Genomic DNA, 57,220 nt, shown 5'->3' on the forward strand with positions numbered 1-57,220 from the left:
CACCCTGTCCAACCTGTCCTTGCGCTACGGGGCGCGTGTGCGGGGCGAGTTCGAGCTGCGCGGTCCTGAACGGATCGCGCTGGTCGGCCGCAACGGCGCGGGCAAGACCACGCTCCTGCGCACCATCGCCGGAGAGCTGGACGCCGTGGAAGGAGAGGCGCTCGCGCATGTCCCGCTGCGTTTTCTGCCGCAGCGCCTCGACGTGCTCGACGAGGATCTCTCCGTCGCCGAGAACGTGGCGCGCTTCGCGCCCGACGCCACCAACAACAGGATCCGGGCCCGTCTCGCCCGCTTCCTGTTCAAGGGGGCGCGGGCGGATCAGCTCGCGGCGACCCTGTCGGGCGGCGAACGGTTCAGGGCGGCGCTCGCCGCGCTGCTGCTCGCGGAGCCCGCGCCGCAGCTCCTGATGCTCGACGAGCCGACGAACAACCTCGACATGGCGAGCGTGAAACAGCTGGCCACGGCCCTGGAATCGTACGAAGGGGCGCTGATCGTGGCCAGTCACGACGTGCCGTTCCTGGAGTCGATCGGCATCACGCGCTGGCTGCTCCTCGACGGCGAAATGAAGGAAATCACGACAGAAGGTGTCGGGTATTTGGCCTAGCTTCGCGTGTATGCACCAATACATCACGATCACCGGAGCCCGTGAGAACAACCTCAAGGAGGTGGACCTGCGCATTCCGAAGGACCGGCTCACGGTCTTCACCGGCGTCTCGGGGTCGGGGAAGTCGTCGGTCGTGTTCGACACGATCGCGGTCGAGTCGCAGCGCCAGCTGAACGAGACCTTCACCTGGTTCGTCCGCAACCGGCTGCCGAAGTACGAGCGGCCGCACGCGGACGCCATCGAGGAGCTCTCGCCCGCGATCGTCGTCGACCAGCGGCCGATCGGCGGCCACTCCCGGTCCACGGTGGGCACGATGACGGACATCTACTCGGTGATGCGCGTGCTGTTCTCGCGGCACGGCACACCGAGTGCCGGTGCCGCGAGCGCGTACTCGTTCAACGACCCGTCGGGCATGTGTCCCGAGTGCCACGGCCTGGGCAGGACCGTACGGCCCGACTACGACCGCATCCTGGACCCCGCGAAGTCGCTCGCGGACGGCGCGGTGCTCTTCCCGCCGTTCGCCGCGGGGACCTGGCAGGGCCAGACGTACACCAACACCCCCGACCTGGACACGCACAAGCCGGTGGGGCGATTCACCGAAGCCGAACGGCAGTTCCTGATGCGCGGCGCCCGGACCAGCGGCAAGGTCAGCGTCGACAACACCGGCGGCGCGCGGGACATCGACTACGAAGGGCTCGCCGACCGCTTCGAGCGGCTCTACCTCAACCGCGACCTGTCGACGCTCACCCAGAAGACCCGCGACCTGGTGCAGCGCTTCCTCGTCGAGGGCAGGTGCGGCGGCTGCGACGGGGCGCGGCTCAACGCGGCGGCGCTCGCCACCCGCATCGACGGCAGGAACATCGCCGACTGCTCGCGCATGGAGGTCACCGACCTCATCGGCGCCCTGGAGCGGATCGACGACCCGGTGGCCGGGCCGATCGCGGCGGCGGCCGTGGCGGCCCTCGAGCGGATCGAGGCGATCGGCCTCGGCTACCTCAGCCTCGGCCGCGAGACGTCCACGCTGTCCGGCGGCGAGGGCCAGCGCCTGAAGACGGTGCGGCACCTCGGCTCGAGCCTGACCGGCATGACGTACATCTTCGACGAGCCGAGCGTCGGTCTGCACCCGCGTGACGTGGGGCGGCTCAACGACCTGCTGCTCCGCCTGCGCGACAAGGGGAACACCGTCCTGGTCGTCGAGCACGACCCCGATGTGATCGCCGTCGCCGACCACGTCGTCGACATGGGACCCGCGGCGGGTACGGGCGGCGGCCTGGTCGTCTTCGCGGGGACGCCGGACGAGCTGCGCCGCGCGGACACGCTCACCGGGCGGCACCTGCGGCGCGCCACGGGCATCAAGGAGAACCCGCGCGAGGCCATCGGCGGCCGGTGGGTCAAGGGCGCCGACCTGCACAACCTCAAGGACGTCAGTGTGCGCGTGCCGACAGGGGTGCTCACGGCGGTGACGGGCGTCGCGGGCTCGGGCAAGAGCACGCTGGTGTCGCGGGCGTTCGTCGCCGAGCACCCGGACGCCGTGGTCGTCGACCAGTCGGGCATCGGCATCTCGGGCCGGTCGACCCCGGCGACGTACCTCGGGATCATGGACTCGCTGCGCAAGCTCTTCGCGCGGGAGACCGGCGAGGAGGCGGGGCTCTTCAGCTTCAACTCCACTGGCGCGTGCGAGAGCTGCGAGGGCCGCGGGGTCATCCACAGCGACCTCGCGTTCATGGATCCGGTCACGACGACCTGTGAGGCGTGCGAGGGGCGCCGCTTCAAGGAGGAGGTGCTCCGCCTCACCGTCGGCGGCAGTTCCGTCGCCGACGTGCTCGACATGACGGCCGAGCGCGCCCTGGACTTCCTGGCCGCCGTCGACGACACGGCGGTACGCCGACGCCTGCGGGCCCTGCGCGACGTCGGGCTCACCTACCTGACGCTCGGGCAGCCGCTGAGCACCCTGTCGGGCGGCGAGCGCCAGCGCATCAAGCTCGCCACGCAGCTGCACCGCACCGGCACGACGTACGTCCTCGACGAGCCGACGACCGGTCTGCACATGGCCGACGTGGACGGCCTGCTCGCCCTCCTGGACCGGCTCGTCGACGCGGGGAACACCGTGATCGTCGTCGAGCACAACCTGGAGGTCGTCAAGCACGCGGACTGGGTGATCGACCTCGGCCCCGACGGCGGCAAGCACGGCGGCCGGGTCGTCTTCGAGGGCACTCCGGGGCAGCTGATCGACGCGGAGGGGTCGTTCACGGCCATTCATCTGCGGCGGGGCCTGGGCCTGGACCCCTTGCACGCTGCATGATGTGCGGCAGCATCCCGGCCCGGCGCGCAGCCGGGCGGGGCACCCCCCGCCGCTGAACCCCTACGGAGAACATCCCGTGCCCAGCAGGAAAGCGCTGATCCGCCGGCCAGGACCGCGCATCGCCGAGGGCCTGGTCACGCATGTAGAGCGGACCCCGGTCGACGCGGGTCTCGCCTTCGACCAGTGGGTGGCGTACGCAGAGGCGCTGCGGGCGCACGGCTGGGACACGGTCGAGGTGGAGCCCGCCGACGACTGCCCGGACGCGGTCTTCATCGAGGACGCCGTCGTCGTCTTCCGCAACGTGGCGCTGATCGCCCGTCCCGGCGCCGAGTCGCGGCGCGCGGAGACAGCGGCGGTGGAGGAGGCGGTGGCCCGGCTCGGCGCCTCCGTGAACTGGGTGTGGGAGCCGGGCACGCTGGACGGCGGCGACGTCCTCAAGGTCGACGACACGATCTACGTGGGGCGCGGCGGGCGCACGAACGCCGACGGGGTCCGGCAGCTGCGGGCCGTCTTCGAGCCGCTGGGGGCGCGGGTCGTGGCCGTCCCCGTGACCAAGGTCCTGCATCTGAAGTCGGCGGTGACGGCGCTGCCCGACGGCACCGTCATCGGCCACCCGCCGTTCGTGGACACACCCTCGCTCTTCCCGCGCTTCCTGCCGGTTCCCGAGGAGTCGGGGGCGCACGTGGTGCTGCTCGGTGGCTCGAAACTGCTACTTGCGGCGAGTGCGCCGAAGAGTGCGGAGCTGCTCGACGGCCTCGGTTTCGATCCGGTGATAGTGGACATCAGCGAATTCGAGAAGCTCGAAGGCTGTGTGACATGCCTCTCAGTACGGCTCCGCGAGCTGTACGCGTGACCAGCTCTGGGACGAATGGGGCGAGAGGGGCCACTGGGTCCCGACTTCTCAGCCACTTTACGGAGGGCTTAACCTACGGCAACGTAACCTACGACACCGTAGGTAGGTAGCACCCGCTCGTGCTACCGCGTAACCCCTACGCACGTAATCCGTAAAAAAACTCCCGTCCCCCTGGAGCCCCCGTGACGATCACCTCTCCTCATCTCGGCAGCACGGAAGACTGGACCGACGCCCGGTTGCTGTTCGCCCTGGAAGAAGTGGTCGAGAAGGAGCTCAACCGCCACATGAAGGTGGCCAAGGACTGGATGCCGCACGAGTACGTGCCGTTCTCCGACGCCCGGAACTTCCCCGGCTACTTCGAGGACGGCCAGGCCTGGGAGCCCGAGCAGTCCAAGGTGACCGACATCGGCAAGATCGCCCTCGTCGTCAACCTCCTGACCGAGGACAACCTCCCCAGCTACCACCACGAGATCGCCTCGCTCTTCGGCCGCGACGGCGCCTGGGGCACCTGGGTGCACCGCTGGACCGCCGAGGAGGGCCGCCACGGCATCGTGATGCGCGACTACCTCCTCGCCTCGCGCGCCGTGGACCCGGACAAGCTCGAGCAGTTCCGCATGGCGCACATGGCCGAGGGCTTCGAGTCCGACAACCGGCACTCGATGCTGCACTCGGTGGCGTACGTGGCCTTCCAGGAGCTCGCGACCCGCGTCTCGCACCGCAACACGGGTCACCAGTCCGGCGACCCGGTCTGCGACCGGATGCTGGCGCGGATCGCCACCGACGAGAACCTGCACATGGTCTTCTACCGCAACCTCCTGGGTGCGGCCTTCGAGCTCGCCCCCGACCTCACCATGCAGTCCGTGCGCGATGTCGTCGTCGACTTCCGGATGCCCGGACACGGCATGCCCGGCTTCGAGCGGGCCGCCGCGCAGATGGCGATCGGCGAGATCTACAACATGCGCATCCACCACGACGACGTGATCCAGCCCGTCCTTCGCTACCTGAAGGTGATGGAGATCGGCGGGCTCGGTCCCGAGGGTCTCAAGGCGCAGGAGGAGCTCGGCCTGTACATGAACGGGCTCGACACCGAGGCCTCCAAGTTCGACGAGAAGCTCGCTGCTCGCAAGGCGCGGATGGCCGCGCGGGGGAAGTAGGCACCCTGCCCTGCGGGCTGCCGGGTGGGTGGGCCCCGAACCGTCCACCCACCGGTGACCCCGCACTCACTCGTACGACGTAGAAACCGCCAGTGCCGCGTCCCTGACATCCGGGACGCCGTGGCCCCGCAGGGACCTCAGCAGGTTCCGCCACGGGGTCGCCCAGTCCGTCCGCTCCCCCAGCGACTCCACCGTCGCCACGGCGAAGAGACCGGACGCGTGCGCGCCGTCCTCCGCGAGGTGGTGCGCCACCGGCAGCAGCGGCGCCGTCTGGCCCTCGGCCTCGGAGAGGCGCGAACCCAGCGTCTCGGCCGTCCGTACCGCCAGTGCCGGGCGCCCCTCGTGCAGCAGCGCGAGCCGCGACAGGCCTGCCCCCACCTCCTCGGGAGCGGCGTCCAGAGTCACCGCGCCCGCCAGGATCTCCGCGGCCTGCGGCACGAAATCCCCGTACCCGGCGAGGAGCTCGCCCGCCCGCAGGGCAGCGGTCCTGTACACCTCGCCCGCGTCGGCCAGCGTCCGCGCCAGGTACTCGATCCGCCGCCGAGCGGGCAGATCCCGGTCCGGCGCGTCCGGCGTCGCGGCCGCATCCGGGCCCGCGAGCGCCGCGAGGGCCCCGCACAGCGCGTCGCCCCCGCGTGGCGCGGTCGCCGCCGCCGTCACGAGCCCGCGCGCCGCCACCTGCCACGTGGCCCGTCGATCGAGGTCCGCGACGGCCTCCGCGAGGACCGAAGCCGCGTCCAGCGACCAGGGGGCCCACCATGCCAGTGCGGCGAGCGCCGGACCCGCCGCCTCGTCGTCGTCCGTGCCCACCACCTCGCGTACGAGACGCGCGTACCGTTCCCGATACCCCTGCGCCAGGTCGAGCGGCCGCACCCGCAGCACAGCCGTCCGCAGCACCGCCTCACCCCCGGCCGCGTCAGTCAACAGGCCCCACACCCGCTCCTCGCCGAGCAGCCCGCCCGCGAAGGCCACACACGCCGCCCGTACGTCACGGTGGGCGTCCGGCGCCTCGTAGGCGTCGCACAGGAGCGCCGCAGCCTCGGGTGCGGGCAGTCGCACCGCGGCAAGGCGCGCGGCCTCCTTGCGGCTTGTGACCTTCTTGCCCGGACCGCACAGGACCTCCCGCAGCAGCGCCGCGAGCCGGGACGGCGGGGCGTGCCGTGACGCCTGCGTCGCCGCGTACACAGCGACCCGCGCCCGCTCGCCGCCCGCGTGCGCGAGCAGTTCGGGCAGTTCGTCCCCCGGATGCGAGGTGCGGGCGAGGGCGCCGATGGCCGCCTCGGCGAGCACGGTGTCGGGCGATCGGGCCCAGTGGCGGACAAGGTCCTCCCCCGCGCCGGGAATGCCCGCGCCGCGCGCGATCGCCGCGGCGCGCTCCCACTGCGGAAGACCTGCGTCACCGCCGGCCTGCGCCAACTGCCCGGCAAGTGCCTCCTGTTGACGCGGCAGCCAGCGACGGATCTGCCAGGCGTCGGCCGGCACCGTCCAGGCGGCGCCCTTGGTCAGGAACCTCCCGTACGGCGGCGTACCGGAGAGGAGTTGGTCGAGCAGGTCCGTGCGGCGGGCGCACAGCACCGAGCAGACCGGGGCGAGCACGCCCGTCGACGGCTCCTGCGCCAGGACACGGGCAACGCGCTCGTCGCGGGTCGCGGACGGCCCGAGCCAGAGTGCGACCGCCCGCGACACGGTCGCGTTGCTGCCGTAGCGGATGGCCTGCCACAGGAGTTCCTGCAACTCCGGCATACCGGCGGCGCGTCGGCCGACCGCGCGGGCGAGGGCGAAGACGAGGCTGTAGTCGGCCTTCTCCGCGCCCGCCTCGATCCAGGGGCGCAGCGCGTCGAACACGTCGTGCTCCTGGCCACGGCGCAGGGTGTGGTCGAGGCGTCCGAGGTCGGCGCCGCCGGTGCTGCCGGAGATCCGGACGAGCGTGCGCAGCGCCCAGTTGACCAACTCCCGCTGTCCGCCCGCCGCATGTTCGCGCAGGACGGCGATCGCCAGGCGGCTGAGGCTGCCGCGGGTGTCGCGCGAGGAGTCGCGGGCCGCGACGGCGTACGCGCAGATCCGGTCGAGGAACTCTTCGGCGTCGGCCCCGAAGAGGGCGGGCCGGGTCTCGGCGAGGGCGGACAGGGCGGCGGCCCGCACCGGATCCTGCTCGTTCGCGAGCCGGAGCATCTCCTGCAGTACGGAGGTGACTTGGGCTTGTTCCCCGGAGCGGGCGGCATTGCGGATGAGCAGCGGCCACGCCTCGGCACGGTCATCGGCGGCGGGCCGCCGGGTCGCCGCCACGAGCCGCTCGCGCACCTCTGCGCAGGGCAGGAACGACTCGGCGAGCAGTACGGAACTCCAGTGCCCGCCAAGCCCCTTGGCCCGCTCGGCCATCCGCCGCGCCTCGTCGGCAACGGCACTGCGGGGCAGCGCACCGAGGATGACCCCGTCGACGGCGGCGAACCCCGCGCCGCGCCCCTCGACGGCACGCGCGTGGACGGCGGCACGCTCGGCGGGCGCGTGCGCGAGCATCAGCCGGGCGAGGTCGGTGGAATCGGCGGCGGCGGCACGGGCGTAGTCGAGGAGTTCGGGCGCGCCCGAGCGGGCGAGCCTGCGCAGCACGGACCGCGTGAGCGCACCGCTTCGTCGCAGCGGCCACCCCCAGGGCCCGGTGAGGATCCGGAGGACGCGCCCCGGGTCCGCGTCGGCCAAGACGCGCAGACGTGAACGGAGTTGATGAGGAAAGGCACGGGGAGCGAACTGGTCGAGCAGGTCGAGCACCCGCGACGGCTCCGCATCCGCGGCCGCCGCGACCCCGGCCCCGTACCGCTGCCACCACCCGTCCCACAGGGCCTCCGGCAGTGCGCCGAGCTGGCGCCTCGCCACGTCGAGCAGCACGCCCGCATGCCGCTTCGCCAGCGGACGCCACCCCCGTACGGCATGAAAGAGCCCCGGCAGCAGCGTCTCCACCACAGGTCCTGAGCAGCCGGGCAGCAGCCTGGCCGCCTCCGTGTCGCCCCACTCGCGCCGCAGCGGGCGGATGACGCGATCGGCGAGCGCGGTGCGGCGCCCGGCGACGATCGCCCGCAGCAACTGCCGCCGCACCACCTCGGGAGCATCGTCGAGCGCGGCTTCGAACGCGGCGTCCGGCACCCCGTGGCTCTCCGCGACACGCAGCGCGTGCAGCCGCACGAAGGAGTCCGGGTCGGCGATCCGCGCTCCGGTCCACTCGGTGTCCCGGCCCGCGCAGGCCAGCACGATGGCGACGCCGCGCTCGTAGGGGCCGCCGCTCTCCAGCTCCTCCAGGACGGACCGCAGCGCGCCGCGCCGCGCGAAGTCCCCGGCGCTGTCGGCGATCTCCCTCATGCGCCGCGGATACGGCAGGGGGTCGAGGTCGGAGAGCAGATAGCGGGCTGCGGTCTTCTCGGGCGGGGCCATGCGCGGATTCTGCCTGCCGGGACCGGTCCGAGGACAGCGGATTCCTGAGGGACTGATCGGGGAGGGGGATAGATGAGAGGGGATGTATGAGGGGGCTGAGGGGGCGGGGCGGCTGGATTCGAACCAGCGTGTTCCGGTTTTGGAGACCGCCGCGACTGCCTCTGCGCTACGACCCCGTCCTTGGGGCGGATCGTATCCGCCACGGGGCGTTCACCACTGCGCCTCCTGGTAATCCTTCAGGAAGACCCCCGAGACCGGTGCGCCCGCCTCGCCCCGCACGATCGGGTCGTAGATCCGGGCCGCGCCGTCCACCACGTCGAGGGGTGTGCGGAAGCCCGCGTCGGCGATGCGGTCCTTCTTGGGGGCGGGGTTCTCGTCGGTGATCCAGCCGGTGTCGACGGCGCACATGTGCACGCCCCGCTCGGCGAGTTCGGCCGCGCTCGTGCGGGTGAGCATGTTCAGGGCGGCCTTGGCCATGTTCGTGTGCGGGTGCCCGGGCATCTTGTTGCGCACCGCGAAGCGGCCCTCCACCGCCGTGACGTTGACGATGTACGTACGGGGACGGGGCGAGGCGAGGAGCAGCGGCAGCAGCCGGTCGCAGAGCAGGGCCGGGGCGAGCACGTTGACCAGCTGGGTCTCCAGGACCTCGGCGGGGTCGAGGTCCCCGAGCCGGGCCGACCAGGAATTCTCCGGCGAGGCGTCGCGCAGCAGGCCCGCCTCGTCGGCCGCGCGGAGGATGTCGGACTCGGGCAGGGCATCGGACTCGGGCAGGACGAGAGCGAGCGCGCCCCGCGTCGCGGTGGAGCCCTCCAGCGCCCCCATCGGCCGGAATCCTGGCGCGCCCCGCGCCCCTGCGGGCAGCTCCGCCGACTCTCCCGCGGCGAGGGCCGCGTACGACTCGGGTGGCCGTCGGACCGTCTGCGCCGCGTTGTTGACCAGGATGTCGAGCGGCTCGCCCTCCGCGCGCAACTCCTCGCACAGGCCGAGCACTTGGCGCGGGTCACGCAGGTCGACGGCGAGCACCGTGAGCCGGTCGAGCCACTTCTCGCTGCCCGGCACGGCACAGAAGCGCCGCTGAGTGTCATGCGGGAAGCGGCTGGTGACCAGGAGTTCGGCGCCGTCGCGCAGCATCATCAGGGCCAGCTGGAAGCCGATCTTCACGCGGCCCCCGGTGAGCAGCGCGCGGCGCCCGCTCAGATCGGTCCTCAGACCGCGCCGGGAGCGGTTGTCGGCGGCGCAGTCCGGACAGAGCCGGTGGTAGAAGGAGTCGACCTGTCGATACGACACCTTGCAGACATAGCAGGGCCGTGGCCGTCGGAAGACCCCGGCGGCCCCCTCGCTGACCAGCGGCGCGTCCTCACGGCGGCCGTCGGCCCCGGTGGCGGTCGCGGCCATCGCGGCCGCGTCGGCGGCGGAGAGTTCGGCGCCGCGCGCCTTGCGTCTGCGCAGTCGTCCGTCGCGGGCGAAGGAGGCGGCGACCTGCTCGGTGCGCAGCCGGACCGGGTCGTCGACCGGCAGTTCGCGGAGCCTGCCGATCACGTCGTCGAAGACCGCGAGGTCCGCCTCGCTGATCTCGCCGCTCTCACTCATCCGTCCCGCACCGCCCGCGTCGTCCGCTCGTGGTCCCGACCGGATTCGAACCGGCGTATCCGCCCTGAAAAGGCGGCGAGTCTGCCTCTGCTCTACAGGACCTCGCACACACGCGGACCAGGAGTCCTCGGTCCGCCCGCGCTCCAGGATCGTATCCGCGGCAGGGCCGCAGTGCCGAACCGATTTACGACCGCCCACCCCGGTGCAACGGTGGGCAGCGGGGGTGGAACCCATGGCACAGACCCACGAGTGGATGTTCTACGAGGTCATGTGGCGCGGTTGGGCCCGGCGGGCGCAGGTGCCCTATCCCGTTCCGTGGTGGGCGCAAGCGGCCTTCCGGCACTGGAGCGACGACTTCGACCCGGGAACGTACGACTCCAAGGAGGCCGCCTTCGCCTCCAACGCCCTCTACCGGTACTGGCACATGGTGGGCGTCAAGGACCACCGCCAGGAGTCCCTGATCGGGCAGGCGGGCGAGATCGAGCCGGTCTACGACAAGTACTGCCTCTCCTTCTTCCTCTACTCACCCTCTACCGGCGCCGTGCGTCTGCCGCAGCTGACGGACGCCGGGGTGGTCGGCCAGCGCATGGAGGCGCCCCATCTGCCGGTGGTCCTGACGACGTTCCGCACCGCCGACGGCACCGAGTTCGTGCAGCGGACCTTCGGGACGGCCATCGGCGCCCGGCAGCGGGACCTCGTCGTGACCCGTCTGACCGTGGGCAGTTCGACCGGGCAGCCGCGCGAGGGCTGGCTGTGCGCGGCCCTCATGCCCGCGGGGCCGAGCGGCTTCCAGCGGCACGACCGCAACGGCCGCCGGATCACGGACCGGCGCCTCACCTTCCTGCGCCATCTGCCCGATGAGGGGCGGGTGGAGACCAACAGCGGCTGGGGACCGGTGTTCGACACGCCTCCCGAGCAGTACGGGACCTACGGCAACCCGGACTTCACGTACGACCCGGACTCCTATCTGACCCGCAGCCCGTTCCACGACCTCGTCATGGGCGGCAAGCTGAACGGCGCGCTCCAGGCGCAGGACCAGATCGCGGGGCTGTGCAGTGCGGCGTTCGCCTGGCCCTACCGGGTCGTGGACGACGAACTGTTCGAGCTCGACGTACGGCTTCCCGTCGATCTCTACAGCGGAGCCGCCGACCTGGCGGAGATAAGGGCCACTCCTGCCGTCGCCCTCGAGGAGGCCAACCGCGTCTTCTGGACGGGGAAGCTCATCGCGCAGGGCGTGCAGCCCGAACTGCCACGTCCTGTGGCGCACTTGGCGGACCAGTTCCGCCAGTGCCGCTCACAGCTCCTGATCCTCTCCGACCACGGCGAGATCCATCCGGGACCGACCGTGTACGACTCCTTCTGGATCCGTGACTCCTCCGTCGAGGCCACGGCGTGCTCACTGGTCGGCGACGCGGCCCTGGCCGAGCGGCAGCTGGGCACGCACTACCCGCTGAAGTTCAACCGCGGCTCGGGCCGGATCGGACCGTGCGCGGAGTACGGCTTCTACGGCGGCCCGCACGAGAAGGACGACCGCGAATGGGACAGCAACGGCCAGGCGCTGTGGGCCATCGGCCGCTTCGACCGGACGCACGGCCGCTCCACCGCGTTCGGGGCGAAGCTGTACACGCCGTACGTCGTCGACGGCGCCCGGTGGCTGCGCGACAACCGCGACCAGTACGGACTGCTGCACAGCGGCTGGAGCGCCGAGCACCTCGGCGAGCGCGACAAGCCGCACTACTGGGACGACCTGTGGGGCCTCGCGGGTCTCTACGAGGCCGCGCGGCTCGCAGAGCGGATCGGCTCGCCCGACGTGGCCGAACTCTGGGGCGCTTTCGACGACTTGAAGCGGGCGACAGCCGCCTCGATACGCTGGGTCCTGGAGGAGCAGCGCAGGCGCGGCGCCTGGGAGACGTACATTCCGACCGGTCCTGGTGACGTCGGCCGGCTCGACTCGACGATGATCGGCACGGCGGCGTTCTTCCACCCGCTGCGGCTGCACATGGGCAGCAAGCTGGGCGAGGACATCGACCGAGCGGCCCGCTCGACGCTCGACACGATGTACGCGCACTTCGTGACCGGCGGCTACCGGCACGAGGCGGCCTGGAACGCCTACGGCCCCTACCTCACCACACAGTTGGCGCACGCCTGCCTGCTGTCCGGCGACGCCGCCCGGATGGACGCGCTGCTCGGCTGGATCGTGGGCGCCTCGCTGCCGCGGACCGAGGAGCGGACGGTGGCGCTCGGCGCGTGGAACGAGCAGCACGCCTTCCCCATCGCCTCCGACTTCCGCGAAGTGCCCTCCCGCCACTGGTACATGGGGGACATCCCGCACGGCTGGGCGGCGGCCGAGTATCTGCTCCTGATCCGCGACATCCTCTTCTTCGAGGCCGACGAGGACCGCGACCCGCATCTCTACATCGCTCCGGGCGTACGTCCCCACTGGGTGCCCGACGGCACTTCGGTGGCCGTCGACGACGCCCCGAACCTGTTCGGCGCGCCCTTCGGCTACCGGCTCACCCATGACGCGGGCGGCCGGAAGGTCACCGTGGACATCACGCGGGCGCCGGAACGCGTGCGGTACGTCTATCCGTGCCGGTTCGGCCCGGTGCGGGCGGTGACGGCGGACGGCCGCGACCTGACGGTGACGGGGGACGACGTGCGCATTCCGGCAGGGACGAGGAGGTTCACGGTCACGTACGCCTGATCGCGAGCGCGTCGTCACGTACGCCTGATCGCGTACGTCTGGTCAGCCGCGCCTGAGGCTGAGCCGCTCCTTCTCCGAGAGGCCGCCCCAGACGCCGAACCGCTCGTCGTTGGCCAGGGCGTACTCGAGGCACGTGGTGCGCATCTCGCAGAGCTGGCAGATGTACTTCGCCTCGCGCACGGAGCTGCCCGGTTCGGGGAAGAAGAACTCGGATCCCGTCTGGGCGCACAGGGCCTGCTTCTGCCAGTCGATTACCGGCTCGGCTGTCGTGTGGATCTGCATGCCGTCGATGCTGGCAGCGGGCGCGAAACAACCGATCAACGAACGATCAACGCCGCGACGTGCGCTGTTTCAAGCACTTCCTTGTTGCCCGCGGGGAACACGGCGAAACGCGCGGGGGCCGTTCATGTGCTGGACCGGGTGACTCCGTTTATCGCCTCCTGGGCGCCCCCGGAAGGCCGCGACCGCCGGCCGACGGCCTTCCGGCTCCTCCACTCAGCCCGTACTCGGCGCCTCCGGCTGCATCAGCGCGAACCGCGCCCCGGACGGGTCCGCGAGCTTGGCGAAGCCGCCGACGCCCGCGAGGTCCATGCGTGGCACCCGCACCGTGCCTCCGGACGGCTCGACCTCGGCGAGCACCGCGTCGATGTCGGTCACCTGGAAGTACGGAGTCCAGTACGCCCCGGCCTCGGCTTCCTCCGGGGCGTCGGACAGCGGCCACAGGCCACCGAACATGTCGTTCGCGGTGCCGCCCGCGGGATGCACCATCGTGTACGAACCGCCCTCGAAGGCCTGGGTGGAGGTGCCCCAGCCGAACACGGAGCCGTAGAACTCCTGGGCCGCGTCGATGTCCGGCGTGCAGAGCTCGGTCCAGCACATGCTGTTCGGGGCGTCCACCAGGTCGAGGCCCTTGTTCGTGCCCGGCTGCCACACGGCGAAGCCGACGCCCTGGTCGTCGTTGAAGACAGCCATGCGGCCGAGGTCGCCCACGTCCATGGCCTCGTACACCGTGCTGCCGCCGGCCTGCTCGACCGCCTTGGCCGTGGCGTCGGCGTCCGACGTCTTGAAGTAGATCGTCCAGGCCGGAGGGGCCTGATCGGCGGTGACGGTCATGGCACCGGCCACGGTCTTCCCGCCTGCCTGATACATGCCGTATCCGCCGAACTCGGCGCCGCCCGAGCGGAACTCCCACCCGAAGAGCGCGCGGTAGAAGGCACGGGCGCCTTCCAGATCCGGGGTGCCGAGGTCCACCCACGTGGGGGCGCCCGCGACATAACGGGTATTGAGCATGATCGACTCCTTTGTCGTATCTCTCTTCCGTCCTTCCGAGTCTGGCACCCGGCACTGACAGTGCGCGCGTGCTGCCACCTTGTGAAAGAACCAAAATTCTGAGAGCGCTCTCAGCCACAACTCTTGACGCTTGGATTCACCGACGCAACAGTGGTCGCACCCACGCGGCCAACCACCCCCCACGGCCGCACAACATCCCCCACACATCCCCCCACACATCCCGGGAGACCTTCCGTGATATCGCGTCGAGTGTTCCTCTCCACTGCCGCCGGTGCCGCCGGAGCCCTCACCTACCCCGTCTGGGGAAGTGCCCTCAGCCCGAGCGCCAAGGCGGCCCCCGCGACCTGTGAACTCGCCCTCCAGAACAAGTCGTTGCCGGGCAAGGTGAACGCCTACGTCACCGGACACGAGGAGGGCACCGACCGCTGGGTCCTGCTGAAGCCGGACGGCGGCGTCTACCGGCCCGACTCGCCGTCGGCCCCGGAGACCCCGCTGCCCGTCGACTGCGCGATTCCGCTGGGCGCGGCCGGATCCGCGCCGAAGGTCCTGACGCTTCCTCACATGTACGGTGCCCGCGTCTACTTCGTGCGGGACGACAAGCTGGACTTCTTCCTCAACCCGGGTCCTTCGCTCGTCGAGCCCGCCTTCGCGACCAAGGAGGACGCCAACTACGGGCGCACCTGGTCGTTCTGCGAATTCACCTTCAACAACGACCAGTTGTACTCCAACATCAGCTACGTCGACCTCGTCACGGCCCTCCCCATCGGCCTGACCCTGGAGGGGGACGACACGCACAAGGTGGCTCCGCTGCCGGACGGAGCCGTCGACAAGATCGCCTCCGACCTCGTCGCCCAGGGCGAGAAGGACGGGCAGCCCTGGGGCGACCTGGTGATCCGCGGCGAGGGCGGAGACGTACTGCGGGTCATCTCACCCCAGAACCTCATGGCCCCGTACTTCGACCGCCCCGACGAGATGCCGTTCCGGGACGTGTGGACCAGCTACATCGACGAGGTGTGGGAGAAGTACAGCGGCACCGACCTGAAGATCGACCTCCAGGGCGGCCGTGGCGTGTTCACCGGGCGGGTGAGCGGCGACACGCTGACGTTCAACGGTGGGCACACGTTCTCGAAGCCGACCTCGAAGGACATCTTCACCTGCAACCACGGGCCGTTCACCAACGACCCCGGGGACAACGACGACAAGAAGGGCCTGCTCTCGCGGCTCGCTGCGGGGTTCAACCGCAGCATCATGCTGACCCACGCGGAGCAGCCGAACGGGTCCGGTTCCGGGGACCACTACAAGGGCGACGTGACCAACCACTGGTCCCGGGTGGTGCACGCGAACTCACCCATCGGCTACGCGTTCCCGTACGACGACGTCCGTCCTGACGGGGAGCCCGATGTGTCCGGCGCGGCACACGACGGCAATCCGAAGCGGTTCACGGTGAGCGTAGGGGCGTAGGGGCGTAGGAACGCACCCCGGGTCTCCCGCACCCGCAGCACACTCACGCCGCCCCGTCGCGCGCTGGTCGCGACGGGGCGGCGGTGTGCCGTTCGGCAGGCCTACTGGCAGTTGTTGCCCACGGCCGGGTTGAGCAGCCCGATGACGTTCACGGAGTCGCCGCACACGTTGAGGGGGACGTCGACGGGAACCTGAAGGACGTTGCCGCTGAGGACGCCCGGCGAGTTCTGCGCCGTGCCCTCGGCGTAGGCGCCGGGGCCGGGGTCGGCGGCGGCTACGGCGGAGCCGGCACCGCCGATGACGGTGACCGCGGCGAAGGCCGCTGCTGCCAGGATCGCGCGCTTGCGCATGGTGTTACCTCCGGATGAGGGAAAGTACTGATCCGAGCCTCACCCGGTCACCGCCCGAGAAAAACGCAGGTGGACCGTGCGGGGGAACGAGGGCACCCGTTCGTGGGACGACGGGAGGCTTCGAGCCCCGGCACGCCGGGGGAAGGGGCGGCCCCCGGGCGCCCGCGGGGCTCTGCGAGAGTCCCGGCCCCTGGCCGTGAGGGGCGTTCCGGGACGGCGGGACGCCTGATCCCACCGCCGCGGCAGGGAAGACGCGGGGCGAGGCACTCAGGGAAGGGCAGCACACCAGACGCGAGGCCAGCCGCCCCCAGGACGGCGGCAGGCCCCCGGAGTCGTCCGGGCGCGGCGGGCCGGGCCGGGTCGGGTACGGCGGGCCGGGCCGAGGGGGAGCTCCTACGCCGAGCCCCTCCGCACCAGGACCGTCGGCAGGACCACGCTCTCCGTCGGCAGTTCGCCGCGTGCGAGCAGCATGCGGGCCATCAGGCGGCCCATCTCCTCGATGTCCTGGCGCACCGTCGTCAGTGACGGTTCCACCTGTTCGGCCACCGCGAGCATGTCGTCGAAGCCCACCACCGCGACGTCCTGAGGCACCCGCATCCCCCGCTCACGGAGCACACGGAGCGCCCCGGACGCCGTCAGGTCGTTGGCGGCGAAGACCGCGTCGAGGTCGGGGACGCGGTCGAGGAGTTCGCGCATCGCGCGCTCGCCACCCGCCGGGGTGAAGTCGCCGTGCGCGACGAACCTCTCCCCCGCGTCCGGCAGGACGTCGCGGAAGCCGTCCAGGCGGTCCACCGCCGACGTCTGGTCGAGGGCGCCGGTGATGTGCGCGATGCGGGTGCGGCCGAGGGAGACCAGGTGGCGCACCGCGTCCCGCGCCCCGCCCCGGTTGTCGCAGTCGACGTACGGAGACGTCACCGTCCCGTCCTGCCACCCCGGACGGCCGCCGAAGACCGTCGGCACGCCCGCGCCCTGGATGATGCCGGGCAGCGGATCGTCCAGGTGCAGGGAGAAGACGAGGGCGCCGTCCACGTGGCCACCCGCCAGATAGCGGCCGACCCGCTCGTGATCGTCCCTCCCCTCCGTCAGGAGCAGCACCAGCTGTACGTCACGCGAGGTCAGCTCCTTGCTGATGCCCCGCAGTTGCAGCGCGAAGAAGGGGTCGGCGAAGACCCGCGTCTCCGGCTCGGCGATCACCACGGCGACCGCGTCGTGGCGGCGGGTGACGAGACTGCGGGCGGCGCGGTTCGGCACGTATCCGAGTTCGTCGACCGCCAGCCTGACCTTCTCGGCGAGCACCTCGCGTACGCCCGCGTCGCCGTTGACGACGCGGGACACCGTCGCCCGGGAGACTCCGGCCCGTGCGGCCACGGCCTCCAGGGTGGGGCGCGAGGCGGCGCTGGGCGGCTCGGTCACGTGGGGCTCCTCGGGGGCGGATCGCTGGTGTGCGCCGGTCAGGATACGACCGGTGGCCGTGGCGGGGAGATACCCCCCGCCCGCGTCACCTCCGCGCGTCCTCCCTGATCAGCTCTGCCGCCTTCTCCGCGAGCGCCACCGTGGGAGCGTGGGTGTGGCCGCGCGTGATCCGCGGCATGACCGAGGCGTCCACGACCCGCAGCGCCGTCACTCCCCGCACCCGCAGCGCCGGATCGGTGACCGACTCCTCGTCGCTGCCCATCCGGCAGGTGCCGACCGGGTGGTAGAGCGTCTCGGACGCCCTGCGGATCGCCCGCGCCAGGGTCGCGTCGTCGACCGTGCCCGGATGCGGCGCCATCGGTCCCGATGTGTACGGGGCGAGGGCGCGGCCCGCGAGAAGCTCCTCCGCGCGGCGCACCCCGGCGACGAGGGTGCGCAGGTCGGCCTCCGCCGTCAGATAGCCGGGGTCTATGAAGGGCGCGGAGCCGACGCCAGGGCCCTTCGGGGTGATCTGGCCCTCGCTCTCCGGCTGGAGAAGCACCACGCCGACGGTGATGCCGTGTTCGGTCGGCGGGGTCAGACCGTGGTTGACAAAGGGGACGGGGGCGTAGATCAACTCGATGTCGGGGGCGTTGAGTTCGGGACGCGTCTTGATGAAGGCGACGGCTTCGCCGATGTTCGACGTGAGCGGGCCGCGGCCGCCGAGCAGGACGCGGCCGACGTTGGCGAGGGAGTCCGCTCCGGTCAGCGTGACGGGCTGCGGGCAGGCCATGGTGACCACGTAGGAGAGATGGTCCTGGAGGTGGCGGCCCACGCCCCGGGACGCGACGCGCGTCTCGATGCCCGCCCTCGACAGGCCGTCCGGGTCACCGACGCCGGAGGCCTGGAGGAGCTGCGGGGAGCCGATGGCGCCCGCGCTGAGGATCACCTCGCGGCGGGCGATCAGCTTCCCCGGCACTCCGTCGGCGATGACTCCGGCCACGCGCGTCCCGTCGAACTCCAGCCTGCGGACCCGCGCTCGGGCGAGGACGTGCAGGTTGCGGCGGCGCCTGGCCGGTTTCAGATAGCCGTCGGCGGCGCTCCAGCGGCGACCGCGGCGCTGGTTGAGCGGAGTGAGCGCGAAGCCGCTGTGGTCGGGCTCGTTCAGTTCGGCCAGCTCGCGCAGGCCCGCCTCGCGGCAGGCGTCGAGGAACGCGGTGGTGGTCGGATTGGGGGCGCGGGGCGGGGAGATCCACAGCGGCCCGTCGGTTCCGTAGCCGCTGCCGGCACCTGCCGCGCCCGCCCCACCCCCTTTGCCCGCCGCACCCGACGCCCCGCCCGACCACCGCTCCGCACGCCGGAAATAGGGTTCGAACGCCTCGTAGGACCACTCGGGCCCCGCTGCCTCGCCCCACGCGTCATAGTCCTCGCGGTGGCCGCGCACCCACATCATGGCGTTCATCGAGGACGAGCCGCCCAGGACGTGGCCGCGCGGCCAGTACAGTTCGCGGCCGTCGAGCGCGGGCTGCTTCGCGGTCGAGTAGTTCCAGTCGTAGGGCGTCTTGAACAGCTTCGGGAAGGCCGCCGGGATGCGAATCTCGGGCTTCCTGTCACGTGGCCCCGACTCGACGAGCGCCACCCGCACCGCGGGGTCCTCGGAGAGCCGGGCGGCGAGGACACATCCCGCGGAACCGGCACCGACGATGACGTAGTCGTACACGCTGTCCTTGCTCAACTCGACTCCTTTGAATGGCAGTTCGCGAAGGGCGCTCACAGGGGACGTACCGACGGGCGCGTGCATGAGGCGTACAAGGAGTACACCCAGCGTGCACCTCTGGGTAAAGGGATGGGGCCGGGATCGACGGCTCCTACACGATCTCCACATAACGACCAGAAACGCCGACGCCGAGCGCGGCACTGCCGACGCCTCGGGTGGGTCTGCTCACTGGTGGCCGGACCCGCATCGAGCGCCCGGCGCAAGGCACTTACGCCGTCGGGATGTTCACGAGGCGAAGGCGCGCGAAGCGGACGTGGAGGCCCGCCGCAAGGCGGCGGTCGCCTGCCGCCCAAAACGGTGAACTCCACCGCCCGCGCCGGACGAACTGACGCGGGCGGTGGAGCGCGAGCCGGGGCGAAGGGCTGCCTGGACCGAGCTGGCGGAGGAGCTGAGCGTCGGTCAGGCTGTGCGGGTCGTCGGCAGTGATCTGCACGAGGACACGAGGAGGCGGCGGACCGGGTCCGCGCCGAGAGGGGACGCGGCTCTCACGGAGATCACGCGCCGGGAATCGGTCAACGGGGCGCACCCCTGGCCTCGTTGACCCGGACACCGGCGCTACGGTCCTGGACCGCGCGCGTACGTACAGGCGGGCGAGCCGAGTGCCGACGAGGCGCGGCGGCGGGGCGCCCCCGATACGTACGAGCGACTGCGGGGAGGGGCGAATCCCCGGACGCGCACTAGGAGTTGCCGCCCGGCCTATTGAGTGCGCGCCCGGCGTCCACTAGCCGTGATGATGGCCGGACGCCCCCGCCTCTCCGGACTCCTCCGCGGCTCCAGCGGATCCCTTCTCCGCCCCCGAAGACTTCTTCTCCGCCCCGGAAGATTTCTTCTCCGTGCCGGAAGACTTCTTCTCCGCCCCCGAAGCATGGTGCGGCTCATAGTCCGGAATCGTCCCGTCCGGCTTCTTCACCAGGAAGAGCCCCACCATCCCCATGTCGGAGTGGCTCTGCACATGGCAGTGGTACATCCAGGCGCCCGCCCCCACCCCCTCCCCCGCGATCACCTGGAAGCCGAAGGAGTCCCCAGGACCGGTGATCTTGTCGTCGAGGATCTGGCTCGGGTCGTCGGGGCCGGTGAGCAGGCCCGTGCGGTTGTCCGCCCAGCGGTGACCGTGGATGTGGAACGTGTGGTAGTACTCGCCGTGCGTGATCGAGACGAACTCGACCCGGTCACCCACCGTGGCCTCGAAGTTGGGGCTGTCGTGACCGGCCTTGTTGTTGATCGTCATGTCGTTGAAGACGATGGTGAACGTCTTGTCCGGCAGCAGGTCACCCTTGCGGCGCACGATCAGCGGACCGTAGAGCCCCTTGCGCACGCCGCCCGTCCCGTGGTCCGTGCCGACGACGTGGTCGTGGTAGTGCCAGTAGCCCGCCGTGCCCGGCCGCCAGGTGCCGTCCTTGCGGCGGCCCGGCGCGTGCGTGCGCCAGGTGTACGTGCGCTTGCCGCCCGGCTCGACATCGCTCTTGGTGTGCTTGGTGCCGTCGTTGGAGATGTCGTAGTCCATGCCGTGGACGTGCAGGCTGGCGTTCACGTCCATCGTGTTCTCGAACTCGATGTGCAGGGTGTCGCCCTCGTTCAGCTCGATGAGCGGGCCGGGGATGGACGCCTTGCCCTTCTCCAGGCCGTAGCCCATCTGCCCGTCCGGCAGCTTCTCCGCGTACATCTTGATGCGGCGCACCTCACCGCCCGCCGGCGCGGTCCTCGGCGCGCTCTCGGCCGTGCTCGCCTCGGGCGCAGAAGCGAGCGACAACGATGTCACCCCAGCCGTCGCGGCCACCCCGCCCACGAGCATCCGTCGGTTGAAGCTCCGTCGGTCCATGCCGAACTCCCCACTGCGGTACGGAGACTGACGGGGCACAGGTGGCCCCCGAGACGGCCACACGGTATCGGGGGGATCCCCGTTTATCCACACGCAGGACAAAGTTCGCGGAATTCCGTCCGTACCTATTGGCGCCTGGCCAAAAGAGGTCTAGCTTCATCCGCGCCTGTTGCTGTGACCGACGAGGGGTGGGTGTACTCATGCGGCTCACACCGCATCAAGAGCCCTTGGCTGTACGAGGGCTGAGCAGAGCCAGACGCAGATCGAACCGCAAGAACCAGAGCGAGAACCAGAGCAAGAACCCGATGCAGAGTCAGAATCAGGGCCAGAACCAGAGCCTGAGCAAGCACCGGAACCGGGTCGGCTCCCGCCGCGCCTGGGCCGCCGCCCTGCTCTCCGGAGCCATGGTCACCGGCGCGCTCTCCACACAGGCCGCCTCCGCGCGGCCCTATCCCGAACCGCCGTTGACAACGATGTCCCTGCCGTCGCCGCCCGGCCAGGCGAACGTGCGCGTGCTCGTCTTCCACGGCTCGGCGGCGGACGGCGACGAGTCACCGGTCGTGAACGCCGGCATCGAGGCCATCGAGAAGATCGGCCAGTCGGGACCGGCCGCCGAGCGGTTCAAGATCGTGGCGACCGACGACCCGTCGGTCTTCACGAACGAGGCCAAGCTCGGCAAGTTCAACGCCGTCGCCTTCCTGACCGGCGGCGGTGACGTCCTCGACTCCGAGCAGGAGGCGGGCCTCGAGGCCTACATGGAGGCGGGCGGCGGCTTCCTCGGCATCCATGACGCGGCCCGCGCCGAGCCGTACTCGAGCTGGTTCACCGGCCTGATCGGCGCTCGCCCCGCCGACTCCAGCCCGACGAACGTACAGCGCGCCACCGTCGAGGTCGGCGACCGGGAGAACCCGGCCACCAAGGACCTGCCCCTCCAGTGGAAGCGCCCCGACCAGTGGCTGAACTGGACCAAGAACCCGACCGGCGAGGTCCACACCGTGGCCCGCGTACGGGAGTCGACGTACCAGCCGGGCGCGAGCAAGAACGGCGCGGACCACCCGATCTCCTGGTGCCGTGACTACGACGGCGGACGCTCCTTCTACACCGGCATGGGCGGCACGGCGGCCTCGTACGACGAGTCGGACTTCCGCCAGCACCTGCGCGGCGCCCTGAACTGGACGACCCGCATCTCACGCGCCGACTGCAAGTCGACGATCACCGCCAACTACAAGGCCCAGCGCCTGACCCAGGCCAACCAGCCGGGTCAGAACGACCAGATCGGCGAGCCGCACGGCCTGGTCACGGCGCCCGACGGCAAGGTCGTCTACATCGGCCGCGGCGGCGCCGACTCCTCGCAGCCGGTCATCACCGACTGGAACAACCCGGACATCGGCAAGGGCAAGGGCGAGATCCACGTCTACGACCCCAAGACCAAGAAGTCGACGCTCGCCGGAGCACTCACCGTCTTCGGCAACAAGGGCGGCGGCGATGAGCTGATCAAGGTCGAGGAGGGTCTGCTCGGCATCGAGCTCGACCCGAAGTTCGAGCAGAACGGCTGGGTGTACCTGCACTACACACCCCACTCGAAGATCAACCGCGAGACGCACATGGCCGAGCGCTACGTCTCCCGCTTCACGCTCGACCGGACCACCGACAAGCTGGACATGGCAAGCGAGAAGGTCCTGCTCAAGTGGCCGGTGCAGATCCACAGTTGCTGCCACGCGGGCGGCGGGATGGCCTGGGACTCCAAGGGCAATCTCTACATCGCGACCGGTGACAACAACTCCTCGCAGTTCAGCGACGGTTACTCGGGCAACAACCCGCAGCCCAACTTCAAGGGTGTCTCCTTCGCCGACGCGCGCCGCACGGCGGGCAACACCAACAACCTCAACGGCAAGATCCTGCGCATCCACCCGGAGAACGACGGGACGTACACACTCCCCTCGGGCAACCTCTTCACCGGCAAGGAGCCTGACGAGGGCGGCGGCAAGACGCGCGGCGAGATCTATGTGATGGGCGTCAGGAACCCGGCGCGCATCTCCGTCGACAAGAAGACCGACACCCTCTACGCGGGCTGGGTCGGCCCCGACGCGGGTGCGCCTTCGACGACGTGGGGTCCGGCGAAGTACGACACGTTCGCCGCGATTACCCACGCCTCCAACCGCGGCTGGCCGTACTGCATGGGCAACAACCAGCCCTACCGCGACCGCAATCTGCCGGACCCGACGAAGCCGCTGGGCTGGTACGACTGCAAGAACCTCAAGAACGAGTCGCCCAACAACGACGGCCTGGTGAACATCCCGCCCGCCGAGCCGAACAACATTTGGTACTCGCCGCAGGGCGGCGGCGTCGACTACCCGCGCGACGCGAAGGGCGTCCCGAGCTACAAGACGGAGGAGCAGAAGATTCTCCTGCCGTGGCTCAAGGGCGGCGGCCAGGCCACGATGAACGGCCCGGTCTACCGCTACGACGCGGCGAGCACGAGCGCCGACAAGTGGCCCTCGTACTGGGACGGCAAGTGGTTCGTCGGTGACTTCTACGACTCCGACCAGCCCCGGCACGCGGTGCTCACCGACCCGAAGACGGTCGGCAGCGGCGGCCTGCCCACGCACGCCGAATCCCTGAAGAAGATCATCCCGATCGGCAACGACGGCATCAAGAACCTCATGGACTGGAAGTTCGCCCCTGACGGTTCGCTGTACGTACTCGACTACGGCCGAGGGTTCTTCACCTCGGACTCCAAGTCGGCGCTGTGGCGCGTCACTTACTCGGGCGGCGAGGCCACACCGGCCGCCAAGGACCTGGCAAGGAAGGCCGGATGATGCCAGTCGTACGCAAGCGAAGACTCTGGACGGCGCTTCTCGCGTCGCTCCTGATGGTGCTCGGCCTGACCTCGACGGCTGCCGGCCAGCCCGACAACCCCGGCGCCGCGGCCGCCCAGACCCTGACCTGGACCGCGAACAACGGGATCGACAAGTACGCGTCGGCGCCCGCCACGGCGGTCGCGGGCGCGACGACGATCGTCTTCGAGAACAGTGAGGCGACCGGCAACGACACCGGCATGCCGCACACGCTGACGTTCGACGTCTCGGACCCCGAGTACAACAACGACGTACCGCTGAACATCCTGGCCAACCCGAACGACGACCAGGGCGGCAAGCACACGGCGGAGGTCACCCTCACGCCCGGCCGTTACCGCTACCACTGCACGATCCCGGGCCACGGCTCGATGCAGGGCATCCTCGTGGTGACCGAGGGCGGCGGCGAGGACACCACCGCTCCCGAGACGGCGGCCAAGGTCGAGGGACAGACCAACGCCGACGGCGCGTACGTCGGTTCCGCGACCGTCTCGGTGACGGCGACGGACGCGGGTTCGGGCGTCGACAAGACCGAGTTCGCGGTCGGCGCCGACGGCGCCTGGCAGCCGTACACGGCGCCCGTGGTCGTCGATCAGGTCGGCACCCACAAGATCCGCTATCGCGCGTCCGACAAGGCGGGCAACGTGGCGGCGGAGAAGGCCGTCGACTTCAAGGTCGTCGCACCGGACACGAACGACAAGACGCCTCCGGAGACCTCGGCCACGGTGACCGGCGAGAAGAACGACAAGGGCGAGTACGTCGGGATGGCGACCGTCACCGTGACGGCGTCCGACACCGGCTCCGGCGTCAACAAGATCGAGTACGCGGTCGGTGACGGCGGCGAGTGGACGGCGTACACCGCGCCGGTCATGGTCCACGCGGCGGGCGCGTACAAGATCCGCTACCGCGCGTCCGACAAGGCGGGCAACCAGGCGGCGGAGAAGGCCGTCGAGTTCACCGTGGTCACGCCGCCGGTCCAGGACAAGACGCCGCCGGAGACGGCCGCGAAGGTCGAGGGCACCAAGAACTCGGACGGCGCGTACGTCGGCAAGGCTAAGGTGACGGTCACCGCGACCGACGCCGACTCCGGCGTCGACAAGGTCGAGTACTCGCTCGACGGCGGTCCGTACCTCGCGTACACCGCTCCGGTCGTCGTCGACCGCGTGGGCCGCCACACGGTGGCCTACCGGGCGAGCGACAAGGCGGGCAACACGGCGACGGCCAAGGACGTCGCGTTCACGGTCAAGGAGGGCGGCGGTGTCCCCGCTCCCAACTGCGCCGAGTTCGACGAGCGGTTGACGGTCATCGTCGGCACGGTCGACACGGGCATCCCGAACCGGGTCACCAACACCCGCTGCCGCATCAACGAGCTGATCGAGGACGAGAAGGAGTGGACCTCGCACGCGCTCTTCCTCAAGCACGTCAAGAGCGTCACGGACAAGCTCCTGAAGGCCGGTGAGATCGACCAGCGCGAGTACAACAAGATCAATAAGGCGGCCAAGCAGTCCGGCATCGGCAAGCCGGGCCAGACGGACGGCTACCGCAAGATCTTCGACGGCACCCAGGGCTCCCTGGACAAGTGGGAGCAGGTCGGCGGCGGCAAGTTCGGCCTCAACGCCGATGGTTCGATCACCAGCAGCACCACCGTCGAGGGCATGGGCATGCTGTGGTTCCCGGAGCGCAAGTACGGCGACTTCTCGCTGAAGCTCCAGTGGCGGGACGACGCGCCGGGCAACGGCAACGCCAACGGCGGTGTCTTCGTGCGCTTCCCGCAGGTCCACGACCACCCGGAGGAGTCACGTCCGGAGTGGGTCGCCATCAAGTACGGGCACGAGATCCAGGCGCTCGACAAGCCTGACGGCGACATGTACAAGACGGGGTCGGTCTACGGCTTCGACCGGGTGGGTCTCGCCGGCGCCGGCGTCACCCCGAAGGGCACGTGGAACGACTACGAGATCAAGGTGGTGGACCAGCACTACTCGATCTACCGCAACGGCGTCCTGATCAACGAGTTCGACAACACGGGCGGCCAGGACTTCACGCCGCCGCGTGGCGACGACCCGGGCACGGACGGACGGCGTTACTCGTCCGGCTACGTCGGGGTGCAGGTGCACGGGGTCACTGATGTGATCTCGTACCGGGACATCAGGATCAAGGAGCTGTAGCCCGGTGCCACTCCTCGCCTGATCGATTCCGCTTCGGCGCCCGTACCCCGCAGGGGGTGCGGGCGCCGTTGTCCTTACTCGTCGTGTCTGGCCCGGCTCGGCTGTACCCGCTTCGGCTCGCCCGGCATCTTGGGGTACTCGGGCGGATAGGGCAGGTCGCCGAGGCCGTGGTCCCGCTCGTCCCGCTCGGCGAGTTCGAGGAGCGCGTCCAGGGAGTAGGCGTGCTTCTCCATGTCCGCGTGCACATCGCCGACCTGGGCGAACCGCTCCGGCATCGTGCCGATGTCGAAGTCCTCCGGCACCGCGTCGTCGATCTCGTCCCAGCGCAGCGGCGCCGACACGGGGGCGTTCGGCCGTGGCCGCACCGAGTAGGCGGAGGCGATGGTCCGGTCGCGGGCGGTCTGGTTGTAGTCGACGAAGATCCGCTCGCCCCGTTCCTCCTTCCACCACGCGGTCGTGACCGCGTCCGGCATGCGCCGCTCCAGCTCTCGCCCGCAGGCGATCGCGGCCCGCCGCACCCCGGTGAAGTCCCAGCTCGGTTCGATCGGCACGAAGACGTGCAGGCCGCGCCCCCCGGACGTCTTGGGCCAGCCTTTGAGCCCGAACTCGTCAAGCACCGACCGGAGTTCGTGCGCGGCACGCACCGCGTCCGCGTAGTCCGTGCCGGGCTGCGGGTCCAGGTCGATGCGGAGCTCGTCGGGGTGGTCGAGGTCGTCGCCCCGTACCGGCCAGGGGTGGAAGGTCAGTGTGTTGAACTGGGCGGCCCAGACGACCGCGGCGATCTCCGTGGGGCACATCTCATCGGCCGTGCGTCCGCTGGGGAAGGCGATGGTGGCTGTGGGGATCCAGTCGGGGTGGTTCTTGGGGACGCGCTTCTGGTAGAAGAACTCGCCGGTGACCCCGTCCGGGAAGCGCTGGAGTGTCGTGGGGCGGTCCCGCAGGGCGCGTACGATCCCGTCGCCGACCGCGAGGAAGTAGCGGGCGACGTCCAGCTTGGTGAAGCCCCGCTCCGGAAAGACGACCTTGTCCGGGCTGGAGAGCCGCACCGGCCGCCCGCCCGCGTCGAGCTCGACCGCTTTACCACCCATGCCGCCACGCTAGGCGCAATGGACGAGAGCCGCATACCGGGCGGAAGCCGCCATATGGGCACAGAATCGATATATGGATCTGCCGGTGATGCCCCCCGTCAAGCCCATGCTCGCCAAACCCGTGGCGAGGATCCCGCCGGGCATGCAGTACGAGGCCAAGTGGGACGGCTTCCGCGCCATCGTCTTCCGTGACGGCGCGGACCTGGAGATCGGCAGCCGTACGGGCAAGCCCCTGACCCGGTACTTCCCGGAGCTGGCCGAGGCCCTGCTCGACCGTCTTCCCGCCCGCTGCGTCCTGGACGGCGAGATCGTGATCGCCCGCGACGGCCATCTCGACTTCGACGCGCTCACGGAGCGCATCCACCCCGCCGCGTCACGGGTACGGACGCTCGCCGAACGGACCCCGGCGTCCTTCGTGGCCTTCGACCTGCTCGCCCTGAACGACGAGGCCCTGCTCGACACGCCCCTCACCGACCGCCGCACGCGCCTTACCGAGGCCCTGGACGGTGTGAGTGCCCCCGTCCACCTCGCGCCCGCCACCATGGACCCGGAGCTGGCCCGGAAGTGGTTCGAGCAGTACGAGGGCGCGGGCCTCGACGGTGTCATCGCCAAGCCGCTCGACCTGCGCTACCGGCAGAACGAGCGGCTCATGTTCAAGATCAAGCACGAGCGCACGGCGGACTGTGTGGTCGCGGGCTACCGCTTCCACAAGAGCGGGCCCGTCGTCGGCTCGCTCCTCCTCGGTCTGTACGACGACGGGGGCACCCTGCAGCATGTCGGGGTCTGCGCCGCGTTCTCGATGCGGCGGCGGGCGGAGCTGGTGGAGGAGCTCGAACCGCTGCGGATGGAGTCCGCGGAGGGCCACCCCTGGGCGGCCTGGGCGGACGAGGCCGCGCACGAGACGTCCCGGATGCCGGGCGCGCCGAGCCGCTGGTCGGGCAAGAAGGACCTGTCCTGGGTGCAGCTGCGCCCCGAGCGCGTCTGCGAGGTGGCGTACGACCACATGGAGGGCGGGCAGCGCTTCCGGCACACGGCGCGGTTCCGCACCTGGCGACCGGACCGTACCCCTGACAGCTGTACGTTCGCCCAGCTGGAGGAGCCGGTCCGGTACGACCTGGCGGATGTGCTGCGCTAGCCGCTAGGCTCCGGCCGCCGAGCGGTCAGGTTCGGGTGCGGCCGGGTCGACCCCCAGCTGTCGCAGCAGCCTCCCGCGCAGCTCCGCGTACTCCGCACTCCCCTGCCCCCGTGGCGCGGGAAGCTCCACCCGTACGTCGGCCGCGATGCGCCCCGTGTCCAGGACGACCACTCGGTCGGCGAGGGCGATCGCCTCGTCGACGTCATGGGTGACCAGGAGCACGGCGGGCCGGTGTGCCTCGCAGAGGCGTCGCAGCAAGGCGTGCATCCGGATGCGGGTGAGCGCGTCCAGTGCGCCGAACGGCTCGTCGGCGAGCAGGAGTTGCGGCTCGCGGACCAGGGAGCGGGCGAGCGAGACCCGCTGTTGTTCGCCGCCGGAGAGGTCCGCGGGCCAGGCGCCCTCACGGCCGCCGAGGCCCACTTCGTCGAGCGCGGCGCGGCCCTGGTCCCGTGCTCCGGGTCCCGTCAGGCCCAGTACTACGTTGTCCAGGACCCGCTTCCAGGGCAGCAGGCGTGCGTCCTGGAAGACCACCGAGACGTCGTCCGGCGCCGTGAGCTCTCCGCTGCCCTCGACCTCGTGGTCGAGTTCCGCCAGGGCCCGCAGGAGCGTGGACTTGCCCGAGCCGCTGCGGCCGAGGAGCGCCACGAACTCGCCGGGCTTGATGGTCAGTTCGAGGCCGTCGAGAATCGTGCGGTCTCCGAAGGAGCGGACGAGCCCTTCGATGCGGACGGCCGTTTCCTCGTCCGTCAGCCCGCCAGTGTGCGTCGCCATGACAGCGCCTTCCTCTCCACGAGCCGGACCAGTGCGTCCGAGATGAGACCGAGAAGGCCGTACACGACGAGGCCGACGATGATGATGTCGGTCTGCCCGTAGGTGCGGGCGAGCTCCATCATGTAGCCGATGCCACTCGTGGCGTTGACCTGCTCGACCACGACGAGCGAGAGCCACGCGGCGGTGACAGCGAACCGCATGCCGAGCAGGAAGCCCGGCAGCGCCCCCGGCAGGACGACGTGCCGTACGAATCCGGTCCGTGAAAGCCCTACGGTCTCGGCGAGTTCGGCGTAGCGGCCGTCGATCGTCCGCAGCCCGTTGTGGGTGTGGATGTAGACGGGCACGAAGACACCGAGCGCGATGGTGATGACCTTCATCGACTCGCCGATGCCGAACCAGAGGATGAGCAGGGGAATCAGTGCGAGTGACGGGATGGCCCGCTTGATCTGCACGGGTCCGTCGATGATTCCCTCGCCGATCCTGCTGAGTCCTGCGGCGATCGCGAGGGCGAGTCCGGCCGCGGTGCCGAAGAGCAGCCCGAGGAGGGCGCGTTCGGCGGAGGTGGCGAGGTTCGACTGGAGGCGCCCCTCGGAGATCAGGTCACCGGCGGTGCTCACCACGGTCCAGGGCGCGGAGAGGTTGCGGGCGTCGATGAACCCGGCGGCGGACCCCGCCGACCAGATCGCGAGCAGGAGCAAGGGGCCGATGGCCCACCCGTACGGGATGGGGCGGCCCGGTCCGAGCCTGCGGCGCCGCGGTCGGCGGTTCTTTCGGCGCTCCCGGGTCACGGGTTCGGTACGGGTGGCGGCCTTGGTCAGGGAAGGAGCCTCGGCGCTCATGTGCCCGCCCCCGCACCGGACTTGACGGCATCCGCGGCGACCGACTCGTACCGCCGGTCGAAGAGGACCTCCGCGTCGAAGGGCTTCTTCCCGGTCTCCTTCGCCAGCAGATCGACGGTCTTCTGCTGGCGTGCGATGGCGGAGGTCCAGTCGGCCGGGAAGTCGGGGTGGCCGTTGCCCTTGACCAGGTACTCACCGTCCGCGCGGGACAGGCCCTGATCCTTGACGTAGTAACCGGCGATCCACTCGTCGGGATGCTTGTCGGCCCATTCTCCGGCACGCGCCCAGTACTTCACGAACTCCCTGATGGCCGCTGCCTTCTGAGGGTCCTCCACCGACTCGGTCGGCACCCACAGATGCCCCGGGTCGTCCCGAAGGCCGTGCTGGATGGTCTTCGCGCCGTCCTTGCCGTACTTCGCGGGATAGCGCTTGATGTTGACCCCGCCGAGCGGCGCCGCGTCGACCTGGCCGCTGCCGAGCGCGGACGGGTAGACGTCGCCGGTGCTGGGCAGTTCGACGAGTTCCACGTCGTCCTTGGTGAGCCCGGCCTTGGCGAGGATGCGCAGGACGAGGGCGCCCTGTGCCTGCCCCGGGCTGTAGGCGATCTTCTTGCCGCGCAGGTCCTTCAGCGTGTCGATGTCCGCGCCGGGTGCGACGCCGATTTCGTACGTGGGGTGCTTCAGCGGGTCCTTGCGGAATCTGGCCGCCACCAATTTTGTGTCGAGCCCCGTCCAATGGGCGTGAATGGACGGTATTTCCGCCGCGGAGCACACGTCGAGGGAATGCGCCCTGAATGCTTCGGAGCACTGGGGGCCACCGCTGATGTTGGCCCATTTCACCTTGAAGGGGAGCTTGCCGATCTGTCCGGAGAGTTTCAGGGCGACCTGGGCGTCCGGGGCTCCGACGGTGATCGTGGTGTTCGGGTCCACCTTCTTCGGGATCTTGGCGGAGACCTGCTTGGCGTCGACGGTCTCGGTCGACGTGGCGTTGTCCGCGCATCCGGCCAGGAGCAGCGGCGCGAGGAGGGCAGCGCCGAGCGCCGCCCGTACATGTGTGGGCGTACGCATATGTGTGGGCATGAGTTCTTTCCCGGAGTGCGGACCTTCACGGAGGGGAGGACCGGCAGGGCAATTCCCCGCGGCCCTGCGGCTTCTCACGAAATGACGTGTACGCCTAGAAAGGACGTCTTGAAGGACGCCTCGAAAGACGCCTCGAAAGACGCCTTGAAGGACGTCTTGAAGGTCAGCTACACAGAGCGGTGGCGACGCGCATCAGATCAACAGCGCGCCGCTGCTTGAACCGCCGGGATATTCGCATGGCGATGAAACTAGCCACGGCGCCAAGAGGGGTCAAGCCGTGTCACCCGCCCCGGCTTTCCGGAAACGCAGCCTTCGCACTCCGGCCATACGCACGTCATGGTCGCTCCCCGCGCAACGCCCTCGATCCGGGCTGATCTTGGCCGAAGTGCCGGGCCGATCTTGGCCAAGGTGCGGGAGGACAAGGGCGGACGGGGTAGGAAGTCCCCATGCGAACGCGGAGATGGACACGACGCACGACGGTGGCGGCGGTGGCGGCCGTCGCCGCCTTGGGCCTCGCGCCCGGCTGCACCCTCAGCGACACCAGCGGAGGCAACGGGAAGGCGCCCTCCGACGGCGACGGGCACGTACTCGCCGTGAAGATCGACAACGTGGGCCCCGCACGCCCGCAGACGGGTCTGGACGCGGCGGACGTCGTGTACGCCGAGCAGGTCGAGGCGGGGCTGAGCCGCCTGATGGCGGTGTACGCGAGCAAGCCACCGCCCGTCGTCGGCCCCGTGCGCAGTGCGCGGGAGACGGATCTTGAGCTGCTGAGGCAGTTCGACGATCCGGCTCTCGCGTTCTCCGGGGCGCAGTCGAAACTCCTCCCGCTGATCTCGGCGGCTCCCCTGCGCCCGCTGTCACCCGGCAAGGCGCCGGGCGACGCCTACTTCCGGGGTGGCGGCAAGGTAGCCCCGCACAACCTCTTCGTACGCCCGAAGGCGCTGGACGCCGACGCGGGCACGGGAGGTCTGGGGAGCACCGGCTTCACCTTCGGCGCGCGTCCGAAGGGCGGCACACCGGAGCATGAGCGCACGGTCCGCTTCCCCGCCGCGCGGTTCACCTTCGACTGGTCGGCCGAGCGGAAGCGCTGGCTGGTCTCCATGGACGGGGCGCAGGCCCGCACTGCCGACGGCAAGACGCTGGAGGCATCGACGGTCGTCGTGCAGTACGTGAAGGTGCGCGAGTCCCGCTTCCACGACCGCTCGGGCAACAACACGCCGTTCTCGGAGACCGTCGGCTCGGGGAACGCGCGGGTTCTACGGGACGGCCGGGCCTACGAGGCGCGCTGGGAGCGGACGTCCCCGCAAGGCGGCACGGAGTTCACGACGGCGGAAGACGGCGAGCAACTGCCGTTCGCGAAGGGGCAGGTGTGGGTGGTGTTCGCCAAGGCGTGACTCAGTGACTCAGATCCTGCCGACGACTCAGACCCTGCCGACGGGTCGGCCGTTGGTCGCGGCGAAGGGTTCCGCGGGATTGCGCAGGCCCTCCGCCGCGTCCGAGACCCGCTGGATCAGGTCGAAGAAGAGGGTCTGCTCGTCCGCGGAGAGCGGCCCGAGGAAGACCTGGTTCATCCGGGCCGTCCGCACGGTCAGCTTGCGGTGCGTGCGCTTGCCCTCGTCCGTCAGGTGCAGCAGATACCGGCGGCCGTCCTGCGGGTCACGCACCTTGTCGAGCAGCTCACGGCGCATCAGGCGGCTGATGACCTCCGCGATGGTGGACCGGTCGAGGCCGACGCGCTCGCCGACGGTGCGCTGATCGAGGCCGGGCTCGGCGACGAGTGCGTTCAGGACGGCGAACTGCGGCGAGGTGATCTCCTCGGAGACCATCGTGTTCCACAGCAGATAGTGCGCCTGCTGCAGACGCCGGGCCAGGTGCCCGGGGTGGGTGGTCAGGTCCACCGCGGCCATGAGTTCCTCCACTGCCTTGTACCGGGATTTTTCGTTGGTGCACTGAACAGTACTCGCCCTTGACGGCCTAGGGAACGAGTGGCAGCGTGAGTCCGACCTCGTAGAGATAGTCAGTGCCCTGATTAATTCGTGGGGCATCGAAGGCCTGGAAGAGATGGGGCTCGACGGATGGACAAGGTGGTGGCCTCGGCCGCCGACGCGGTGGCCGATGTGGGCGACGGTGCGTCCCTCGCGGTCGGCGGGTTCGGGCTGAGCGGTGTGCCCGGCGTGCTGATCGAGGGGCTGTACGAGGCCGGCGTTTCGGGCCTGCGGGTGGTGTCCAACAACTGCGGGGCGATGGAGTCGGGGCTCGCGGTGCTGCTCTCGGCGGGCCGGATCGCGCGGGTGACCGGGTCGTACATCGGCGCCAACAAGGAGTTCGCCCGCCAGTACCTGGGCGGTGAGCTGGAGGTGGAGATGATCCCGCAGGGCACGCTCGCCGAACGGCTGCGGGCCGGAGGGTGCGGGATCCCCGCGTTCTACACACCGGCCGGGGTGGGCACGCAGGTCGCCGACGGCGGCCTTCCGTGGCGCTACGACGGCTCGGGCGGGGTGGCGCTCGCCTCACCGGCCAAGGAGGTGCGCGAGTTCGACGGCGAGGAGTACGTGCTCGAGCGCGGCATCCGTACCGACTTCGCGCTGGTGCGGGCCGCCAAGGGCGACCGGCACGGGAACCTCGTCTTCAACAAGTCCACGCGCAATTTCAACCCCTTGGCCGCGATGGCAGGACGGGTCACGATCGCCGAGGTGGAGGAGTTGGTGGAGCCGGGCCGGATCGACCCCGACGCCGTGCACCTGCCGGGGATCTACGTCCAGCGGGTCCTGGAGCTGACTCCGGAGCAGGCGGCGGACAAGGGCATCGAACGGCGTACGGTCTCCGCGCCCGCTTCCACGCCTTCCACTCCTTCCGAGCCCCCGGCGCGAGGGGCGGTGAGCGGCTGATGGCCTGGACCCGTGAGCAGATGGCCGCCCGCGCCGCACGCGAGCTGCGCGACGGCCAGTACGTGAACTTGGGCATCGGACTGCCCACGCTGATCCCCAACTACCTCCCCGAGGGCGTCGAGGTGGTCCTGGAGTCCGAGAACGGCATCCTCGGCGTGGGGCCGTATCCCACGGACGCCGAGGTGGACCCGGATCTCATCAACGCGGGCAAGGAGACGGTCACCGTCCGCCCCGGCGCCTCCTACTTCGACTCCGCGCTGTCCTTCGGGATGATCCGCGGCGGTCACATCGATGTGGCGGTGCTCGGCGCGATGCAGGTCTCCGCGCGCGGGGACCTGGCCAACTGGGCGATCCCGGGCAAGATGATCACGGGGATCGGCGGGGCGATGGACCTGGTGCACGGGGCGCGGACGGTGATCGTGGCGATGACGCACACCGCCAAGGACGGCTCCCCCAAGATCCTTGAGGAGTGCGCGCTTCCGCTGACCGGCCGGGCCTGCGTGAACCGGATCATCACCGACCTGGGCGTCCTGGATGTCACCGAACACGGCCTGGAACTGTTCGAGTTGGCGCCGGGCATCACCCCGGACGAGATCGTCGCCAAGACGGCGGCCAAGGTCCACATTCCTGAAGCCGTCTCTGATGCCGTGTCCGAAGGCCCCCTCTGAAGGAACCCGTCATGAGTCCGCGTGACGTCTACATCGTCGACGCCGTACTCGCCGCACTCGCCGCACTCGCCGTACTCACGGAGCCGAGAGACACATGCCCCTCACCGAACCCCTGCCCGACGGGCTGAGCCAGCGGGAGATAGACGCAGAGGTCGCCAAGGCGCAGGCATCGGCCGCGCCCGCCGACCATCCGCCGCGCGACTATCCCCCCTACCGCAGCAGCCACTTCCGCTACCCCAAGCAACAGCCGATCCCTCTTCACGACCCGGAGGCGGTGGAGTTGAGCGGCCCCGCGTTCGGCGTCACCGACATCACGGCGCTCGACCGCGACCTGACCCGGCAGCACCTGGGCGAGCCACTGGGTGAGCGGATCACGGTGTCCGGCCGTGTCCTGGACCGCGAAGGGCGCCCCGTACGCGGCCAGTTGGTCGAGCTGTGGCAGGCCAACGCGTCCGGCCGGTACGCCCATCAGCTGGACCAGCACCCGGCGCCGCTCGACCCGAACTTCACGGGGTTCGGCCGCTGCCGGACCGACGACGAGGGAACGTACTCCTTCACGACGATCAAGCCGGGCGCGTACCCGTGGCGCAACCACGTCAACGCGTGGCGCCCCGCGCACATCCACTTCTCGCTCTTCGGCACGGCGTTCACGCAGCGCCTGGTGACGCAGATGTACTTCCCGGGCGACCCGCTGTTCGCCCACGACCCGGTCCTGCGCTCGGTCACCGACGAGTCGGCGCGGGCACGCCTGGTCTCCGCCTACGACCACGAGCTCTCCGCCCCCGAGTGGTCGCTCGGCTACCGCTGGGACATCGTCCTCGACGGCCCGTCCGCGACGCTCTTCGAGGAAGGCGGCAAGCACTGATGTCGTACGCTCCCACTCCCTCCCAGACCGTCGGCCCGTTCTACGGCTACGCGCTGCCCTTCCCGCGCGGCGGCGAGGTCGCACCGGCCGGGCACCCGGACACGATCACCCTGCACGGGTACGTGTACGACGGCGCGGGAGACCCCGTGCCCGACGCCCTCATCGAGACCTGGCAGCCCGCGCCCGACGGCTCCCGCGCGGGGGCGCCGGGCTCGCTGCGGCACGACCCGGTCACGGGCGAGGTCATCGGCCGTGACGGTGTCGCGTTCACCGGGTTCGGCCGCGTCCCGACCGACGCCGACGGCCACTGGGCGGTCCGTACGCTCCCGCCGGGCGGCGTCTCATACATCGCCGTAGCCGTGTTCGCGCGCGGTCTGCTCCACCACCTGTACACGCGCGCCTATCTGGTCGACGAGCCGGGCGACGCGCTCCTGGGTTCCCTCGACCAGGCGCGGCGCGCGACGCTGGTCACCCGCCCCGAGGCGCACCGCACGTACCGTTTCGACATCCGCCTTCAGGGCGAGGGCGAAACGGTGTTCCTGGAGTTCCAGTGAGTCTTGAAGGTACGGACGTCGGCCTGCTCTCCCCCGGGCGGGCGGGCTCCCCCGCCGAAGCCGCGACGGGCGACACCGCCTTCCTGCAGGCGATGCTCGACGCGGAGGCGGCGCTGACGCGGGCTCAGGCGACGGTGGGTCTGGCCCCTGCGGATGCGGCAACGGCCGTCTCCGCAGCGGCCGACGCCGACCGCTTCGACGTACGCGATCTCGCGCTCCGCGCGCGGGCCGGCGGCAACCCGGTGATCCCGCTGGTCGCGGACCTGACGGCGGCGGTGCTCACGGACGCGGCGCCGTACGTCCATCGGGGCGCCACGAGCCAGGACATCATGGACACGGCGATGATGCTGGTCGCGCGGCGCACGCTGGACCTGATCCTGGCGGACCTGACCCGCACGGAGGCGGCACTCGCCCGCCTCGCGACACGGCACCGGGACACGGTGATGCCGGGCCGCACCCTGACGCAGCACGCGGTCCCGACGACGTTCGGCCTGAAGGCGGCGGGTTGGCGCTCGCTAGTGCTCGACGCACGGGACAGGGTGAGGCCGGTACGCGACGCGCTTCCGGCTCAACTGGGGGGTGCGGCGGGTACGTTGGCCGCGTTCGGGGCGTACGCGGCCAACGGACACCCACGGGGTGAGGTCGCGGCAGAAGCGCCCTGGCCGGAGGCGTCCTCGCCGGATGCCGGGCTTGGGCCTGGCCTCGTCTCGGCCTACGCCCATCACCTGGGTCTCGCCGAACCCGGCCTTCCCTGGCACACCCTCCGCACCCCGGTCGCCGACATCGCCTCGGTGCTCGCCTTCACCGCCGGGGCCCTCGGCAAGGCGGCCACGGACATCCTCGTCCTCTCCCGCACGGAGGTCGCCGAGCTCTCCGAGGGAGCGGGGGGCGGCTCATCCGCCATGCCCCACAAGGCGAACCCCGTCCGCTCCACCCTCATCGCCGCCGCGGCCCGCCGCGCCCCCGCCCTCGCGGCGACGCTCCACGCGTCGATGGCCGCCGAGGACGAACGCCCCGCAGGCGCCTGGCACGCCGAGTGGGAGGCCCTGCGCGACCTCCTGCGCACGGTCGGCGGCGCGAGCCTCCACGCGGCGGAGCTCACCGAGAACCTCCGGGTCCATCCCGAGGCGATGCGTGAACACCTGGGCCTCACCCACGGGTTGATCGTCTCCGAGCGGCTCACGGCAGAGCTGACACCCCTCCTGGGCCGGGCCCGCGCGAAGGAGCTGCTCACGTCGGCGGCCCGGCGCACCCGGGACGAGGCCAGGTCCCTCGCGGAGGTGCTCGCCGAAGAGCCCGGTCTCGCCGAGATGTCGGCCGTCCGCCTCACCGAACTCACCGACCCCACCCGTTACACCGGCTCAGCCGGAACCCTCACGGACCGAGCCCTGGAGCGACGATGACCGGCAAGCTGCCGCACCACACCACCGAGGGCGCCCCGACCGCGCCCCCTCTCCTCCTCGGCTCCTCGGTCGGCACCTCCACCGCCCTGTGGGACGCCGTGGCGCCCGAACTCTCCACCACCCACAGGGTCGTACGCTGGGACCTGCCCGGTCACGGCAAGTCCCCCGCCGACCTGATCGGCCCGGGTGCGCGCGTCGCCGACCTGGCCGCGCTCGTCCTCGCGCTCGCCGATTCGCTCGGCATCGACCGCTTCTCGTACGCGGGCGTCTCCCTCGGTGGCGCCGTCGGCCTGCACCTGGCCGCGTACCACCCGGAGCGGGTGGAGAGCCTCGCCGTGATCTGCTCCTCCGCGCACTTCGGCGGCAGCGCACGCTGGGAGGAGCGCGCCGCGCTCGTACGCAGCGAGGGCCTCGCCGCACTCGCCAAGAGCGCGCCGGAGCGCTGGTTCACGCCCGGGTTCACAGTCCCCGGCCTGGTGGACGACCACCGCAACACCGATCCCGACGCGTACGCCGCGTGCTGTGACGCGCTGGCGGCGTACGACATCAGGGAAGCGCTCGCGACGATCACCGCACCCACGCTCGTCGTCGCGGGCCGCGAGGATCCTGCGACGCCGCCCGCCCACGCGCGCGAGATCGCCGACGCGGTGCCGGGCGCCTCCCTCACGGAGTTGGCGGGCGCCTCGCATCTGGCGCCGGCGGAGCGACCGGAGGCCGTGGTCGCCGCGCTGCGCACGCACTTGACGGGTGCGGACGCGAGCGGGACGGCTGCACGGCGAGCGGTCCTCGGGGACGCGCACGTGGACCGCGCGCAGGCCGACACCACGCCCTTCACGGCCCGCTTCCAGGACTTCATCTCCCGCTACGCCTGGGGCGAGATCTGGACCGACCCGACCCTCGCGCACCGCGAACGCAGCATGATCACCATGACCGCTCTGGTCGCGCACGGGCACTACGACGAGCTCGCCATCCACATCCGGGCGGCCCGCCGCAATGGGCTCACGCCGGAGGAGATCGGCGCGGTGCTGCTCCAGACGGCCGTCTACTGCGGTGTCCCCGCGGCCAATTCGGCCTTCGCCGTGGCGCAGCGGGTCCTCGCTGAGGAGTGACGGAGGAGCGGCGGTTCACCAGGCACCCTTTAGGCTGCTGCTGATCAGGGGCAGGGGATCAGGGATCAGGGGAGCATGGGGGACTAGGGCCGATGAACGACGCGACTGAGGTGTTCCAGCCGTTGCGGGCGGACGACCCGTCCACGGTGGCCGGTTACCGCATCGCCGCCCGGATCGGCGCGGGGGGCATGGGCCGGGTCTATCTGTCGCACACGCAGGGCGGCCGACCGGTCGCGATCAAGGTGGTGCGGCCCGAGCTGGCCGACGATCCGGCCTTCCGGCGGCGGTTCAGCAGGGAGATACGGGCGGCCCAGCGGGTCAGGGGCGCCTACACCGCCGAACTGATCGACGCCGACGCCGACGGCGTACCTCCCTGGCTGGCCACGCTGTACGTGCCTGGGCCATCCCTCGCGGAGGCCGTCGCCCGGAGCGGGCCGCTGCCGGTACCGGCGGTGCTGTGGCTGATGGCCGGGGTCGCCGAGGCGCTGCAGGCCATCCACAGTGCGGGGATCGTGCACCGTGACCTGAAGCCGTCGAACGTGCTCCTTGCCGCCGACGGGCCGCGCGTCATCGACTTCGGCATCTCGCTGAGCTCGAGCGCCACGTCTCCGCACACCGTCACGGGTACCGTCGCGGGCACGCCCCAGTTCATGGCTCCCGAGCAGGCGTCCACGGGCGACGTCACGGCGGCGACCGACGTCTTCGCGCTCGGCCAGACAGCGGCGTTCGCGGCGCTGGGCGAGCCTCTGTACGGGGACGGGCCCTCGGTCAGCGTGCTGTACCGGATCGTGCACGCGGAGCCCGATCTCTCCCTGCTGCCCGCACAGTTGCGTCCCCTGTTCGCCCGTTGCCTGGCCGCCGATCCGGCGGAGCGGGCGACCCTGGCGGAGATCGTCGACTGGTGCAGGCAGCGCCTCGGCGGTGATGCCGCCGCGGGCGCGGGGCCTGCCGTGTGGCGGGAGATCACGGGCCCGGAGGTGAGGGTTCCGGATCCGATTCCCCATCCGACCCGGCTGCACCCTGGCCCTGTGCACCCTGGCCCTGTGTACACGCAGCCGTTGTTCGCGCCGCCGCAGCCGACGGTGCCCTCGGAGCCGGACAGACTGCGGGCCCGCCGAAGACGCAACGCGTTCATCACAGCCGCCGTGGCGGCGGGCGCGCTGCTGCTCACGGGTGTGACGTGGACGGTGATGGACGCGACGGACGCGCTCCGCGGCAAAGGCACGTCCTCGGAGTCCGGTTCGCAGACGCCCGGCCGGTCGTCGGCGTCCGGAGCGGCATCCGGCGACAAGAGTGACCGGGCGGCGGACGGGTCGCTCCCCTCCTCGGGCTCCTCCGACTCTTCCCCGAACGGGTCCACACGGCCACAAGCCGCCGCGTACCCCCAGGAATGGTTCGACGAGAAGAACTCCGTGAGCCTCAGGGAGCCGGTCGACCGCAAGGACCGCAAGGGGGACATCCGCTTCGTCTGCGAGGGGAACGGCTGCTCGCTGGAGAGCGACAAGAGCCTGATCACCCCGCTGTACGGCAAGCCGGGAGCCACCCTCGATTCATGCCGTATCGCCCTCAAGGGCGCCGACAGTCACGACCTCCCGCTGGCCGCCGTGGCGGCCGGCAGCGAGATCTGCGTGAAGAACCCCTCCGGAGACATCGCCCTGCTCGTGGTCCTGGTGAAGTCGACCGCACTGCCGAAGGACGGGTTCAGCTTCCTGAGCGCGGACATGACGGTCTGGCGGGCGCGTCAGGCGCCTTGAAGCCATTAGGTGGCGCTCCGCTCGCTCGCCTCGCGATACCGCCGCTCCATCTCGTCGACGTACGCGTCCTCGCCAGGACGCCCCGCCCGCAGCAGGCGCCACCACTGCTCGATGCTCCAATTGGCCGGTTCCGTCGACCCGATGAACTCCTCGACGAGCGCGAGGAAGCGCGCGGGATCGGCATGGAAGGGGAAGTGCCCGGCCCCCGGGAAGATTTCGAGGCGGCTGTCGGGCATCGCCTCGTGCGCGGTGAACGCGTGGTCGACCGGCACTACGCCGTCCCGGTCGCCCCAGACGAGGAGCGTGGGCATGCCCTGGGCGAGGTAGCAGCGGTCCAGCATGGTGACCACCTGGCCGCGCCAGTCGACGACGGAGCGCAGCGTGCGGATGAACGCGGCCCGTGCCCACACGTCCGGGAGCGCGTCGACCAGGCCCATCAGCTCGGGCGCGTCCTGCCCCAGGCGGGTGTCGAGCAGCCGGAGCAGGGCGACGACCGCCCGCACCGGCAGGTCGGCGCCCGGCAGTCCGAGCAGGGAGAGGAACAGCGCGGCGCCCGGCAGAGAGACGCCCCGCAGCACGGGAGTGACCTGCGGACCGACGCCGCCCGTACTGACGAGGACGAGCCGGTCGACGCGTTCGGGGAACTGGTAGGCGAACTGCATGGCGACACCGCCGCCGAACGAGTGCCCGACGAGAGTGACCCGCTCGACACCGAGCACGCCGAGCAGATCCCGGACCCCGTTGGCGTACGCGGCCACCGAGTAGTCGGCTCTCGGCTTCTCCGACGCGCCGTGGCCGAGCAGGTCGGGCGCGATGACCGTGTGATTGCGGGCCAGTTGGGGGATGAGCGGGAACCACGTCGCCGATGAGTCGCCGATGCCGTGGATCAGCAGGATCGCAGGTCCTTCTCCCGCGAGGCGGTACGCGCGCCGGTATCCGTGCACGGTACGGAATCGCAGGGCGACCCCTCTCTCGTCGCCGGTGGGAAGCCGCCTGGTCTTGAAGGGCAGGATCCGCGCCATGGGCCGGAGTGTAGGCGGGCGGCGCGGCGGGGTGGTTTCGGGTGGGTTTCGGGTGGCGCAATACGGGCGCACGCACGGCGAACCGCTTGTCGCTATGGGGCTGCGTAGTACCCCAGGAACATGTCGACACCGGCGACGATCAGACGCTCTGCCAGGTCGTCGCTGATGTCGGTTCCGTACGAGCCGAAGACCAGGTGCGGGAAGACCAGCAGGGAGTAGAGCTGGATGACCGCCGCTTCCATGTCAGGGACGGTGAGCCGCCCCCGTTCGGCGAGTTCGCGCAGCGCGCCCGCGATCGCGGGGTGATGGCCCTCAGGGCCGCGCTCTCCCCACGCCTCGCCGAGCGAAGGGAAGCGGTGGATCTCCCGGGCCACGAGGTGTCGTAGGGCATTCATCTCCTGGTCGGTGCGGACGACGTGGACCCAGGCGCGGGCCACGTCGAGGAACGCCTCGCGCAGGTCGTCCGCCTCGGTGAGGCCGTCGAGTGCGGCGACCGAGGACGAGGCGTCGAGGGGTTCGTCCAGTGCGCCCGCGATCACCGCGACGAACAGGGCCTCCTTGTTGCCGAAGTGGTTGTAGACGGTCACCTTGGACACGCCCGCCTCGGCCGCGATGGCGTCCATGCCGACACCGAACCCCTCGCGCAGGAAGAGCGAACGGGCCGCCCGGACGATCGCCTCGCGCTTGCGTTCCGCGCGCACACCCGTGGGTCCCGCAGTCCTTGCCTCGCCGCTTCCCTCATCTCGCATGCGTCGCACTTTACCAGCGAACTGAACTGAACAGTTGAGTTCACATGAACTAGTCAGTACAGTTCAGATGCCTGATCCCGGACACCATCCGAGAACCTCCGCGCACTGCCGAGCCCTCCCTAGGACCTGCCATGACGCATCCCCACCCGACCCCTGCCACCGCGCCCCACACGGCCGCGCCGCCCCCCGCCGGACCACGTCCGTGGCTGGCGCTCGCGCTTCTGTGTCTCGCCCAGTTCATGCTCGTGCTCGATGTGACCGTCGTGAACGTCGCGCTGCCGAGCATGGCCGCCGATCTCCACCTCGATCGCACCGCACTGACCTGGGTCGTCACGACGTACACGCTCTGTTTCGGCGGCCTGATGCTGCTCGGCGGACGGCTCGCGGACGTCCTCGGGGCGCGTCGCACCCTGCTCGCCGGGCTCGCCCTGTTCACCGTCGCCTCGCTGGTGACCGGTCTCGCCTCGGGCCCGTCGACGCTCCTCGCGGGCCGTACCGCGCAGGGCGTGGGGGCCGCGCTGCTCTCCCCCGCCGCCCTCGCGATCGTCACCACGACCTTCCACGGCCGCGACCGTCATCGCGCTCTTGGCGTGTGGGCGGCGATCGGCGGTGCGGGCGCGGCGATCGGCGTCGTCCTCGGCGGCGTCCTGACCGACGGCCCGGGCTGGGAGTGGATCTTCTACGTCAACGTGCCCATCGGGGCGGCACTGTTCCTCGCCCTGCCCGCCGTCGTCCCCGCCCGCGCGCCACGGCCCGCCCGCCTCGACATCCCCGGCGCCCTGCTCGTCACCGCCGGTACGGGCTCGCTCATCTACGGCCTCGTCGCGGCGGGCGACACGGGCTGGTCGGACGCCCGGACACTGGTGCCGGTGGCCGTCGCGGCGGTGGCGTACGGAGCGTTCGTCGCCGTCGAGCGGGCGCAGCGTACGCCGTTGATCGACCTGGCCGTGCTCCGGCGCCGTCCGGTGGTCGCGGGCTCGTATCTGATGCTGGTCGCCACGGCGTTGCTGATCTCGCTCTTCTTCCTCGGGTCGGTGTTCCTCCAGGAGGTACGCGGATACAGCGCCCTGCGGACAGGGGTGCTGTTCCTGCCGGTGGCGGTGGCCACCGGGGTCGGTGCGCACTTGGGCGGGCGGTTCGTGGGCAAGCTGGGGGCCCGGCCCACGGCTGCGGTGGGGCTCGCGCTCGCGGGGCTCGGCACCGGTCTGCTCACCGGCGCGGGGCCGGACGGCAACGCGTGGACGACTGTCGCGCCGGGCATGTCCGTGGCCGCCATCGGACTCGGTTCGGTGTTCGTGGCGGCCACCACCACCGCCCTCGGGTTCATCGCCCACGAGGAGGCGGGCGTCGCGTCCGGTGTGGTCAACACCTTCCACGAAGTGGGCGGCTCGGTAGGGGTCGCCGTGGTCTCGACGGTCGCCGCAGCGGGGATCGAGGGCGGGACGAGCGGCGGCTTCACGGACGCGTTCACGGTGTGCGCCGTCGCGGCCGTGGTCAGCGCCGCCGCCACGTTCGCGCTCGTACCGCGCGGGAAGCCGCAGCTGACCGGCGGGCCGCACGTGCACTGACCCGCCAGCCCACTGACCCGCCGACCCGCACCGGGCGGGGCCGCACACCCCGCCCGCCCGTGCAAACGCGCCACGCACATCCGACCGAAGGGTGGCTATCGCGCCAAGTCACCACTCGGTCACCCAAATGCCATATCCGGCGGGTTAAGTTGCTTGGTGACCATGCGAGTTACGCGGCCACGTGAGGACTTTGCCACCGTGACGGGATCCGGAGCACGCAGGCGGGTGCTGCCCGCGGCGCCACGCGCCGTGCTGGTCGCGGCGCTGGTCGCCGTGCTCCTGGTGATCGTCCAGTTCTTCGCACACGGGATCAACGAACCCGCTTCCGGCGCGGAATTCGGTACGCGACCGGCCACGGCTCCGTACGCGCAGTGCGGCGACGACACCCACCCGGAGCAGACCGAGCGCTTCCGGGCCCGCGGCCGGCCGCACTGCCGCGACCTCGTCGCCGATACGGCTCCGCGACTCCACGCCCGCACCGTCACGACCGCGGACCACGGCAGGTCCGCGCAGCGCCCCGTCGCCGTCGCCCACCGCGGGACGAGACCCGCGGGCCGCGAGCCGACAGCTCTTCTCCAGGTCTTCCGCTGCTGATCGGCCCCTCCGGTACGACCACGCCGCCAGGCCCTCCTGTCTGACGCGCCCGTCGGCCGGACCCGAACCACCGGTCCACTTCACGCCGATGCGCCACCCCCAAGGCGCTCAGGAGTCAACCGACATGCAGCTTTCCCCTGCCTCCGTACTCGACCGCGCCCGTTCCGTTTTCAGAGCGTCGAACGGCGCGCGGCACGATGTCGCCGCCTCCGTGGTCGTCTTCCTCGTCGCCCTGCCCCTGTGCCTGGGCGTGGCCGTCGCCTCCGGAGTGCCCGCCGAACTGGGTCTGATCACCGGCATCGTCGGCGGTCTCGTCACCGGTCTGCTGCCCGGCAGCAGCCTCCAGGTCAGTGGTCCCGCCGCGGGGCTCACCGTTCTCGTCCACGAAGCCGTGCGGGAGTACGGCATCGCGGCGCTCGGCGCACTCGTGCTCGCCGCCGGGATCCTCCAGCTGGCCATGGGCGCCCTCAGGCTCGGGCGCTTCTTCCGCGCCATCTCCGTGGCCGTCGTCGAGGGCATGCTCGCCGGGATCGGACTCGTCCTGATCGCCGGACAGTTGTACTCCATGGCGGACCGCGAAGCCCCAGCGAGCGGCCTCGGCAAGATCACCGGGCTGCCGGGGATGCTCACCGGGATGTTCGGCTCCGAACGAGCGCCGGCCGCCTTCGGGCTCGGCGTGGGCACCATCGCCGTGCTCGTGTTCTGGCGCAGGCTCCCCGCGAAGCTCCGTATGGTGCCCGCGCCGCTCGCTGCCGTGGCGCTCGCCACGGGTGCCTCGCTGCTCTTCTCGCTGCCGGTGGCCACCGTCGAGGTGCAGGGGCTCCTCGATGCGGTGCGGGTGCCCGACGCCGCCGCTTTCGGGGGTCTGCTGAGTGTCGGCGCCATCGGTACCGTCCTCGCGTTCGCACTGATCGCGTCGGCGGAGAGCCTGTTCAGCGCGGCCGCTGTGGACCGTCTGCACGACGGTCCGCGCACGTCGTACGACAAGGAACTGATCGCGCAGGGAGCGGGCAACACCGTGTGCGGGCTGCTCGGCGCCCTGCCGATGACCGCCGTCATCGTCCGCAGCTCGGCCAACGTGCAGGCGGGCGCCCGGACGAAGGCGTCCCGCGTCCTGCACGGCTTCTGGCTGCTCCTCTTCTCGGCGCTGCTGCCCGCCACGCTCGCCCTCATCCCGGTCGCGGCACTCGCGGGTGTCCTCGTGTACGCGGGCTGCAAACTGATCCCCGTACGGCAGTTGGCCGAGCTCTGGCGCGAGAACCGCGGTGAGGCCGTCGTCCTGGTCGTGACGGCCGTGGCGATCGTTTCGGTGAACATGTTCGAGGGGGTTCTGATCGGCCTTGCCGTCGCCGTCATAAAGATCGCCTGGGAGACGCCGCACGTGGACGTGGAGGTCGCCGACAAGGGCGCGGGCCCGGTCCGCGTCCGTCTGTCAGGACACGCCACGTTCCTGTGTCTCCCCAAGCTCCTCGACGCGCTTGAGGCACTGCCCCAGGACCGCCCGATCGAGCTCGACCTCACAGAGATGCGGCACATGGACCACGCGTGCCAGACGTCCCTCGAGAGCTGGGCGGAGCGGCACAGCGCGCAGGGCACGGATCCGGTGCGGGTGGCGTCCGGGGCCTGACGGGCATCCGCGGCCTGCCGTCGGACGGGCTCAAGCAGCGCCCGTCCGGCGGCGCTCCGCCGCCCTACCTCGCCCCGTACACCGGCTGCGGCACCTCCGCTTCAGCGAGCAGCTTCAGCGCCGTGTCGCCTGCCTCCGCCGGGGTCCAGCGGGTGCCCTTGTCGGCCGTCGGCCCCGGCCGCCAGCCCTCCATGACGGTGATGCGCCCCGCTTCGGCCTCGAAGACACGGCCCGTCACACCGGCGGAAGCCTCGGAGCCGAGCCACACGACGACCGGTGACACGTTCTCCGGAGCCATCGCGTCGAAGCCGCCGTCCTCGGGCGCGGCCATGGTCTGCTCGAAGGTCTGCTCCGTCATCCGCGTCCGCGCGGCGGGCGCGATCGCGTTGACGCGCACTCCGTAGGAGGCGAATTCGGCGGAGGCGACCATGGTGAGCCCGAGGATCCCGGCTTTGGCGGCGCTGTAGTTCCCTTGCCCGACGCTTCCCAGAAGGCCCGCACCGGAGCTGGTGTTGACCACGCACGCGTGCCGCGCGCGCCCCGCTTTCGCCTCGCCGCGCCAGTACGCGGCCGCGTGCTTCAGCGGCAGGAAGTGCCCCTTCAGATGTACGCGCATCACCGCGTCCCAGTCGTCCTCGTCGAGGTTGACCAGCATCCGGTCCCGCAGGAACCCCGCGTTGTTGACCAGGGTGTCGAGACCTCCGTAGGTCTCGAGCGCGGTCCGCACCAGGGACGCGGCGCCCTCGGGCGTGGCGATGTCGCCGCCGTGCGCGACGGCATCGCCGCCCGCCGCGCGGATCTCCTCGACGACGTCGTGCGCGGGCCCACCGGACGATCCGGAACCGTCGGGCCCCACGCCGAGGTCGTTGACGACGACCTTGGCGCCCTCGGCGGCGTACGCGCGCGCGTGCGCACGGCCGAGGCCGCGGCCCGCACCCGTGACGATCACGACGCGGCCCGCGCAGATGCCGGTGCCCGGCCTGTCGGCTGAGGTCATCTCGAACTCCTCGGTCATACGGAACTCCTCCGATGCGTTCAGTGGTTGACGGACGCGGCGTCGAGGAACGCGGGGCGTTCGCCGCCCCCGTGCAGGTGCGGCGCGGCACCGCTGAGGTAGCGAGCGCTGTCGAAGGCGAGGAAGCTGCGGGCGATACCGGCGCCGACGCCTCGGGTGCCGCCGGTGACGACGACCACCTGTCGGGTGTCAGTCATCGCTGCTACCTTTCTAACTAACAAATGTTTGGTTGATGGGCCTGGTTGAAAGGTAGCGGATCCTCTGATGTCTGTCTCCACCTCCACACCGGACAAGGGCGTGGCTGTCGTCACCGTCGACTTCCCGCCCGTCAACGCCCTGCCCGTGCAGGGGTGGTACGACCTGGCGGCCGCGGTGCGCGCGGCGGGCCGCGATCCCGGGACGCGCTGCGTCGTCCTCGCCGCCGAGGGCCGCGGGTTCAACGCGGGCGTGGACATCAAGGAGATGCAGCGCGACAGCGGCCACAGCGCGCTGATAGGCGCGAACCGCGGTTGCTACGAAGCGTTTTCGGCGGTGTACGAATGCGAGGTGCCGGTCGTGGCCGCGGTGCACGGCTTCTGTCTGGGCGGCGGCATCGGCCTGGTGGGGAACGCGGACGCGATCGTGGCGAGCGAGGACGCGACGTTCGGCCTTCCCGAGCTGGACCGGGGCGCCCTCGGAGCGGCGACACACCTCGCCCGCCTGGTGCCGCAGCACCTGATGCGCGCCCTCTACTACACCTCGCGCACGGCCACGGCGGCCGAGCTGCACGCGCACGGCTCGGTGTGGCGGGTCGTTCCACGCGCGGAATTGACCCATGCGGCACTGGAGTTGGCGCGCGAGATAGCCCAGAAGGACGGCACGCTGCTGCGGTTCGCCAAAGCGGCGATCAACGGCATCGACCCCGTCGACGTGCACCGCAGCTACCGCTTCGAGCAGGGCTTCACCTTCGAGGCGAACCTGAGCGGCCTGGCCGACCGCGTCCGCGAGGGCTTCGGACAGGAATCCGGCAAGAATGAGGAAGAGAAGGGCAGGGCATGACGGACAAGACCATGACGCCCGACGAGATCGTGGGGCGGCTGCGGAGCGGGATGACGCTCGGCATCGGCGGCTGGGGATCGCGCCGCAAGCCCATGGCCCTGGTGCGGGCCCTGCTGCGGTCCGGGATCACGGACCTCACCGTCCTCTCGTACGGCGGCCCGGACATCGGCCTGCTCGCCGCCGCGGGGAAGATCCGCAAGCTGGTCACGGCGTTCACGACACTCGACTCGATCCCCCTGGAGCCGCACTTCCGCGCGGCGCGTGAGCGCGGCGCCTTCGAACTGGTCGAGCTGGACGAGGCGATGTTCATGCAGGGTCTTACGGCCGGCGCCCAGCGGCTGCCGTTCCTGCCGATCCGCGCGGGCCTCGGTTCGGACGTCCTACGGGTCAACCCCCATCTGCGTACGGTCACTTCGCCGTACGAGGACGGTGAGGAGCTGGTGGCCGTCCCCGCCCTGCGGATGGACGCGGCTCTGGTCCATCTGAACCGCGCCGACCGCCTGGGCAACGCCCAGTATCTGGGCCCTGATCCGTACTTCGACGACTTGTTCTGCGAGGCGGCCGACACGGCGTACGTGTCGTGCGAGCGGATCGTCGATGCGAGCGAGCTCACCGAGCGGACCGCGCCGCAGACGATGCTGATCTCCCGGCACGCGGTGACGGGGGTGACCGAGACGCCCAAGGGCGCGCACTTCACCTCGTGCGTGCCGGACTACGACCGCGACGAGCCCTTCCAGAAGGCCTACGTCACCGCCGCGAGCGACCCGGACACCTGGAAGAAGTTCGAGGACCGCTTCCTGACCGGCACCGAGCAGGACTACCAATCGGCCGTCCGGACCTGGCACGAGGAGCAGCGATGACGCAGACCGACCCTACGGCGGCGAGCACCCCCTCCTCAGCGAGCGCCGTGACCCGCGCCGAGTACTGCGTGATCGCCTGTGCCGAGGCCTGGCGGGACGCCGGTGAGATCCTCGCGTCGCCGATGGGCACGGTCCCGGCGATCGCCGCCCGCCTGGCCAAGCTGACGTTCTCGCCCGACCTGCTGCTCACGGACGGGGAGGCGCTGTTGATCGGCGATGTGCCCGCCGTGGGGGCGCCTTCGGCGGTGACGGAGGGCTGGTTGCCGTACCGCAGACACCTGACGATGGTCATGGGCGGCAGGCGTCACGTGATGATGGGCGCGAGCCAGATCGACCGCTTCGGCAACCAGAACATCTCCTGCATCGGCGACTGGGAGCGGCCCAAGCGCCAGCTGCTCGGCGTGCGCGGAGCCCCGGTCAACACCCTGAACAACCCGGTGAGTTACTGGATCCCCCGGCACTCGACCCGCGTCTTCGTCGAGAAGGTCGACATGATCAGCGGCGTCGGGTACGACAGCGCGGCGGCGGCCGGCCCTTCCGCGACCCGCTTCCACGACCTGCGCCGGGTCGTGTCGGACCTCGGCGTCTTCGATTTCGGGGCGGCGGACCACGCGATGCGTCTGGTGTCCCTGCATCCGGGCGTCACCGTCGAGCAGGTGCGCGAGTCCACGGGCTTCACACTGACCACTGCGGACGACGTGCCGTACACCCGCGAGCCGACCGCCGAGGAACTGCGGCTGATCCGGGAAGTGGTGGATCCGCGCGGTCTGCGCGAACGCGAGGTGCGCTCGTGACGTCGGCCCCGGCGGGCTCGGCCCCCGCGAGCATGGAGACGGCGCTGACCAGGCTGGTCGGCGTCCGGTATCCCATCGTGCAGACCGGCATGGGCTGGGTGGCGGGCCCCCGCCTGGTCTCCGCGACGGCGAACGCGGGCGCCCTGGGCATCCTGGCCTCCGCGACGATGACCGTCGACCAGCTGCGTTCCGCCGTCCGGGAGGTTAAGTCCCGTACGGACGCGCCCTTCGGGGTCAACCTCCGCGCCGACGCGGGCGACGCGCGGGACCGGGTGCGGGTCATCGTCGAGGAGGGAGTGCGCGTCGCGTCCTTCGCGCTCGCCCCCTCCAAGGAGCTCATCGCGGAGCTGAAGGACGCCGGGGTGGTCGTCATCCCGTCCATCGGCGCGCGCCGGCACGCCGAGAAGGTCGCGGCATGGGGCGCGGACGCGGTCGTCGTACAGGGCGGCGAGGGCGGCGGGCACACGGGCGAGGTGGCGACGACCGTGCTCTTGCCTCAGGTCGTGGACGCGGTGGACATTCCGGTGATCGCGGCGGGCGGCTTCTTCGACGGGCGGGGTCTTGTCGCCGCGCTCGCCTATGGCGCTGCGGGGGTCGCGATGGGCACGCGCTTCCTGCTGACGTCGGACTCGACGGTGCCGGACGCGGTCAAGGCGCGCTATCTGGCCGCGTCGGTCAAGGACGTCACGGTCACCACGCGGGTGGACGGTCTCCCGCATCGGATGCTGCGCACGGATCTTGTCGCTTCGCTGGAGAAGTCGGGCCGGACGGCATCCCTCGCGCGGGCCGTCCGGCACGCCGCCGCGTTCCGGAAGATATCCGGGATGGGCTGGGGGGAAATGGTCAGGGACGGGCTCGCGATGCGGCACGGGAAGGGAATGACGTGGAGTCAGGTCCTCCTTGCCGCGAACACCCCGATGATGCTGAAGTCGGCGATGGTGGACGGGATGCCGGAGGCAGGAGTGATGGCTTCCGGGCAGGTAGCGGGGGTCATCGAGGATCTACCGTCGTGCGAGGAACTGATTTCAGGGGTGATGGCGGAGGCGGCTGAGGCGGTAGAGCGACTCACCTCCGCCGCCCCTCCCCTCCCCGACAATCGAAGATCTGGCGTCGTGCGAGGAGCTGGCCTCAGCGGAGACGGCTGAGACTGCTGAGACGGTCGAGCGACTCACCTCCGCCGCCCCTCCCCTCCCCGACAATCGAAGATCTGGCGTCGTGCGAGGAGCTGGCCTCAGCGGAGACGGCTCAGACTGCTGAGACGGTCGAGCGACTCCTCACCGCTGTCCCTGTCCCTGCCGTCCCCGCCCCGAAACGGGGCTCCGCGCTCGCCCCGAGCCGTGAACGCCGGACGGGGCTGAACCCTCACGCCCCCGTCTCACACCCCGGCCACCGCCAACGACTGCCGCGCCCGGGCGGCGAGGCCGTCCGCTCCGCAGGACTCCGCCAGGGCGAGGCCCCGCGCCAGCTCGTTCGCGGACCCCGCCGCGATGCCGTACTCGACCCGGGCGACGGCGTGTTCATAGGCGCACGGCGACGCCTCGAGGCAGGCGACGGCTCGTGCGTACAGCGCGACCGCACGCTGGCCGGTCTCCAGGGACGCCGCGCACAGCAGCGCCTCGCCGATCGCCGTCTCCGTGCCGAAGAGCTCCGCCTGGATCCGTACGTCCTTGACCAGTTCGGCGGCCCGTCGCGGGTCCTCCTCGGCGAGTGCGCGGGCGAGGTCGTTCGCCCAGGGGGCGACGATCGTGTTGTAGCGGCCGCGTTCGTGTGCGGTCTTCGCCGCCACCTCCAGCTCTCCCAGGCCCTCCGACCGTCGCCCCGTGGCGATGAGGAGACGGCCGAGCACGGAGTGGATGTCGGGCAGGAAGATCGTGGAGGGGAAGGGCGGCGCGATGCCGTAGTGGTCGGCGATCTCCTGGGCCTCGTCGACCTTGCCGCGGGCGAGCAGCGTTTCGATGAGCTTGCACGCGGCGTCCCAGTGCATCGGGAGCCCGCTGCCGACCCGGTCGGACAGGCGCAGGCTCTCCCGCAGCGAGGCCTCCGCCTCGCCGAGACGTCCGCGCCTGCGGTACACCAGACCCAGCCAGGCCTTGGCGACAGCCAGATGGCCGCCGCTCCAGCCCGCGGCCTCGTAGGCGCGGACCCCCTCGGCGAAGACGCTCTCGGCACGGTCGAGGCGGTCGGTGAAGATGTACGAGCCGCCCAGCATCGTCAGGAGCTCGAAGCCCCACTCCGTGTCGGTCCAGCCGAGCCCTGGCGCGAGGCGGCCGTTGACGAGGACGCGGTCGCAGAGCTCGACGATCTCCTCCGCGTTCTCCCCGCGGGTCATGGCGTCGAAGGCACGCAGGATCAGCAGCGCACGCTCGGAGTTGTCGCGCCCCTGCAGCGGCCCCGCGAGTACGGCAAGGCGCCGCGAGCGGCCCGTGGCGTCCTCCTCGCGCGAGTGGATGCCTTCCCACATGTAGTGGACACCCTGCAGACGCATCCGGTCGGGTCCGGGCTCGAGCCGGGCGGCCTCGGCGTCCACGACCCGCAGGGCTTCCTCAAGCTGGTCGTTGTGCACGAGGGCCTGGGAGAGGCGGCAGACGGCGTCCACCCTCAACTTGCGGTCGAGCCCCGCCGCGTGGATGGCCTCGCGCAGGTGGCCGATCGTCGTGACGGGTGAGGTCAGGAGCGTGGCGCAGCCCAGTTCGTAGAGCACGCGCCCGAGGATCTCGGGCCGGGGCGGTTCCCGCAGGGCGCGTTCGAGGCAGCGGCGGGCCGCGTCAGGCGCGCCGACGGCGAGGTGCTCGGCCGCCGCTTCCCTCAGTTGCTCGACCAGTTCGGGGTCGTCGTCCGGGTGGACCTCCAGGAGGTGCCGGGACGCGGCCGCCGCGCCTCGCCCGGACAGCGTGACGGCCCAGGCGGCCTGACCGTGCATCGCGGTGCGGGTGGCGGGCGGGATCGAGCGGTAGACGGTGCTCGCGATCAGCGGATGGACGAACTCCAGCCCCTCTTCGCCGCCGAGCAGGATGCGCGCCGCGCACAGCCGCTCCGCGCACCGCTCGGCCTTCGCGCGCTGCATCCCGGCGAGCGAGGCGGCGAGGTCGAGCGAGATGGCGGTGCCGAGGATCCCCGCGGCCCACGCGAACCGTGTGACGTCCGTGCCGAGTCCTTCGAGGCGGGCGACCAGGCCGCGGCCGCGCGCCGAGCGGTTCAGGGCGCGCAGTTCGGCGGCGGAGCTCTCCACCGGCTCCAACTCGCTGTCCTGGACCTTGGCGAGCAGTTCCACGGATTCGTACGGATTGCCGCCGGTGACCGCCCACACCTCGCGGCAGAACGGGGCGTCCGCGTGCTCGCCGAGGGTGGCGCGGGTGAGCCCGGCCGCCGCGTCCGGGGTGAGCGCGCGCAGCGGGGGCGAGGGGCGGGCCGCGGCGCCGACGGCCGCGAGGTGGCGCGCGCTGTCGCCTGCGACTTCGTCAGGGCGGTGGGCGACCACGACGAGGACCGGCAGTTCGTGGAGGCGCTGGGCGAAGGCGGCAAGCCAGTGCAGGGTCTCCTGGTCGGCCCAGTGCGCGTCGTCGATGAGCAGGACGAGCGGCCAGTGCACCCCCGAAAGGCGCACGACCGCCTCGACAAGGCCGTCGCACACGCCCTGCGGGTCGGCCTGCCTGCCACCCGGCTCGGCTATGCCGAGTGCGGGTCCGGCGATCGGATACCAGTCGCCGAGATACTCCCGGGCCTCTTCGGGCGAGAGGTCGACGAGAGCCGACTGCAACAGCTGTCGTACGACGTTGAAGGGGACGGAGGTGACGGTCTCGCCGCCCCGCGCGGACCACACCGTGGCCCGCCCCTCCGCGATGCGCCGCACCTCGGAGAGGAGCGCTGTCTTGCCGATGCCCGCCTCGCCCTGGAAGACGAGCAGACCGCCCGCCGTGGTCGCGTCGGAGCACAGCTCGTCAACGGCCCCCGCGACCGCGGTCAGTTCCGCATCGCGCTCCCACAGCGGGGCCCAGGTGCCACCTCCGGGCCGTCCCTGTGTCATCGCGCTACCTCCCGAGGTCGCTCAATCGACGTACAACCATCGAGACTAGCTGGGGAGAGGGCCTCACGGTGCGGTGTCCGGGCAGCAACTCCCGCAAGGAGTGAGGGGCGACCCGGATCCGGACGCCGTCGGGGGAGCTCTCAGAGGCGCTCGATGATGGTCACGTTCGCCTGGCCGCCGCCTTCGCACATGGTCTGGAGGCCGAACCGGCTTCCTGTGCGCTCCAGTTCGTGCAGGAGCGTCGTCATCAGTTTGACGCCGGTCGCCCCGAGGGGATGACCGAGGGCTATCGCGCCGCCGTTGACGTTGACCTTCTCCGGATCGGCTCCGGTCTCCTTCAGCCAGGCGAGAACGACCGGCGCGAAGGCTTCGTTGATCTCGACGAGGTCGATGTCGCCGATGCTCATGCCGGTCTTCTTGAGGGCGTACGCGGTGGCGGGGATCGGCGCGGACAGCATCCTGATCGGGTCCTCGCCGCGCACCGAGAGGTGGTGGATGCGGGCGCGGGGCGTCAACCCGTGCTCCCGCACGGCCCGTTCGCTCGCGACGAGCAGCGCGGCGGCGCCGTCCGAGACCTGCGAGGAGCAGGCGGCGGTGATGGTGCCCCCGTCCAGGACGGGCCCCAGGCCCGCCATCTTCTCCAGGGTCGTGTCGCGGCGCGGGCCCTCGTCGGTGGTCACGTCTGCGTAGCCGGTGAGTTCGCGGTCGAAGCGGCCTTCGTCGATCGCGCGGACGGCACGCTGATGCGAGCGGAGCGCGAACTCCTCCATGTCACGACGGGTGATGCCCCACTTCTCGGCGATCAGCTGGGCGCCGTGGAACTGGTTGACGGGCCGGTCTCCATAGCGGGCGCGCCAGCCCTCGCTGCCCGCGTACGGGCCTTCGGTGAGGCCGAGCGGTTCGGCGGCCTGCCGGGAGGCGAAGGCGATGGGGATCATCGACATGTTCTGTGTGCCGCCCGCGACGACGAGGTCCTGTGTGCCGGACAGAACGCCCTGCGCCGCGAAGTGCACGGCCTGCTGTGAGGATCCGCACTGCCGGTCGATCGTCACGCCGGGCACCTCTTCGGGCAGCCCTGCCGCCAGCCAGGAGGTGCGGGCGATGTCCCCGGCCTGCGGGCCGACCGTGTCCAGACAGCCGAAGACGACGTCCTCGACGGCTGCGGGGTCGATTCCGGAGCGCTCGACGAGTGCGGTGAGGACATGGGCTCCCAGGTCGGCGGGGTGGACGGCCGAGAGGCCGCCCTTGCGCCTGCCGACGGGGGTGCGGACCGCTTCGACGATGTAGGCCTCGGCCATGGCTGCGTACTCCTCGTGCTCCTCGGTCGGTGCGGTCGCCGGGTGACGACGCGCTCTCTCTTACGTGCGTACGGCGATGCCGTCCAGGACCATCGACAGGTACTGGCGGGCGATCTCCTCGGGGCTGTGGCCGCCCCCGGGGCGGTACCAGGACGCGGCGACCCAGACGGTGTCGCGCACGAAGCGGTAGGCGAGCCGGATGTCCAGGTCGTCGCGGAAGACGTGTTCCGCGACTCCGCGCTCCAGCGTCGTCAGCCACGTCTTCTCGAAGCGCTGCTGCGAGTCGGTCAGGTACTGGAAGCGCGCCTGGGCGACCAGGTGCCTGGACTCCTTCTGGTAGATGGCGACGGCGGAGCGGTGCCGGTCGATCTCCCGGAAGGACTCGGTGACGAGCGCCTCAAGGGTTTCGCGGGGGCCGAGGTGCGACTGGAGCACGGTGTCGTACCCGTCCCACAGCTCGGTGAGGAAGGTGGAGAGGATCTCTTCGAGCATCGACTCCTTGGAGTCGAAGTGGTAGTAGAGGCTGCCGGCGAGCATGCCGGCGGCGTCCGCGATCTTGCGGACCGTGGTCGCGTTGTACCCCTGCTCGGCGAAGACGTCGGCGGCGATGGCGAGGAGTTCGCCGCGGCGCTCGGGTGAGGGACTCACCGCGGCCTTCTTGGCCGGAGTGTTCTTGCCCGGAGCGTTCTTGGCGGGCGCCTTCTTGACGGGAGCCTTCTTCGTGCTGGTGGTGGGGCTGGTGCTCGTGCTGCTCTGCTTCGGTTTCGACACACGGTCATTCTCCGCCTAGGCGTGCTGATTACTGACCGAGACCGTCTCCCCCGTCATGTACGAGGAGTACTCACTGGCCAGGAAGACGATGACGTTGGCAATCTCCCAGGGTTCGGCATACCGCCCGAACGCCTCGCGCGCGGTGAGCTCTTCGAGCAGCTCCGGCGACGTGACCTTCGCGAGGTGCGGGTGCATGGCGAGGCTGGGCGACACCGCGTTGATCCGTATCCCGTGGGGTGCGGCCTCGACGGCGGCGCAGCGGGTGAGGGCCATGACGCCGGCCTTCGCCGCGGCGTAGTGCGCCTGGCCCGCCTGGGCGCGCCAGCCGAGCACCGAGGCGTTGTTCACGATCACGCCGCCCCGGTCGGCCGCCCGCATACGGCGCAGGGCCGCTCTGGTGGAGCGGAACGTGCCGTTCAGCGTGACGTCGATGACTCTGTCCCACTGTTCGTCGGTCATCTCGGTGAGCTCGGCGGTGCCACCGAGACCCGCGTTGTTCACGACGACGTCAAGGCCGCCGTGGCGCTGTTCGGCCAGGTCGTACAGAGCCTGGACCTGGGCTTCGTCAGTGACGTCGCACGGTGTCCCGTCGACCCGGTCGGCGCCGAACTCCCCGGCCAGCGCCTCGACCGTCTCCTTCGTGCGGCGCGGGTGGGCGTCGCCGATGACTATGCGCGCGCCTTCCTCCAGAAAGCGTCGGGCGGTGGCGCCGCCGATGCCCGCTCCGGCCGCGGCGGTGATGACGGCGGTGCGGCCCGCGAGCAGACCGTGCCCCGGCACGTACGCGGGTGCGTCCACGCTCGGCCCCCTTAGCTCTCGACTCGCTCTCGACGACTGGCTCAACGCCAGGGTAATCTACCAAACACTTGTTAGGGAAGGCCGACGGAGAAGAACCGACCGAAGAGGTGGGCAACTGATGGACCTCGACTTCACCGCCGGGGAAGAGGAGTTCAGGCAGCGGGCGCGCGACTGGCTCCGCGGGCACGTGCCGGAGGAGCCGCTGCCCTCGCTGGAGACCCGGGAGGGTTTCGCGGCCCACCGCGCCTGGGAGGGGGAGCTCGCGGCCGACCGCTGGTCGGTGGTCTCCTGGCCCGAGGAGTACGGCGGGCAGGGCGTCGACATCGTCAAGTGGCTGATCTTCGAGGAGGAGTACTTCGCGGCGGGCGGCCCCGGCCGCGTCTCGCAGAACGGCATCAACCTCCTCGCGCCGACCCTCCTCGACTTCGGCACCGAAGAGCAGCGCGCGCGGGTCCTTCCGCCCATGGCGAGCGGCGAGGTGATCTGGGCGCAGGCCTGGTCCGAGCCGGAGTCGGGCTCGGACCTGGCGTCACTGCGGTCCACCGCGCGCCGCGCGGACGGCGGTTGGCTGATCAGCGGGCAGAAGACCTGGTCGTCGCGGGCGGCGTTCGCGGATCGCGCGTTCGGCCTGTTCCGCAGCGACCCCGCCGCCGACCCCGCCAAGCCGCACCGGGGTCTCACGTACCTGATGTTCCCGCTCGACGCGGACGGCGTGACCGTCCGCCCCATCGGGCGCCTGGACGGCAAGCCCGCGTTCGCCGAGCTCTTCCTCGACGACGTCTTCGTACCGGACCAGGACGTGATCGGCGAACCGGGCCAGGGATGGCGGATCGCGATGTCGACGACGGGCAACGAACGGGGTCTGACGCTGCGCTCTCCAGGCCGCTTCGTCGCCGCGGCCGACCGTCTGGTGCGTCAGTGGCGCGCGGACGGCGACCCCGCGGACACGGCGCTGCGCGACCGGGTGGCCGACGCCGTGATCGGGGCCCGCGCCTATCAGCTGTTCACCTGGGCCAACGCCTCACGCTTCGCGGCCGGCGAGGCGATCGGCGCGGAGTCGAGCCTGAACAAGGTCTTCTGGTCCGAGTACGACATCGCGCTGCACGAGACCGCGCTCGACCTCCTGGGCGCGGAGGGCGAGTTGGCGGACGGCGGCGAGTGGGCGGAGGG

At 70.9% G+C, this 57,220-nt stretch carries 46 protein-coding genes and 2 tRNA genes (2 of these 48 cut by a window edge); 25 read left to right on the forward strand and 23 right to left on the reverse strand.

Annotated features, from left to right (window positions below; genetic code table 11):
* The 4 genes from ACWFRJ_RS11495 to ACWFRJ_RS11510 all read left to right on the forward strand — a co-directional run.
* On the forward strand, window positions 1-604 hold the 3' portion of the coding sequence (locus tag ACWFRJ_RS11495; RefSeq protein WP_453527501.1) for an ABC-F family ATP-binding cassette domain-containing protein. It extends 1,028 nt beyond the left edge of the window; 604 of the gene's 1,632 nt are visible here — the last part of the coding sequence; its start codon lies beyond the left edge, outside the window; it ends in the stop codon at window positions 602-604.
* Between the two features lie 10 nt (window positions 605-614).
* Complete coding sequence (locus ACWFRJ_RS11500; protein ID WP_453527504.1) at window positions 615-2,906, forward strand: ATP-binding cassette domain-containing protein; 2,292 nt, start codon at window positions 615-617, stop codon at window positions 2,904-2,906.
* Between the two features lie 76 nt (window positions 2,907-2,982).
* Window positions 2,983-3,759 carry a dimethylargininase gene (gene ddaH, locus ACWFRJ_RS11505; protein WP_453527507.1) on the forward strand — a complete coding sequence of 259 codons (777 nt, stop codon included), beginning with the start codon at window positions 2,983-2,985 and terminating at the stop codon, window positions 3,757-3,759.
* Window positions 3,760-3,941: 182 nt separating this feature from the next.
* Window positions 3,942-4,913: an acyl-ACP desaturase gene (locus ACWFRJ_RS11510; RefSeq protein WP_383273124.1), complete on the forward strand. Its 972-nt coding sequence runs from the start codon at window positions 3,942-3,944 to the stop codon at window positions 4,911-4,913.
* Between the two features lie 66 nt (window positions 4,914-4,979).
* On the opposite strand, the gene ACWFRJ_RS11515 is transcribed toward ACWFRJ_RS11510, so the two are convergent.
* From ACWFRJ_RS11515 to ACWFRJ_RS11530, 4 genes are all read right to left on the reverse strand, one after another.
* On the reverse strand, window positions 4,980-8,336 hold the full coding sequence (locus ACWFRJ_RS11515; RefSeq protein WP_453527510.1) for a hypothetical protein: 3,357 nt from the start codon (window positions 8,334-8,336) through the stop codon (window positions 4,980-4,982).
* Window positions 8,337-8,439: 103 nt separating this feature from the next.
* A tRNA-Trp gene (locus ACWFRJ_RS11520) sits at window positions 8,440-8,513 on the reverse strand.
* 33 nt (window positions 8,514-8,546) lie between these two features.
* Window positions 8,547-9,926, reverse strand: a complete 1,380-nt coding sequence (locus ACWFRJ_RS11525) for an SDR family NAD(P)-dependent oxidoreductase (RefSeq protein ID WP_453527513.1) — start codon at window positions 9,924-9,926, stop codon at window positions 8,547-8,549.
* Between the two features lie 30 nt (window positions 9,927-9,956).
* Window positions 9,957-10,028, reverse strand: a tRNA-Glu gene (locus tag ACWFRJ_RS11530).
* 130 nt (window positions 10,029-10,158) lie between these two features.
* Between ACWFRJ_RS11530 and ACWFRJ_RS11535 the strand changes: the two genes are divergently transcribed.
* On the forward strand, window positions 10,159-12,630 hold the full coding sequence (locus tag ACWFRJ_RS11535) for a hypothetical protein (protein ID WP_453527516.1): 2,472 nt from the start codon (window positions 10,159-10,161) through the stop codon (window positions 12,628-12,630).
* A gap of 42 nt (window positions 12,631-12,672) precedes the next feature.
* Here the strand turns inward: ACWFRJ_RS11535 and ACWFRJ_RS11540 are convergent, their stop codons facing one another.
* On the reverse strand, window positions 12,673-12,912 hold the full coding sequence (locus ACWFRJ_RS11540) for a WhiB family transcriptional regulator (protein ID WP_453527519.1): 240 nt from the start codon (window positions 12,910-12,912) through the stop codon (window positions 12,673-12,675).
* 213 nt (window positions 12,913-13,125) lie between these two features.
* Window positions 13,126-13,920, reverse strand: a complete 795-nt coding sequence (locus ACWFRJ_RS11545) for a VOC family protein (RefSeq protein WP_453527522.1) — start codon at window positions 13,918-13,920, stop codon at window positions 13,126-13,128.
* Between the two features lie 234 nt (window positions 13,921-14,154).
* On the opposite strand from ACWFRJ_RS11545, the gene ACWFRJ_RS11550 reads away from it, so the two are divergent.
* A complete protein-coding gene (locus tag ACWFRJ_RS11550; RefSeq protein WP_453527524.1) occupies window positions 14,155-15,381 on the forward strand; it encodes a glycoside hydrolase family 64 protein in 1,227 nt (408 codons plus the stop codon).
* A gap of 101 nt (window positions 15,382-15,482) precedes the next feature.
* On the opposite strand, the gene ACWFRJ_RS11555 is transcribed toward ACWFRJ_RS11550, so the two are convergent.
* The 4 genes from ACWFRJ_RS11555 to ACWFRJ_RS11570 all read right to left on the reverse strand — a co-directional run bounded on the left by ACWFRJ_RS11555 (window position 15,483) and on the right by ACWFRJ_RS11570 (window position 20,719).
* Window positions 15,483-15,731 carry a chaplin gene (locus tag ACWFRJ_RS11555; RefSeq protein ID WP_453527527.1) on the reverse strand — a complete coding sequence of 83 codons (249 nt, stop codon included), beginning with the start codon at window positions 15,729-15,731 and terminating at the stop codon, window positions 15,483-15,485.
* 393 nt (window positions 15,732-16,124) lie between these two features.
* The gene (locus ACWFRJ_RS11560; protein WP_453527530.1) at window positions 16,125-17,144 is read right to left on the reverse strand and encodes a LacI family DNA-binding transcriptional regulator; all 1,020 of its coding nucleotides are present in this window, start codon (window positions 17,142-17,144) and stop codon (window positions 16,125-16,127) included.
* 85 nt (window positions 17,145-17,229) lie between these two features.
* Complete coding sequence (locus ACWFRJ_RS11565) at window positions 17,230-18,858, reverse strand: GMC family oxidoreductase (RefSeq protein WP_453527533.1); 1,629 nt, start codon at window positions 18,856-18,858, stop codon at window positions 17,230-17,232.
* Between the two features lie 763 nt (window positions 18,859-19,621).
* Entirely contained in the window at window positions 19,622-20,719 is a 1,098-nt protein-coding gene (locus tag ACWFRJ_RS11570; protein ID WP_453527536.1) for a multicopper oxidase domain-containing protein, read from the reverse strand.
* Window positions 20,720-21,123: 404 nt separating this feature from the next.
* Here ACWFRJ_RS11570 and ACWFRJ_RS11575 point away from each other — a divergent pair, with 404 nt between their 5' ends.
* Window positions 21,124-23,538, forward strand: a complete 2,415-nt coding sequence (locus tag ACWFRJ_RS11575) for a ThuA domain-containing protein (protein WP_453529575.1) — start codon at window positions 21,124-21,126, stop codon at window positions 23,536-23,538.
* Complete coding sequence (locus ACWFRJ_RS11580; protein WP_453529578.1) at window positions 23,538-25,739, forward strand: OmpL47-type beta-barrel domain-containing protein; 2,202 nt, start codon at window positions 23,538-23,540, stop codon at window positions 25,737-25,739. Before ACWFRJ_RS11575 ends, ACWFRJ_RS11580 begins: the two co-directional genes overlap by 1 nt.
* Before the next feature lie 74 nt (window positions 25,740-25,813).
* On the opposite strand, the gene ligD is transcribed toward ACWFRJ_RS11580, so the two are convergent.
* The gene (gene ligD, locus ACWFRJ_RS11585; protein ID WP_453527538.1) at window positions 25,814-26,827 is read right to left on the reverse strand and encodes a non-homologous end-joining DNA ligase; all 1,014 of its coding nucleotides are present in this window, start codon (window positions 26,825-26,827) and stop codon (window positions 25,814-25,816) included.
* A gap of 73 nt (window positions 26,828-26,900) precedes the next feature.
* On the opposite strand from ligD, the gene ACWFRJ_RS11590 reads away from it, so the two are divergent.
* Window positions 26,901-27,962, forward strand: a complete 1,062-nt coding sequence (locus tag ACWFRJ_RS11590) for an ATP-dependent DNA ligase (RefSeq protein ID WP_453527541.1) — start codon at window positions 26,901-26,903, stop codon at window positions 27,960-27,962.
* Between the two features lie 3 nt (window positions 27,963-27,965).
* On the opposite strand, the gene ACWFRJ_RS11595 is transcribed toward ACWFRJ_RS11590, so the two are convergent.
* The 3 genes from ACWFRJ_RS11595 to ACWFRJ_RS11605 are packed head-to-tail and all read right to left on the reverse strand — an operon-like array spanning window position 27,966 to window position 30,639.
* Window positions 27,966-28,733, reverse strand: a complete 768-nt coding sequence (locus tag ACWFRJ_RS11595) for an ABC transporter ATP-binding protein (protein ID WP_453527544.1) — start codon at window positions 28,731-28,733, stop codon at window positions 27,966-27,968.
* On the reverse strand, window positions 28,709-29,572 hold the full coding sequence (locus ACWFRJ_RS11600) for an ABC transporter permease (RefSeq protein ID WP_453527547.1): 864 nt from the start codon (window positions 29,570-29,572) through the stop codon (window positions 28,709-28,711). The genes ACWFRJ_RS11595 and ACWFRJ_RS11600 overlap by 25 nt, the downstream gene beginning before the upstream one ends.
* Window positions 29,569-30,639: an ABC transporter substrate-binding protein gene (locus ACWFRJ_RS11605; RefSeq protein WP_453527550.1), complete on the reverse strand. Its 1,071-nt coding sequence runs from the start codon at window positions 30,637-30,639 to the stop codon at window positions 29,569-29,571. The genes ACWFRJ_RS11600 and ACWFRJ_RS11605 overlap by 4 nt, the downstream gene beginning before the upstream one ends.
* 458 nt (window positions 30,640-31,097) lie before the next feature.
* On the opposite strand from ACWFRJ_RS11605, the gene ACWFRJ_RS11610 reads away from it, so the two are divergent.
* Window positions 31,098-32,045, forward strand: a complete 948-nt coding sequence (locus tag ACWFRJ_RS11610) for a DUF3048 domain-containing protein (RefSeq protein ID WP_453527553.1) — start codon at window positions 31,098-31,100, stop codon at window positions 32,043-32,045.
* A 27-nt stretch (window positions 32,046-32,072) separates the two neighbouring features.
* Here ACWFRJ_RS11610 and ACWFRJ_RS11615 read toward each other — a convergent pair whose 3' ends face one another.
* Complete coding sequence (locus tag ACWFRJ_RS11615; protein WP_453527556.1) at window positions 32,073-32,558, reverse strand: MarR family winged helix-turn-helix transcriptional regulator; 486 nt, start codon at window positions 32,556-32,558, stop codon at window positions 32,073-32,075.
* 168 nt (window positions 32,559-32,726) lie between these two features.
* Here ACWFRJ_RS11615 and ACWFRJ_RS11620 point away from each other — a divergent pair, with 168 nt between their 5' ends.
* From ACWFRJ_RS11620 to ACWFRJ_RS11650, 7 genes are all read left to right on the forward strand, one after another.
* On the forward strand, window positions 32,727-33,539 hold the full coding sequence (locus ACWFRJ_RS11620; protein ID WP_453527558.1) for a CoA transferase subunit A: 813 nt from the start codon (window positions 32,727-32,729) through the stop codon (window positions 33,537-33,539).
* Window positions 33,539-34,207, forward strand: a complete 669-nt coding sequence (locus tag ACWFRJ_RS11625) for a CoA transferase subunit B (protein ID WP_453527561.1) — start codon at window positions 33,539-33,541, stop codon at window positions 34,205-34,207. The genes ACWFRJ_RS11620 and ACWFRJ_RS11625 overlap by 1 nt, the downstream gene beginning before the upstream one ends.
* Before the next feature lie 94 nt (window positions 34,208-34,301).
* Complete coding sequence (gene pcaH / locus ACWFRJ_RS11630) at window positions 34,302-35,072, forward strand: protocatechuate 3,4-dioxygenase subunit beta (protein ID WP_453527565.1); 771 nt, start codon at window positions 34,302-34,304, stop codon at window positions 35,070-35,072.
* On the forward strand, window positions 35,072-35,626 hold the full coding sequence (pcaG, locus tag ACWFRJ_RS11635) for a protocatechuate 3,4-dioxygenase subunit alpha (RefSeq protein ID WP_453527568.1): 555 nt from the start codon (window positions 35,072-35,074) through the stop codon (window positions 35,624-35,626). Before pcaH ends, pcaG begins: the two co-directional genes overlap by 1 nt.
* Window positions 35,623-37,029 carry a 3-carboxy-cis,cis-muconate cycloisomerase gene (gene pcaB / locus ACWFRJ_RS11640; RefSeq protein WP_453527571.1) on the forward strand — a complete coding sequence of 469 codons (1,407 nt, stop codon included), beginning with the start codon at window positions 35,623-35,625 and terminating at the stop codon, window positions 37,027-37,029. Before pcaG ends, pcaB begins: the two co-directional genes overlap by 4 nt.
* Window positions 37,026-38,138 (forward strand): bifunctional 3-oxoadipate enol-lactonase/4-carboxymuconolactone decarboxylase PcaDC, encoded by a 1,113-nt coding sequence (gene pcaDC / locus ACWFRJ_RS11645; RefSeq protein ID WP_453527574.1) that lies wholly within the window; start codon window positions 37,026-37,028, stop codon window positions 38,136-38,138. Before pcaB ends, pcaDC begins: the two co-directional genes overlap by 4 nt.
* 92 nt (window positions 38,139-38,230) lie before the next feature.
* On the forward strand, window positions 38,231-39,892 hold the full coding sequence (locus tag ACWFRJ_RS11650; RefSeq protein WP_453527577.1) for a serine/threonine-protein kinase: 1,662 nt from the start codon (window positions 38,231-38,233) through the stop codon (window positions 39,890-39,892).
* Window positions 39,893-39,897: 5 nt separating this feature from the next.
* On the opposite strand, the gene ACWFRJ_RS11655 is transcribed toward ACWFRJ_RS11650, so the two are convergent.
* Window positions 39,898-40,914, reverse strand: a complete 1,017-nt coding sequence (locus ACWFRJ_RS11655) for an alpha/beta fold hydrolase (protein WP_453527580.1) — start codon at window positions 40,912-40,914, stop codon at window positions 39,898-39,900.
* Between the two features lie 92 nt (window positions 40,915-41,006).
* Window positions 41,007-41,663: a TetR/AcrR family transcriptional regulator gene (locus ACWFRJ_RS11660; protein ID WP_453527582.1), complete on the reverse strand. Its 657-nt coding sequence runs from the start codon at window positions 41,661-41,663 to the stop codon at window positions 41,007-41,009.
* A 131-nt stretch (window positions 41,664-41,794) separates the two neighbouring features.
* On the opposite strand from ACWFRJ_RS11660, the gene ACWFRJ_RS11665 reads away from it, so the two are divergent.
* The 3 genes from ACWFRJ_RS11665 (at window position 41,795) to ACWFRJ_RS11675 (ending at window position 45,452) form a co-directional block, all read left to right on the forward strand.
* Window positions 41,795-43,231, forward strand: a complete 1,437-nt coding sequence (locus ACWFRJ_RS11665) for a DHA2 family efflux MFS transporter permease subunit (protein WP_453527585.1) — start codon at window positions 41,795-41,797, stop codon at window positions 43,229-43,231.
* Window positions 43,232-43,429: 198 nt separating this feature from the next.
* Entirely contained in the window at window positions 43,430-43,825 is a 396-nt protein-coding gene (locus ACWFRJ_RS11670; RefSeq protein ID WP_453527587.1) for a hypothetical protein, read from the forward strand.
* Window positions 43,826-43,949: 124 nt separating this feature from the next.
* Window positions 43,950-45,452: a SulP family inorganic anion transporter gene (locus tag ACWFRJ_RS11675; protein ID WP_453527590.1), complete on the forward strand. Its 1,503-nt coding sequence runs from the start codon at window positions 43,950-43,952 to the stop codon at window positions 45,450-45,452.
* A gap of 64 nt (window positions 45,453-45,516) precedes the next feature.
* On the opposite strand, the gene ACWFRJ_RS11680 is transcribed toward ACWFRJ_RS11675, so the two are convergent.
* A complete protein-coding gene (locus ACWFRJ_RS11680; protein ID WP_453527593.1) occupies window positions 45,517-46,467 on the reverse strand; it encodes an SDR family oxidoreductase in 951 nt (316 codons plus the stop codon).
* A 20-nt stretch (window positions 46,468-46,487) separates the two neighbouring features.
* Complete coding sequence (locus ACWFRJ_RS11685) at window positions 46,488-46,664, reverse strand: hypothetical protein (RefSeq protein WP_453527596.1); 177 nt, start codon at window positions 46,662-46,664, stop codon at window positions 46,488-46,490.
* 67 nt (window positions 46,665-46,731) lie between these two features.
* On the opposite strand from ACWFRJ_RS11685, the gene ACWFRJ_RS11690 reads away from it, so the two are divergent.
* Genes ACWFRJ_RS11690 through ACWFRJ_RS11705 form a run of 4 tightly spaced genes read left to right on the forward strand, consistent with a single transcriptional unit; the run spans window position 46,732 to window position 50,304 of the window.
* Window positions 46,732-47,505 (forward strand): enoyl-CoA hydratase family protein, encoded by a 774-nt coding sequence (locus tag ACWFRJ_RS11690; RefSeq protein WP_453527598.1) that lies wholly within the window; start codon window positions 46,732-46,734, stop codon window positions 47,503-47,505.
* Window positions 47,502-48,365 (forward strand): CoA transferase subunit A, encoded by an 864-nt coding sequence (locus ACWFRJ_RS11695; RefSeq protein WP_453527601.1) that lies wholly within the window; start codon window positions 47,502-47,504, stop codon window positions 48,363-48,365. The genes ACWFRJ_RS11690 and ACWFRJ_RS11695 overlap by 4 nt, the downstream gene beginning before the upstream one ends.
* The gene (locus ACWFRJ_RS11700) at window positions 48,362-49,159 is read left to right on the forward strand and encodes a CoA-transferase subunit beta (protein WP_453527604.1); all 798 of its coding nucleotides are present in this window, start codon (window positions 48,362-48,364) and stop codon (window positions 49,157-49,159) included. Before ACWFRJ_RS11695 ends, ACWFRJ_RS11700 begins: the two co-directional genes overlap by 4 nt.
* A 32-nt stretch (window positions 49,160-49,191) precedes the next feature.
* Entirely contained in the window at window positions 49,192-50,304 is a 1,113-nt protein-coding gene (locus ACWFRJ_RS11705; RefSeq protein ID WP_453529580.1) for an NAD(P)H-dependent flavin oxidoreductase, read from the forward strand.
* A gap of 230 nt (window positions 50,305-50,534) precedes the next feature.
* Here the strand turns inward: ACWFRJ_RS11705 and ACWFRJ_RS11710 are convergent, their stop codons facing one another.
* The 4 genes from ACWFRJ_RS11710 to ACWFRJ_RS11725 all read right to left on the reverse strand — a co-directional run bounded on the left by ACWFRJ_RS11710 (window position 50,535) and on the right by ACWFRJ_RS11725 (window position 56,050).
* Window positions 50,535-53,183: an ATP-binding protein gene (locus tag ACWFRJ_RS11710; RefSeq protein ID WP_453527607.1), complete on the reverse strand. Its 2,649-nt coding sequence runs from the start codon at window positions 53,181-53,183 to the stop codon at window positions 50,535-50,537.
* A gap of 140 nt (window positions 53,184-53,323) precedes the next feature.
* On the reverse strand, window positions 53,324-54,481 hold the full coding sequence (locus ACWFRJ_RS11715; RefSeq protein WP_453527610.1) for an acetyl-CoA C-acetyltransferase: 1,158 nt from the start codon (window positions 54,479-54,481) through the stop codon (window positions 53,324-53,326).
* A gap of 60 nt (window positions 54,482-54,541) precedes the next feature.
* Entirely contained in the window at window positions 54,542-55,129 is a 588-nt protein-coding gene (locus tag ACWFRJ_RS11720; RefSeq protein WP_453529583.1) for a TetR/AcrR family transcriptional regulator, read from the reverse strand.
* 138 nt (window positions 55,130-55,267) lie between these two features.
* On the reverse strand, window positions 55,268-56,050 hold the full coding sequence (locus ACWFRJ_RS11725) for an SDR family oxidoreductase (RefSeq protein WP_453527613.1): 783 nt from the start codon (window positions 56,048-56,050) through the stop codon (window positions 55,268-55,270).
* A gap of 118 nt (window positions 56,051-56,168) precedes the next feature.
* Between ACWFRJ_RS11725 and ACWFRJ_RS11730 the strand changes: the two genes are divergently transcribed.
* Window positions 56,169-57,220: the 5' portion of an acyl-CoA dehydrogenase family protein gene (locus tag ACWFRJ_RS11730; protein ID WP_453527616.1), read on the forward strand. 103 nt of this gene lie beyond the right edge of the window; 1,052 of the gene's 1,155 nt are visible here — the first part of the coding sequence; the start codon lies at window positions 56,169-56,171; its stop codon lies off the right edge, out of view.

The organism is Streptomyces sp. NPDC055239 (assembly GCF_053606205.1).

Coding starts and splice junctions, on each gene's coding strand:
- pcaH (WP_453527565.1), top strand. CDS start 34,302: ATGCCCCTCACCGAACCCCTGCCCGACGGGCTGAGCCAGCGGGAGATA.
- ACWFRJ_RS11545 (WP_453527522.1), bottom strand. CDS start 13,920: ATGCTCAATACCCGTTATGTCGCGGGCGCCCCCACGTGGGTGGACCTC.
- pcaG (WP_453527568.1), top strand. CDS start 35,072: ATGTCGTACGCTCCCACTCCCTCCCAGACCGTCGGCCCGTTCTACGGC.
- ACWFRJ_RS11705 (WP_453529580.1), top strand. CDS start 49,192: ATGGAGACGGCGCTGACCAGGCTGGTCGGCGTCCGGTATCCCATCGTG.
- ACWFRJ_RS11660 (WP_453527582.1), bottom strand. CDS start 41,663: ATGCGAGATGAGGGAAGCGGCGAGGCAAGGACTGCGGGACCCACGGGT.
- ACWFRJ_RS11580 (WP_453529578.1), top strand. CDS start 23,538: ATGCCAGTCGTACGCAAGCGAAGACTCTGGACGGCGCTTCTCGCGTCG.
- ACWFRJ_RS11535 (WP_453527516.1), top strand. CDS start 10,159: ATGGCACAGACCCACGAGTGGATGTTCTACGAGGTCATGTGGCGCGGT.
- ACWFRJ_RS11515 (WP_453527510.1), bottom strand. CDS start 8,336: ATGGCCCCGCCCGAGAAGACCGCAGCCCGCTATCTGCTCTCCGACCTC.
- ACWFRJ_RS11525 (WP_453527513.1), bottom strand. CDS start 9,926: ATGAGTGAGAGCGGCGAGATCAGCGAGGCGGACCTCGCGGTCTTCGAC.
- ACWFRJ_RS11600 (WP_453527547.1), bottom strand. CDS start 29,572: ATGAGCGCCGAGGCTCCTTCCCTGACCAAGGCCGCCACCCGTACCGAA.
- ACWFRJ_RS11710 (WP_453527607.1), bottom strand. CDS start 53,183: ATGACACAGGGACGGCCCGGAGGTGGCACCTGGGCCCCGCTGTGGGAG.
- ACWFRJ_RS11605 (WP_453527550.1), bottom strand. CDS start 30,639: ATGCGTACGCCCACACATGTACGGGCGGCGCTCGGCGCTGCCCTCCTC.
- ligD (WP_453527538.1), bottom strand. CDS start 26,827: ATGGGTGGTAAAGCGGTCGAGCTCGACGCGGGCGGGCGGCCGGTGCGG.
- ACWFRJ_RS11675 (WP_453527590.1), top strand. CDS start 43,950: ATGCAGCTTTCCCCTGCCTCCGTACTCGACCGCGCCCGTTCCGTTTTC.
- ACWFRJ_RS11595 (WP_453527544.1), bottom strand. CDS start 28,733: ATGGCGACGCACACTGGCGGGCTGACGGACGAGGAAACGGCCGTCCGC.
- ACWFRJ_RS11690 (WP_453527598.1), top strand. CDS start 46,732: ATGTCTGTCTCCACCTCCACACCGGACAAGGGCGTGGCTGTCGTCACC.
- ACWFRJ_RS11650 (WP_453527577.1), top strand. CDS start 38,231: ATGAACGACGCGACTGAGGTGTTCCAGCCGTTGCGGGCGGACGACCCG.
- ACWFRJ_RS11555 (WP_453527527.1), bottom strand. CDS start 15,731: ATGCGCAAGCGCGCGATCCTGGCAGCAGCGGCCTTCGCCGCGGTCACC.
- ACWFRJ_RS11695 (WP_453527601.1), top strand. CDS start 47,502: ATGACGGACAAGACCATGACGCCCGACGAGATCGTGGGGCGGCTGCGG.
- ACWFRJ_RS11590 (WP_453527541.1), top strand. CDS start 26,901: ATGGATCTGCCGGTGATGCCCCCCGTCAAGCCCATGCTCGCCAAACCC.
- ACWFRJ_RS11615 (WP_453527556.1), bottom strand. CDS start 32,558: ATGGCCGCGGTGGACCTGACCACCCACCCCGGGCACCTGGCCCGGCGT.
- ACWFRJ_RS11700 (WP_453527604.1), top strand. CDS start 48,362: ATGACGCAGACCGACCCTACGGCGGCGAGCACCCCCTCCTCAGCGAGC.
- ACWFRJ_RS11575 (WP_453529575.1), top strand. CDS start 21,124: ATGGTCACCGGCGCGCTCTCCACACAGGCCGCCTCCGCGCGGCCCTAT.
- ACWFRJ_RS11655 (WP_453527580.1), bottom strand. CDS start 40,914: ATGGCGCGGATCCTGCCCTTCAAGACCAGGCGGCTTCCCACCGGCGAC.
- ACWFRJ_RS11540 (WP_453527519.1), bottom strand. CDS start 12,912: ATGCAGATCCACACGACAGCCGAGCCGGTAATCGACTGGCAGAAGCAG.
- ACWFRJ_RS11625 (WP_453527561.1), top strand. CDS start 33,539: ATGGCCTGGACCCGTGAGCAGATGGCCGCCCGCGCCGCACGCGAGCTG.
- ACWFRJ_RS11685 (WP_453527596.1), bottom strand. CDS start 46,664: ATGACTGACACCCGACAGGTGGTCGTCGTCACCGGCGGCACCCGAGGC.
- ACWFRJ_RS11610 (WP_453527553.1), top strand. CDS start 31,098: ATGCGAACGCGGAGATGGACACGACGCACGACGGTGGCGGCGGTGGCG.
- ACWFRJ_RS11715 (WP_453527610.1), bottom strand. CDS start 54,481: ATGGCCGAGGCCTACATCGTCGAAGCGGTCCGCACCCCCGTCGGCAGG.
- ACWFRJ_RS11620 (WP_453527558.1), top strand. CDS start 32,727: ATGGACAAGGTGGTGGCCTCGGCCGCCGACGCGGTGGCCGATGTGGGC.
- ACWFRJ_RS11680 (WP_453527593.1), bottom strand. CDS start 46,467: ATGACCGAGGAGTTCGAGATGACCTCAGCCGACAGGCCGGGCACCGGC.
- pcaDC (WP_453527574.1), top strand. CDS start 37,026: ATGACCGGCAAGCTGCCGCACCACACCACCGAGGGCGCCCCGACCGCG.
- ACWFRJ_RS11500 (WP_453527504.1), top strand. CDS start 615: ATGCACCAATACATCACGATCACCGGAGCCCGTGAGAACAACCTCAAG.
- ACWFRJ_RS11665 (WP_453527585.1), top strand. CDS start 41,795: ATGACGCATCCCCACCCGACCCCTGCCACCGCGCCCCACACGGCCGCG.
- ACWFRJ_RS11570 (WP_453527536.1), bottom strand. CDS start 20,719: ATGGACCGACGGAGCTTCAACCGACGGATGCTCGTGGGCGGGGTGGCC.